Consider the following 57,671-nt stretch of genomic DNA (forward strand, 5'->3'; position numbering starts at 1 on the left):
GCCACGAGGTATCGGTGCTATGATGGCCATCACTCAGTCCTTTTGTCGGTATGTTTCGGTTTGGCGATTGATCAGATCGCACAAAGCGGACTGAGTTTCTCTTATCTTTGAGATCTACTATTAGGAACAGCTATTTAGTAAGTATAAATTCTATATAAATAAAGAATGCCTTGATGTGAGCTTACAAGGAGATCTGGGAATATCATGTGGTATTAGATCAAGAAGTGTGCTGATCAACTTCTTTCATGAAATACACGATCGAGAATGTGATTTGGAAATGTGTTTTTCTGATGATAGAAAGATACAAACGTACGAGATGATCTATAAAAGATATTTCACAAAAAATACTGAAGTAATAAATTATTTAGAACTTACATTATCGTCAAACCAAATGGTTAGATGCGATGAATTCGATAAGTTGAATATTGAAAATATACCATTTGAACACACCTTGGGAAGAAAGAGAGATTTACAATATATCAATTACTTAGAGGCTAATCCACTCTATAAAAAGGTGAGGTATATCACCGACGGTAAATTCTATGCAGTGATAGGTGAGTCAGAATCATGTTGTGAGATCCTAGATCTATCTTCCCCCACCGTTGAAGGTTTCTCATGGGCTATAAAAGCAACAATGGCTTTCAGTTCTTATTACAAAGTATTAGTTAGAAAAGAACATTTTAAAACAATAACTTCCTTAACAAATAGCACAGTATTTTATTCAAAACCAATTAATCTTCTGCTCGGTTTTTATACAAATAAAGATATTGATACCCAAAATTTATGGGTGGGAAGAATAGATAGAAGATAAAAATAAAATTACATAAATCTGAGGTTTAAAATGAATGGATTACACTTCTATGAAGGAGAAGGTAAAACTTTTCTTTCCCATGATGACATTGAATTTTTTTCATCTAAAATTGCGGTAGAATTATCCAGAAAAATAAAGAAAGGCGAAACTGCTGTATTAATTTATCCAGCAGGTGTTGATTTTGTGCTGTCATTTTTGGCATGTGTAAAAGCTGGTATCATTGCAGTGCCTATTAACCCACCTAGAAAAAACCAAAAAATAAATCGATTTTCCTCGATTTATAAAGATTCATCTGCAAAATTTGTTTTGACAACGTCAGAAATGAGTAGCATTTATCGAAAAATATTGAAAGAAGGGGAAGGCGTTAAAGATAATCAGTCTTTCATCGATACAGATACGTTGATAAATAATACAACATCATTAGATAGTGATTACCATCTTACATTTATCGATGCCATTAAAAAATATTCAAACAATGTGGCTTACCTGCAATACACGTCCGGTTCGACAGGTGATCCTAAAGGTGTGTGTGTTACCTATCATAACCTGAGAGAAAATATAGAAGGCTTACACAATGCTGTTGGCAGAGAAAGTCGCCCCTTCAATTGGATCCCACATTTCCATGATATGGGTTTGGTTGCGGGTATTTGTATAGGTATTTATGCGAAACTGGATTTTGCTCTACTCTCTCCCACCGAATTTGTTGCTCATCCGGCTCGTTGGCTAAGAATTATTTCGGAATTCAAAGCGACATGGACATTACAACCTAACTTTGCATTTCAGCATTGTCTCAGCAACGTGGATGAGAACGCGCTGTCTGATATTGATCTGAGCTCGTGGAAAGTGGCATCGAATGGAGCTGAGCCTGTTGACTATCTGCTACTTGAAGAATTCACTAAACGATATCAGAAACTGGGTTTTAAGGCTTCAACGCATAGACCTTGTTATGGGTTGGCAGAAGCCACATTAGCAGTATCACATTCACTTCAGCGGAATGATGTCCGGCATTTTTATGTGGATAAAACAGAACTCAAAAATAATATGGCGGTTGTAGCGGATACTGAAAATGGTCAGCCATTGGTCAGCTGTGGTCCGCCAATAAAAAAACATAGAGTTGAAATTGTTGACCCAACAACCTTTGAAAAGTGCGGTGAAAGAGAAGTAGGAGAAATCTGGTTTTCTGGAGCCAGCGTAGCGGCAGGTTATTGGAGAAATGATGCAGCGACACAAGAAACATTTCGTGCGTCAACAAAAGATGAACCACAAACCCATTTCATGCGAACTGGCGATCTTGGGTTTATGCATGAAGGTGAACTGTATGTCTGCGGACGCATCAAAGACATGCTTATTATCAGAGGGCAAAATTTCTATCCACAAGATTTAGAGCAAATAGCGAGTCGCAGTCACCCAGATCTTGTCGCCGGTCATTGTGCCGCATTTGGTATGGATATTCATGACCGCGAAGGTGTTGTGATTGTTTTGGAGGTTAAACGAACCGCCCTCAGACGTCTGGATGCGAAGGCGGTATTCAAGTGTATCGTAGAGTCAATATCAGATGCATTTGAAATCAGCCTCCACGACGTGGTGTTGATCAAGCCAGCAAGAATACTTAAAACATCCAGTGGAAAAATACAGCGTTCGGCCAATAAACGTGCCTACACCAATGGTGAGTTTGATCCCATTGCATCGTTATCTGATGAGAAAGCTAAACAAGAGCTCCAAGAACACAAAACAGATAGTGAAGCGATATTGTGTGCAATGGTCGAGGATGTCCTATCGATTCCTCACGTCAGTGTGAATGATGATTTCTTTCAGCTTGGTGGTGATTCAATTTCGGCAATTACGCTCATCACAAAAGTCCGGGAAAAACTCGGTGTCGACATATCGCTGGAAACCCTCTTTGAAAAACCCACCGTAAAAGCATTGATGTCTGCCAAGCATTCGGAAGCCGCGGCGACTGTTTCACTGACCGCAGAGCCTGCTCAGCAACACCAAACTTTCCCACTGAATGACATCCAATACGCTTACTGGGTAGGGCAGCAAGACAGCCAACAACTGGGCGGCAATGCCACTGGCGGGGTGGTTGAATTACCGCTGAATGACGAGATAGACGAAGACCGTCTGACAGCCACGCTGTCACGCCTGTATGCCCGCCATGGGATGCTGCGGGTGCAGTTCAACGACAATGGCGAACAACAGATAGCCCCGTTCAACGGGTACACGTTACCGACTCTCGACCTGAACAATGACGATACCGGAGTGTGTGAGGAGAAGCTGGCCCATTGTCGCGACCTTCGCCGCCTGCGTGACACAGACAACCACCTCATCCGTTTTCATCTGGTGAAACTGCCCGATGGCGAACGTCGCCTGTTTATCTACTACAACGCCCTGGCGGCGGATGCATCCAGCCTGATATTGCTGGTCAACGAGATGAAAACCCTCTACCAGCATCCCGAGACCGAGTTAGCGACACTGAGCCTGAGTTTCCGTGACTACGTGCTGGCCGAGAAAGCCTACCGGGGGCACCCGGCGTACCAGCGCGCAGAGGCCTACTGGCAAGCCAGACTGGAGACCCTGCCTGCAGCGCCGCAACTGCCGCTGCGTACCCAGCCTTCACAGTTAGAGAACACCGACTTTGGCCGTCATGACGCCGTCTTGCCGCCCGCGGAGTGGTCGGCCATACAAGCCACCGCCGCCCGCCTGTCCGTGACCCCGACCGTCGTGATAGCCGGGGTGTTATCACGGACATTGGCACTGTGGTCATCGAGTACGCATTTCAGTCTGAACCTGACCCTGTTCAATCGCCAGCCGTGGCACCCGGAAGTGATGGACATCATCGGCGACTTCACCAGCCTGACCTTGTTGGAAGTGCAAGCTGACAGTGACGACTTGTCAGTGTTATGCCCGGCAATCCAACAACAGCTCTTCCGTGACCTGAGCCATATGGCGGTGAGCGGCGTAGAGGTGCTGCGCCAGCTACGTCAGCACCGGAGTGAGCCGGACATGCTGATGCCCGTGGTGTTGACCAGTACCCTCGGGTTAGGGGACAGCTACCGTGAGCCCCTGTCATTTTTAGGTGAGAGCTTATACAGCCAGAGCCAGACCCCTCAGGTCTGGTTAGATTGTCAGGTGAGCGAAGGGCCGGAAGGCCTGACCCTGGTCTGGGACGCCCTGCATGCCCTGTTCCCAGAAGGGGTACTGGATGCGATGTTCCACCACTTCACGGCGAGTTTACGTTATCTGGCGGCCACCTCCGCCCCCACCTTACCCGTTTATCAGCCCGACTACCTGGCGGCCTACAACGCCACCGAGAGCGCGTTGCCCGTGACCCACCTGCACCTGCCGATACTGGCACAGGCCGCGCAGCGTCCGGAGGCGATTGCCGTGGTCAGTGGAGAGCGGACATTGACCTACCGGGCGCTGGTAAGAGAGGCGACCTATTTAGCCCACCAACTGGATGAGCACGGCGTAACGCCGAACAGTCTGGTGGGTGTGGTGATGCAAAAAGACTGGGAGCAGGTGGTGGCCGTTCTGGCGGTACTGATGAGCGGTGCGGCCTACCTGCCGATAGACGCCGACCAGCCGCCGGCAAGGCGGGAGCAACTGTTAACCTCCGGCAAGGTCAGTGTTGCCCTGACCCAGCGTTGCCTGAGCGGGCGGGGGATAGAGACCGCTGGGCCGACCTGGCTGGTTGTGCGTCCCCTGGCGGACGAGATGGTGGTGAGGCCGTGGACGGATGCCCCCCGCCAGCAACTGGACGACCTGGCGTATGTCATCTTCACCTCAGGCTCCACCGGCGTCCCGAAAGGGGTGATGATGAACCACCGCGCGGTCTCGAACACCGTGCTGGACATCAACCGCCGTTACGGGGTGACAGAGCGTGATGCGGTCCTGGGCTTGTCCGCCCTGAACTTTGACTTATCCGTGTGGGATATCTTTGGGGTACTGGCTGCCGGTGGCAGACTGGTGCTGCCTGCCCCGTGCGGACAACGCGACCCGGCTCATTGGTGTGAGCAGATGGCAACCCACGGGGTCACCCTGTGGAATACGGTGCCTGCGCTTCAGCAGATGTGGCTGGACTGGTCACAGGGCCGGTTAGTCGAGGGCGTGGAATTACGGCTGGTGATGCTCAGCGGGGACTGGATCCCCTTAAGTCTGCCCACGCAGTTGGCGGCTCAACACCCGGATGCCGAGCTGCACAGTCTGGGTGGGGCAACGGAAGCGGCGATTTGGTCAATCAGCTACCCGGTGACCGGGATGGACGCAGGGTGGAGCAGTATTCCATATGGTATGCCGCTGGCGAACCAACAGATGTATGTACTGGATAGCCAGTTACAACCAAAGCCGACGTGGAGTCTGGGGGATATCTACATTGGCGGGGAAGGACTGGCTGACGGGTACTGGGCCGACACAGAGCGGACCGACGCACAGTTTATCACTCACCCTGTCAGTGGTGAGCGGTTATACCGGACGGGCGACATGGGGCGGATGCACCCGCAAGGTTACATGGTGTTCGAAGGCCGGACAGACAGTCAGGTCAAGGTCCGTGGCCATCGGATAGAGCTGGGTGAGATCAACAGTGTGATAGAGACGCTGCCACAGGTACAGCAAGCGGTGACGCAGGTGCTGGGCACGGGGGATCAGGCCCGTCTGGCCAGCTTTATTGTGCCGGAAGGGGACAACAGCGGGAGCCTTGAAGCCGCAGGCAGTCTCAGTCCACTGGCCCGGGCAGCCTATAAACTGTCACAGCCTCAACTGGAGTACTGGGACAACGACACCATCGCACTGACGGCGGCCGACCCGGACACCTTGTTTATCCATGTGCCGGGGCAAGCGTGCTTTCCTTTGACCACACCACTGACCCTGACCCAACTGGGCCTGAGTCTGTCGGGGATACAAGCCCGACCGCAACCCGATGCGGCCTTACCCAAATATGCCTACCCATCAGCCGGCAGCCTGTATCCGGTTCAGTGTTACCTCAGTATTGGCGACGGGGCTGTCGAAGGGCTGGCAGCGGGACAGTATTACTACCATCCGGTGAACCATACGCTTGAACTGTGTGAACGCGTCGAAGGGCTGCAGGGGATCCAGCTTCATCTGATAGGCAAACTGGCGGCGATCAAACCGTTGTACGGTGATTTATCCGACACCTTCTGTGCCCTTGAGGCAGGTTACCTGCATGAAGTGTTGTTGGGGGCGTTGCAAGCTAATGGCCTGAGTTTATCGAAAGTCACTGACGGGGTGTCGACCTTACCCGCCTTGAGTGATCACCCCATGCACCTTGGCAGTTACCGCCTGACAGAGACGGCTGCCACGGCAACACGAACGGCTTTCCTGCACCGTCAGAGTGTGCGGCAGTTCCTGCCAGACAGCCTGAGTGACGGAGAGTTGGCCCGCTGTCTGCCTGCGTTGCCTGCGGGGCTGTCACTGCATATCTGGCATGACGGTGATGAAGGCGCATTCGGTGAGGCTTTATCATCGGCGTTGCCGGGTAACCTTTGGGAAGAAGCCAACGTGGTGTTGGTACTCTGCGGTGAGGCACACCATGAGGCAGGCCGCTGGAGCCAACAGCTGATGCAACAGGCGGCACGCTATGACATCGGCTTGTGTCCGGCGGGGATCTCGGACACCGCTGGCCTGAATACCCTGACAGGCTCGCCAGTCCTTCATTGCTTGGTGGGGGGATATGTGACGCCAGAGACCTATGAACGCTGGCAAGGTGAGCGACTGGACAGCCGTGCACCGGTGACGGTGTTGAAGGAATATGTGGGACAACGTCTGCCGGATTATATGGTACCGGACGTGGTCTGTGTGCTGGAGAGTTTACCGCTGACCGCCAATGGGAAACTGGACCGTCAGGCTTTGACAACGCTAGCGGAGACGCAGGCGTCGGAGAATGATGAGTATGTGGCCCCGACCTCGTTGAGAGAAGAGGTGTTATGTCAGCTGTTTGGTGAGTTGTTGAGTCTTGAGCAGGTGGGCGTCCACGATAACTTCTTCCGTCTTGGGGGCAGCTCGGTGGATGCGGTGAAGCTGCAAAGCCTCATCCGTGAGCGGCTAGGGCAGGAGATGTCCTTGCAGTTGCTGTTTGAAAACCCGTCTGTTGTTGAGCTTAACGCAGTGCTCATTGACGCCAAGGTACATGATATACCAACGAACTTAATTCCAGATAATTGTCGAGAGATCACACCGAGCTTGCTGCCTTTGGTCAGTCTCAGTCAGCGTGAAATTGACAAAGTTTGTAATATCGTTCCCGGCGGTTTGGCGAATATTTCGGATATTTATCCGTTAACTGCCATGCAAAAAGGTCTGGTGTTCCAACATCAATTGTCCGCTAAAGAGGATCCTTATCTTTTCGAGTTACCATTAAGTTTCAACAGTCAGGCGTCACTTGATCGCTTTTTAACGGCGTTGAACCAGCTAGTTGCAAGGCATGATGTTTTACGAACGGTGTTTGTGCTTGAGGATCTGTCTGAACAGGTTCAGGTGGTGTTGAAACAGAACGAGATAGAGCTGAAGAGCCTGAACTCTCAGTTGTCTTTGGCCCCTGACTTAGCTCAGGGCCCTCTGATTCAGCTTTTTGTCTCTGATGATCCGGTTGATAACAAGATTCGAGGCAAGCTAATTTGCCATCACGTGATCATCGATTTTACCGGGCAAAACATTCTTCTGTCGGAACTTCTCCAGCTTTTGCGTCAGATTGAACTGCCGGATCAAGTCATCCCGTTTCGAAATGTTGTTTGGTTGGAGGAACACACTGATAAACAGCGCGCGGAGACTTATTTCCGAGAACGCTTGGGAGCAGTCAGTCACGGCACTGTGCCTTACGACGTCGTTGTCTCCAATGTTGATAAGAATCAATTGCACCATGAATCCTATCAGATTTGCCAAGAAATCACTGAACGCATCAGGTCATGGTGCCGTGAAAATAGTGTCATTCCGGCTGCCTACTTCCACACCGTATTTGGTTTAATGCTCGCCAGACTGACTCATCAACATCAAGTGGTATTTGGCACCGTATTGTCTGGCAGAGGCATCGTTGGCAGCTCAACCGTGGATACCATTGGGCCAATGATCAATACCCTTCCATTAATGCTTGATTTAGAAAATGTCGCTCCGGCACAACTCGTGAAAAATGTGGCCGATGAACTCGGTCATCTAAGTGATTTTTGCAGATATTCTCTCAAAGATGCACAAGCACTGAGTGGTGTGGAAAAGGGAGCCCCTCTTTTCACCGCATTATTTAACTATCGACAAGAGGCCTCCCATACGGTGTTCGCCAATGTAATGTCGCAACATGGCGTTGAACTTCTTTCTGGCGCGCAGGATGAATTCAATAATTTCCCGATCACTGTGATTGTTGATGATGATCCTGACGCCACTTTCACCTTGTCGGCAATCACACACAGTGATATCCCCGTTTCATCGGTTATCACCTACGTAAAAACCTTAGCTGAAGCCTTGATTGACAACCTGTCACCTCACAATGCGAACCAATCTCGCGTTAACAATGGAGAAGAGTAATGGATTTTCAAAATTTAGATTCAATTACCGACCTTTTAGCATCTTCATTGGATATGCTTCCGAATGACGAACGAAATACGCTATTACACACTTTCAATCAAACCGAAACCAATTATCCGCGGGAAAAGACCCTGTCAGAACTGTTTGAAGCACAAGTGGCTCGAACGCCTGATAAGATTGCCTTGGTGTTTGAAGACCAGCAACTGACTTATGCTGAACTCAATACCCGCGCCAATCAATTGGCCCATCATCTTTTGGCGACATATCAAAACCAACAAGGTTGCGTGCTGCCTGCAGATACGCTGATCGCCCTGTATCTAGATCGCAGTTTGGAGATGGTGATCAGTATCTTGGCTGTGCTGAAAGCGGGGGCGGCTTATGTGCCGATCTCGCCGGATTATCCTGAGGAGCGGACGCGTTTTATCTTAGAGGATACGCAAGCATTAATGCTGCTGACCCATACGCCGCTGGTCACTGCGATCTCGCCGTTGATTGAGGTTGCGTCATTGTCTGTGACGGTGATCTGTGCTGATGATCCAGTTCATCAGCAGCAGCCATGGGTTGATGTGCTGCGGGCTCGGTGTTCCCAAGATTTAGCCTATGTGATTTATACCTCGGGCACCACAGGACAACCGAAAGGGGTGATGGTGGAACATCAGGCTCTATTGGCCTTTTGTTGCCAGCCTAATTATTTCGATCTTAATCGGACACAAAGGATCGCCAGCTTATCGCCCTACGTGTTTGATGGGTTTATTTTCGATTTAATGCCAGCACTCATTCACGGCTTTTGTGTGTCTCTTTATCAGAAGGCGGAGATCTTAAACCTGAACGCTTTCTGTGAACGTTTACGTGAAGATCGGATTGATACTTTTTTTTTGACGACTGCCTTGTTTAACGAACTGGTCGTACACGGTGACATTAGAAACACACAGATCCAACAAATATTATTTGGTGGCGAGCGCTGTGACCCAACCAAAATTGAGGCTTTTAAATCGCGCTATCCTGAGGTGTCTCTACGTCATGTCTATGGTCCGACAGAAGCTGTTGTTTTTGCTTCAGTGTGTGAGCTGAATGATCGAACGGATACGTCCATTGGTGCCTCCCTGAATAATCAGCGTCTTTATGTGATGCAATCCGGAAAATATCTGGCACCACTGGGAGCTGTGGGTGAGTTGGTCATTGGCGGGGCCAGTCTGGCCCGTGGCTATCTCAACCAACCAGAGCTGACTGCAGATCGGTTTATTGACAACCCTTTTGCCACTGATGATGAGATCGCCCGCGGTGAAACACGTTTGTATAGAACCGGTGATTTAGTGTGCTGGCTACCAGATGGTCATCTGGAATATCTGGGCCGTAATGATCAGCAAGTGAAAATTCGTGGTCACCGGATTGAGCTGGGTGAGATAGCCAGTGTTTTGAGCGATCTTGATGGTGTGTCCCAGGCGGTGGTGATTGATATTGAGCGTGAGCAGGGCAAGGCTCTGGTGGGGTATGTGGTGGCCTCAGCGACAGAGATCGATGTCGAGCTATTGCGCCGGGCGTTGTCTTCGCAATTACCGGACTATATGGTGCCGTCTGTGCTGATGTGTATTGACGAAGTGCCATTGACCATTAACGGTAAGCTGGATCGTCAGGCGTTGCCTGAACCTGAATGGCAAAGTGAAGGCAATTATGTCGCGCCGAGTACCGAACTGGAACAAAGCCTGTGTGATGTTTGGCAGTCGATTCTGGGTCTTGAGCGAGTTGGGATAGATGACGAGTTCTTCCGTCTGGGTGGCGATTCCATCCTGAGTATTCAGGTTGTCAATCGCCTCCGTGAACAGGGACATTGTCTTAATGTGAAAGCAATATATGATCACCCTACCATCGCAAGCCTTGCCGAGTACCTTCAACAGGCAAAATCAGAGACCAATATTCTTACGGAACAGGGCCCATTGACCGGTGAGTTTGGATTATTGCCGATTCAACATTGGTTTATCAATCAGGCACTAACGGCTGAGCATCACTGGAATCAAGCGTTTACGGTTCGTATTCCTGCTGATACGACAACAAAAGCGATACAAATGGCCTTAAGTGCGTTGGCAGCCCAACATGATATGTTGCGGGCAACGTTCATGCGTACCGACAACGGATGTGTTCAGGTTTATCAGGCTATCGAAGAATTTAAACTGCCTGAGTTGTTTGTATCCGACATAACTCTTCATCATGAAGCCGAGGTGCATGCTCTGCTTACTGACTGGCAAAGTCACTTTGACCTAGCGTCAGGTCCGCTTTGGCAGGCAGGTTTCTTGACAGGGTTCGAAGATGGTGAAGCCAGATTGTTTTTTGCTGCACATCATTTGGTGATTGATGCTGTCTCATGGCGAATTTTGGCCGATGACTTACGACTGCTTCTGACCGATCAGAGTTTATTAGACAAAGGCAGCAGCTATCGTCAATGGGTGGATGCTGTAAAAACCTATGGTGATAATAATCCCGATGAAGCTGAGTATTGGCAGTCAAAAATGGCGACATCTACTGAGCATGCATTCCACCCGTTAACTCGATACCGTGTCCAATTGAGTGAAAGTGAAACCCAGTCACTTTTAGCGGAGGCCAATGAAGGATTCAACACCCGAATAGATGACCTGCTATTGAGTGCTGTGGCGTTGGCCCTGTCAGAGACTTTCAACGATCAGATCCCACCAATTTTACTGGAAGGTCATGGTCGGGAAGGGCTTGATGATACGCTCAATGTCAGCCGAACCGTTGGATGGTTCACCGTGATGTACCCACACCGTTTAGCTGTGGGTGAAGACATGGCTGAAACCATCGTTATCAACAAAGAGGCATTACGGTCAATTCCTAACAAAGGCATTGGTTTTGGTGCACTGTCAGAAAACCTGACCGGACATTTGCCTCAGGTCAGTTTTAACTATCTCGGGCAGTTTGGTGGTTCAGATGATAATGCAACATGGACGATCAATTTCGATGCAATAGGCGACACGGTCAGTGCTGCAAACTCAAGTCAGCTGCTGCTTAATATCAATGGCGCCATCTATCAAAACACTCTGCAATTTGAGGTCCAAAGCCAACTGGATACAGACCAATCAGAGCGATTTACAACCGCATTGCAGAACGCGCTGAATGACATATTGGAGACTGCTGTCAAACAGGCAAAAATGGGGAGTCGTAAAACCCCCAGTGACTATGGAAGCAATATCCTTGGCCTGTCTCAGTTGGCACAGCTTGAATCAACATACCCAGATATTGACGCCATATATCCGGCAAATAGTTTGCAACAAGGATTTATCTCTCATCATCTTAACCGTCCAGATGATGACGCCTATCGCGTTCAGTTACTGGTCGATTATCACTATTCTCTTGATATAGAGGCTTATCAGCAGGCATGGCATCTCGCTTCTCTCACCTATCCATCATTACGGATGGCATTTAACTGGCAGGATAAATTGCTCCAGGTGATCTCTCGGGGAGCTGGCATTACAAAAGAAAGTTTTACTCTGTTAGACCTCAGTGATGTTGACGAAGAAAAAAGAGAGAGACGCATTTCTGAGTTACAACAAGCTGACCGCAAGGTAGGTTTTGATTTAACTTGCCCGGGACTCGTGCGCTTTACCGTTATCAAGCATAACGACAACCATTTTACCGTTATGAAAACGGAGCACCACAGCATCAGTGATGGGTGGAGTGCACCAATTCTCTGGAATCAAGTCCACGCGTATTATGAGCAGTTAGTCTCAGGGCATGAACCGGAGGTGAAGACAGATTCAGCTTATGGTCTTGCACAGCAATACAGCCACAGTAAACGCGAAGAATTCAGTACGTTTTGGCATAAAGAAAAGGACAGTTGGGAAGGCATCAATGATTTGTCTTCGATGATGAGCCATCCTGTTGCTCTCGGGCAAATTAAAGAGATAGAACGCCCTGCTTCTTCATGCAAAATGCTTGATGATGCGGTCACTAAGAATCTGAAAACACAATGTTTAACGATTGGTGTGACCCTTAATGCAGCGGTTCAGTTCGCATGGCATAAGTTAATTCAGATTTACACAGGCAGTGATCAGACATTGGTGGGCACCACGGTTTCAGGACGTGACTTACCTGTACAAGACATAGAAAGCAGTGTCGGGCCTTTTATCAATACATTGCCACTTAGTGTGAACTGGCTTCCTGGGCAATCTATTTCTGAAGTGCTTCGGTCAATTCAGACACAAATTGCCAACCTCAACAGTCACAGCGGCGTAGATTTGTCATCCATGCAGCGAAACGGAGAACGCCTTTTTCATAGCCTGTTGGTGTTTGAAAACTATCCCATGCCGAGAGAGGATGGAGATTGGCCGTTCAGTTTCCGTGAGTATGTTGAGAAACTTGATTACCCGCTTGCGCTTATCGTTTACGAGCGTGATGACAATCTGGTGATGACATTGAAATATGGCCTTGACTGGTTGTCTGAAGAAGACGCCCAAAGGCTGCTTGATCAGTTACGTTGTGTGCTCGTTGCCATTTGTGAAGATCCTCAACGACAGCATGAGACAGTCTCGGTCTTGTCAGAGGATGAGCGAAAAGCACTTTTGGATACGGCCAATGGTGGGGAAATTTCTTATCCGAAGGATGCGACATTAGTGTCGTTGTTTGAGGAACAAGTTGCAAAAACGCCAAACCAAACCGCGTTGGTTTATGAAGGAGAGAGCCTTACCTATGCCGAGCTCAATACCAAAGCCAATCAGCTGGCCTATCAGCTGCTCGAAACTTATCACGCGCAGTATGGCAGTGAGTTGCCTGCAGATACGCTGATCGCCCTGTATCTAGATCGCAGTTTGGAGATGGTGATCAGTATCTTGGCTGTGCTGAAAGCGGGGGCTGCTTATGTGCCGATCTCGCCGGACTATCCCAGTGAACGAACCCGTTTTATTATGGAAGATACACAAGCATCTATTGTGCTGACCCATGCGCCGCAGAGCGCCACGATCGCACCATTAGTTGAGACTAAGTCCTTAGCCGTTACGGTCATCTGTGCCGATGACCCAACACATACACAGCAGCCAGTGGGAGATGTGCCGCGGGTCCGCAGTTCAGGTGATTTAGCTTATGTGATTTATACCTCGGGCACCACAGGACAGCCGAAAGGGGTTATGATTGAACACAAAAATACGGTTCAACTGCTTTTTGCTGAACACTACAAACATAATTTTTCCAAGACGGCATGCTGGACCAATTATGTGTTTGATGTGTCTGTTTACGAAATTTTTTCCAGCCTATTGAGCGGTAGTTCGCTTTATCTCTGTTCGGACGAGTGCCAAAGAAACGATGAAATGTATTTTGACTTCTTGGCGCATAACAAGGTGGAGTTTGCCTATATTCCACCGTTTTATCTGTCGGCTTTTGCCGACTATGTTGACGGCCATCATAGCTGTGTCAAAAAGATACTGACTGGCGTCGACAAAGTGTTCTATAGCGATGCTATCCGTATCTCACAGGCGGGTGTTGATATTTTAAATGGCTACGGCCCTTCCGAAACGACGACCTGCAGTACCGCATTATTATTTGGCACCAATAGCCCCAAAAAACGAATTCTCCCCATAGGTAAGCCGTTAAGTAATGAGCGCTGTTTTGTTTTGGATACAGCGCTGCAACTCATTCCACTCGGTGCTGTTGGTGAACTCTATATCGGTGGTGCAGGACTAGCTCGTGGGTATCTGAACAATCCCGAGCTGACGGCAGAGCGCTTTATTGACCATCCGTTTGCCAATGAGAATGAGATGGCCAAAGGTGAGACGCGGCTCTATCGCACTGGTGATTTGGTGCGCTGGTTACCAGATGGTAACTTGGAATATCTGGGCCGTAATGATCAGCAAGTGAAAATTCGTGGTCACCGGATTGAGCTGGGTGAGATAGCCAGTGTTTTGAGCGATCTTGATGGTGTGTCCCAGGCGGTGGTGATTGATATTGAGCGTGAGCAGGGCAAGGCTCTGGTGGCATATGTCGTACTCGAATCTGAGCAGGTAGACATAACGGAGCTGAGAGCAGCACTAAGACGCCAATTGCCAGATTATATGATCCCCTCTTTGCTGGTCCCAATTGGCCATGTTCCGCTTACAATAAATGGCAAACTTGACCGAAATGCACTGCCTGCACCGGAATGGACTGACACAGAAAAGTACCATGCTCCAGAAACCGAACTCCAGTCCAAGCTGTGTCGCATCTGGCAGGATGTGCTTGGAATAGATAGAGTCGGAATAGACGATGATTTCTTCGCGATAGGTGGGGATTCGATCCTAAGTATACAAGTTGTCAATGTAATTCAGAGAGAAGGATATGCCATCCAAAACAGAGCGATGTTCGATCATCCCAACGTTGTGGCGCTGGCTAAACATATCACTGACGTCAACCAAATAGAAATGAAGTCTGAACAGGGTCTCTTGACGGGAGATGCCAATCTCTTGCCAATCCAGACCCTGTTTTTTGAGTTGAACAAGTCGCACCCTGACAGCTTCCCTCAGTCATTTTTTATCAACCTCCCACACAGTGATATCGATCGTCTCCAAACAGCCCTTGTGGCCTTGGTCAATCATCACGATGCACTTCGGTTTCAATATCGTTTTGAGAATGGGGAAGTTGTTCAGTCCTACTCTGATCAAGCAATCCATGATGTGGACTTGGTGATCATTCGGCCCGAAGATGATTTAGGGATTTGCAGGGATATCACCAATACTATTTCTTTGTCACAAGGACCGCTGTATAGATTTGCGTTTGTCTACCCAAGAGAACACAGAGCTCAACCTGAACTATTTGTTTCCTGCCATCATTTAGTCATTGACGCTGTCTCTTGGCGAATTATTGCGCAGGATCTGAAAACGCTGCTGGAGGGACAACCACTGGGAGAAAAAGGAACCAGTTATAGACAATGGCAAGAGTCCCTCGTGAATTATGCCCGTGACAATGAAAATCAACGTTCACTTTGGGAAGCCACCCTGTCACAAAGCTGCCTGTCAGCGCTTAATTCAGTGCGAGGCGACATACCGGTAATTAAAAATCAATCTATCAGCCGTGATCTTCTCTCGGAGATAAAAGAGTCTGTCTGCTCGACGTTATCTATAAAATTGCCAGACCTTCTCATGATTGTTTGGGCAGAAGCGATTGCTCGCGCATCTGGCTCTGATGATGATGTTCAGCTAAACCTTGAGGGGCATGGTCGGTACGATATTGCGCCAGATTGCCAGATAGAGCGCACGGTAGGCTGGTTTACCAACCTGTATCCGTTTACGGTCACCCGCAGCGTTGATCTGATCACGACCTTACGGGTTAACAAAAACGCCCTCATGCAAATCCCTGACAAAGGCATTGGCTTTGGTGCATTGATGGCATCGAAGGTGCCGAAAAGGTGGATGCCAGAATTTAGCTTTAACTTTCTTGGCTCAATGAGTAGAAAAAAAGACGAAGTATGGTCTGTGAAACCTGCAACTTGGGATGTCGAAAGCACCGAAGGGTATTCACCTTGGTATCTGGCAAGTCTCGATTGTTGGGAAGAAAACGAGAAGCTCATCCTTAATTTTTCGTCAATGCTTAAGCCGGAAAAAGCCCAAGCTCTGCAAGAAACCTTCGAATCAATTCTTGGTGAAATCACCCTGGAAATTGAGCAATTGAAGACTGTACGAGCTGATTTAGCATTAAAGAGTCACTTTACGCCATCAGATTTTCCTAATGCCAAGATAAGTTTTACAGAGTTAGATAAGCTACAGAAAGAAGATGCTATCGATAATGTCTATTTAGCAACAGGCGTACAGCGAGAAATACTCTATTTCAATCGTGTTGACCCCGATTTTCAAATTGACCAAATTATCACCAAAATCTCCGGTGAAATCGATATATCGACTTACTTGCAGAGTTGGCAGGTTTGCGTAGACAAATATGATGTACTTCGTGCTGGTTTCACTGACAGAGACATGCCGGGTGAACTGAATCAGGTTGTTTTTGCAAAGGTAGATTTACCGGTGACGGTAGACGATTGGCGCGAAAAAAGGCTCAATACTAGCGACTTACAAGCAACTCTGTTGAACATTGTATTAAAGGACCGTACGACGCCTTTCTCAGAGAGCAAACCGCCAATGTTTCGTTTGCGGTTAATTCAAACTGAGGAAAACTCTTGGTATCAGGTGTTCACGTTCAACCATGTTCTTTTTGATGGCTGGTCATTAAATATCCTCCTTGGTGACGTGGTGGAAACCTACTTTACGTTAATCAAAGGCTGTGCACCTTCTCCAGTTAAAAGTAGCTTTGAACCCTTCACCTGTTATCTGCAAAGAACCTTTGATAAATCCTCTTCGTCCGAATTTTGGAGCAGCTACTTGAAGGGTGCACCGATGAATCAACGACTAGCGAAAGAGGAGGTTCCCGATATTTCGCTACAAAAAGAGACCCGTATGCAGGGTGTCTACGATCTGTTTACTCGGGAAGAGACAACACAGATTCGCCGATTCACAGAAACCCAAAAGTTCACAGTGAATCAATTGATGCAACTGGCTTGGATAACGACATTGGCAGAAAAAATGGGGGTTGATGATGCGGTCATTGGTACAACCATGACAGATCGTCCGGGAGAAATTGAAAACGTTGAATCCTTGTTTGGACTTTTTGTGGCCAGTCCGGTTCTTAGAGCAACCCAAATATGGGAGAAATCTGCCGCTGAATTACTGCATGAGATACAAACCACTCAACCAGACAGACAACAATTTGCGTTTCAGGAACTCAATCATTACGACGAAAACTGGGTTCCCACTTCCCCCTTTGGCAGTTTGTTTGTGTTTGAAAACATGCCAGAGGCAGAGGTAGGCGGCACGTTACCTTTTACCTTTGAGCCTGTGATGACAGTCAGTGGCAGTAACCACCAGACGGTATTTTGTATTTTACCTTTAGTGGACGGCTACAAGCTCAATCTCTTTTATGATGCACGAGAACTGCGAGAAGACACGCTCCAAGTGCTGTTGTCCAGATTTAAAGTGATCACGATGGCCGTTGTGTCGTCCGTCGAAACGAAAATTGTCGATATTCTAACGCGTACTTAAAACACGCTGTTTGAGTCAGGGCGAGAGCATGAACAGATATAGATGACATTTCTGCATTAATTCAGGTAGGGAACAGGTGTCAAACTCAGTTAACTTGCCTGAATTGAATCAAAGAGTGTGTTCTAAGTTGCTTCATGATCTTGCCCTGCTATTTGAGTTGTTATAGGGAGAAAATAATGTTTAGAGCAGTCGTCAGTGATCTGGACGGAACCTTGTTGAACAAAAATGGAAAAGTCAGTAACCGGACGGCCCATTGTCTCAAAGGATTGGTTGACGAGGGGATTGAAGTGATCTTCGCTACGGGTCGAACCGATCAGGATGCAAGGCAAGTACTCTCCGGGTTGCCCTTTGAAGCGACGATATTGTCCTCCAATGGGGCAATGGTCAAAACCTCTAATAATGCTAATGCTGAGTTGTTGCATACCATACCCCTTTCACTTGCGCAGAGTGTTTTTTCTGCCACCTTAACACCGGATGTGCATCACACATTCTTTTCGGCAGATGGATGGCACATGGTAAAACAGAACGACTTTTTTGCAGATTATATTCAGGCCTCTGGCCTAACTGTTGATTACCTTAGTGAGCAAGACATTGTCCATGTACCGTCTTTGAAAATTCTTTTACAAACAACGGAAGAAAAAGCAAAAACATTATGTGAGCAATTATCGACTGAGTTTGGTCGTTCTCTCGAGGTATGCCAGTCGAGTAATCATACTGTGGATATTACCAGTGTGGGGATAAGCAAAGCTCAAACCTTGAGTTTGTATTTACGAGGTATTGGGATCAGCATGACAGATACGATTGGTTTCGGTGATGCAATGAATGACCTCGATATGTTAAAAGCATGTGGAGAAGGTGTATTGATGGCAAATAGTATGGCTGCTTTAAAAAACGTGCTTCCCGACAACCCTGTCACCCTGACCAATAATGAAGATGGTGTTGCCGTGTATATTGAGAAGATATTTCAAAGAGAGAGAATTCGATACTTTTCTTAAGTCGTCTTTTATGTTGGTTGTGCCAATGACTTTTATTGAGTATAAACATCCAATTTTAAAGAGGAATGTTAGATGATGAAGAGTTATATTAATAAAGTTGGATTTTGTGATTTTAGGTCCTCATTGATTACTCTTAGAACCGAGATTCCGCAGCCAATTTAGGAATAAACTGCTTCATATAACCTACCCAGTAGTTTGAGCAACTGAGTCTGATTCTGTCCACTTCCCCTATGATGAGGCAGTCTAAACTGGAGTTTTCTGCCACAGAAAAAGCAGGAGAGCACCATGAAGAAGTCACGGTTTATTGCGAGGCTTCGAAAAGTGGTCGGTGAAGAAGGATCCGAGCGGGGCGGCCTTCCGTGCCCGACCCATCATGCGAAACGCATGAACATCCGCAGACGCAAAATGTAATAGATACGAAAAAGCCCCGCATTGCTGCAAGGCTTCAAAGAGTGGTCGGTGAAGAGGGATTCGATGGGACTTGCCGTCGAGCGGGGCGGCCTTCCGTACCCGACCCATCATGCGGAACGCATGAACGTTTGCGGACGTAAAATGAAACAGATAAGAAAAAGCCTCGCATTGCTGCGAGGCTTCGAAGAGTGGTCGGTGAAGAGGGATTCGAACCCCCGACCCTCTGGTCCCAAACCAGATGCGCTACCAAACTGCGCTATTCACCGAACATATATTTTGTATCTTGAGATTCCGTTGTTAGAGGGTGACCCTCTGGTCCGCTATTCTCAAGAGCCGGATGCGCCATCAAACTGCGCTATTCACCGACAATATTGCTCAAGCTTATCGCTCAAGTCTTGAAAAGTGGTCGGTGAAGAGGGATTCGAACCCCCGACCCTCTGGTCCCAAACCAGATGCGCTACCAAACTGCGCTATTCACCGAACATATGTTTTGTATCTTGAGATTCGGCTATTAGAGGGTGACCCTCTGGTCCGCTATTCTCAAGAGCCGGATGCGCCATCAAACTGCGCTATTCACCGACGATATTACTCAAGCGTATTGCTCAAGATTTGAAAGAGTGGTCGGTGAAGAGGGATTCGAACCCCCGACCCTCTGGTCCCAAACCAGATGCGCTACCAAACTGCGCTATTCACCGACAATGCTGATTCGCTGTGCGTCTCAGAGGTTGGTTATATTACTCATCCACGCTTAAGACACAAGTGTTTTATCAGGATTTTTGCGTGGTACGAACCGTTCGCTCAAACGATCACCAATCCAGAATAAATTGCGACAACACACACACTTGAATTGTCACGTGCCACTAACACGAGCTTCACTTGATCTGGATCATCGTTGATTCTTTCACCAATTGGCAACCTAGTCTTAACGTTCACAGACATAGGAAATACAAAAATGGAATTCTGGTTAGACCTACTTTTCGGCAACGCAATTGGCCTCTCCTCAATGATCGTCATTTTTGTTGCATTGGGCATGATTAGCTTCATGGCTGGGTTCTTTGTCTACAAGGCGATGAAAGAGCCAGGAACACAATAATTCCCTTAAACCAGTTAAATTTAGACTTGGTTGCTTACGCCGAAGGCAGCAACGCACTTCGGCTTCTTTTTATTCCTCTAATAAGAGCAGCAATCCGCTGCTCTTATTGTTTGTAACAAACCTTCCAATTGTGCTCTTTTCCTCATCGTGTATGCGGTAAACTACTCCAGATTCTGGCTTTACCGCAGTAAGGAAAAAGGTATGAGAAAGTCCATTGTTATCTGGTTTATTCTGTTGTTTCTGGTCTCAATGATTGTGACTCAGGTACTGGTGAGCGGCTGATTCACCCGTTCATGGAATGGCCGGGATTTTACAATCGACCTGTTCACCCTGCGTTAAGAGTTTTACGTCGAAACCGGCTTTTTCCAGCAGCGTCAGCACGCCCTCTTTGCCATAAAGGTGTAGCGCTCCGACAACCATCACGTAACTCCCTTTGTCAAAACGCGATCTGTCAGTGAGGGCTTCCAGCCAGTTGTGGTTACGCTCATCTATAAGCTGACGTTCGAAGTCTCCTGCGCCGCTCATGACCGTTACCATTTCTTCCATTTTCGCGCCGTCACCATACTGCCAGGCATCGATCAGGCACGGCATAAACTCTTTGGAGAGTTCCCAGTAATCCAGAGTGTCTGTCAGTAGCTCCAAACCATCTTTGTCTGCATTGGCCAGCAAGTCGACTTGCTGTTGAACGGTTTCCAGTGGGATTACGGGGACAGAATGTTTCTGGCTGCGAGAGAGGAAATAAAGATCAATACCCAACAGTTGTTGGAGTTCCAACTGGTTGATTTGGTATAGCTGGAGTGCCATGGCTGCTTGCCACGGAGGAAGATTAAGCAGCACGTTTGAAGGTGTACCAGTCTCTACTGCGATTTGCTCAAGAGTCTCTTTCTGGGCGTCTGTCAGGTATGAGGCTGAAGACTTTCCTTTGGGAATGGAAATAGATTTATCGTTGATGATATCGGCTTCTAAGATAAGGCCATCGGCAGATTCGAATCTACTGACCATGACCTCGGGAAGAGGGTAGAACTCTGGCTTGCCAGCGTGTACAGAGCCCATGATGGTAAAGGAAAGGTCGCCTTTTTGCACTTGCCAGACTTGAGGGGCAGCAAAAGATAATGCGCTAAAAAGCAGCGAGAAAAGCAGGGTAGTAATGCGGTACATGAAGCCTCCATACTGTTGAAAGTCCAGTATGGAGGCTTCACCATCAATTGTCAGTCTTTGTTGTGGCTGTTAAAGACGACTGTCATGCCGCTTTTCGAGAAGCCAACGACATCATATGGGTCTTTCTGGTCGCCATATTCCATGCCCGGTGAACCCACTGGCATCCCTGGTACTGCAAGACCGGCCAGCTTTGGTTTTTGCTCAAGGAAGGCTTTTACATCGCTTGCTGGGATGTGCCCTTCAAACAGGTAACCGTCGATAACAGTAGTGTGGCACGAAGCGAGCTCTGGCTTGATACCAAGCTTCATCTTAATTGGGTTCATGTTCACATGGTCTTCGGACTTCATTTCAAAGCCGTTATCTTCCATGTGCTTTACCCACTCTTTACAGCAGCCACAATACGGAGATTTGTAAGTCACACCAGAAGCAGCAAACACGCTGGTGGATAGCAGCGCAAACGACAGTGCAGCAAGTTTAGATTTCATCATTTTCTCCTCGATGTTATCCCCAGGTGATGAAACTAACCCGGGGCGAATGCCTGTTGCGTAGTCGCAAACAGCGTTAAATTAGACGGCGTTTAATTTTTCTTTTCCGCCAGCCAGAACCACCAGATGATGGCTCCGATCAGTCCAAACCCAACAAGATTAACCAACATGGTTTCCTCCTTGAGGTGGTTTAAACCAGCGCAGTCGATTGGCATTACTCACGACAGTAATCGACGATAAAGCCATGGCCGCGCCAGCAACAACTGGGCTCAGCAGTGCGCCGGTGAGGGGATATAACACACCCGCAGCAATCGGAATACCCAGAGAATTGTAAACAAATGCACCAAAGAGATTTTCCTTCATATTGCGAAGGGTTGCTTTGGACAGTGTTAGCCCATCAGTGGCGGCATCGATTGAGTGACGCATCAGCGTCATCTGGGCACTTTCAATGGCTACATCACTGCCGCTGCCTATGGCAATCCCAACTTCAGCTTTAGCCAGTGCTGGCGCATCATTGATGCCATCACCAATCATGGCGACTCTCTTACCTTCGCTTTGCAGACAAGTGACGACATCCGCTTTACCGTCTGGCAAAACCCCTGCAATCACATTCTCAATCCCGGCCAGTTTGGCAATGGGATTGGCCGTATCCGGGTGATCACCGGTGAGCATCACCACCTGATAGCCTAAAGCTTTTAGACGTTTTACTGCGCTGGCAGAATCTGAACGCAATGGGTCGCTGATGCCAATAAGACCAAGAAGCTCAGTGCTTGTTGCCAGATACACGGCAGTTTCCCCGCGTTCTGCCTGTTGTTTGGCGGCAGCTTGGCCGTCTTCCACCGCAATGCCTTTTTCAGCCATCAAGCGGGCGTTACCCAGAAAATAAGTGTCGCCATCAATGTTGGCACTCAGACCTTTTCCTGGAATACCTTCAAAGCTCGATACTGATGCAAGGGCAATGTCTTTACCTTTTGCTGCATCCAGCACAGCTTTTGCCAGTGGGTGTTCAGAGCTCTGTTCAAGGCTTGCAGCGATGCGTAGTAATTCCTCTTCTGGTAGTGCAAGGCTGATTATCGACGTCACTTGTGGCTTGCCTTCGGTCAAGGTGCCTGTTTTATCCAATACCACAGTGTCCACAGAGGCTGCATGTTGCAATGCCTCTGCATCACGAATGAGCACCCCAAGTTCAGCCGCACGGCCAACACCAGTTGTGACAGACATTGGCGTTGCCAAACCAAGCGCACAAGGACAGGCGATAATCAGCACAGTGGTCGCGGTGACCAGCATAAAGCTGAGCTTCGGATCAGGACCAAAGTTGTACCAGCCAAGTGCTGTCAGAATGGCAATGATCATAACCGTTGGAACAAATATCGCCGAGATAGAATCCGCCATACGTGCCAGCGCCGGTTTGCTGCTTTGTGCCTGACGCACCAACTGAATAATGCGTGACAGCATGGTGTCGCTACCGATGCCGGTGGCTTTAAACAGCAGACTACCGTTTTGGTTCACGGTACCTGCATGCAGCGTTTCCCCTGCGGTTTTGCGCACGGCAAGCGGCTCGCCAGTCAGCATGGATTCATCGACATAGCTTTCGCCGTCTTCAACCACACCATCAACCGGAATTTTTGAGCCGGGTTTCACCCTGAGCATCATGCCTGCTTGTGCGGCTGCCAGTGGAACTTCTCGTTCATGACCGTTTTCAACGACCAGTGCGGTTGGTGGTTGTAGGTCGAGTAAGCGATCAAGCGCTTTAGATGTCGATGCACGCGCTTTGGCTTCGATAGCATGACCGAGCGTCACTAGGCCCAGAATCATGGCTGTGGCTTCGAAATACACATGACGCGCTTGTGCAGGGAAAAGGTCTGGCGCAAACACCACGGCAACAGAGTAAAGCCAAGCAGAACCCGTACCCAAAGCGACTAAGGTATCCATGGTCGCTCGATGATGGCGTGCCGCTTTTATGGCATTTACGAAGAAATGTTTACCCGCTGTACATAAAAGTGCAAAGGTCAGAAGGCCAATGATGCCCCAGCCGATCTGGCTGGTGGTGCTTTCAATGGTCATTGAACCGCCGAGCAGTCCCCATGCCATCAGTGGTGCACCTAAGCCCAGAGACAACCAAGTGCTGCGTTTGTGTTCTGCAAGTTGTGCGGTATGCATGGCTGCCTGACGCTCACGGCGAGTCTCTTCGCTTTCACTCACTTCTGCGCCATAGCCTGCGGCTTCTACCGCTTTGATGATGACGTCGGCGTCGGCTTCTCCGGACACAAACGCAGTGCGCTCAGCCAAGTTTACGTTGACCGCCATTACACCGGTTACGCCATTTATCGCGCCTTCTACGGATGACACACAGCTCGCGCAGGTCATGCCGGAAAGAATAAATTGCTGGGAAGCTGAATTTGAACTCAACGTCGGTTCGGACGGAGCATCATCGAGCGCAACTTCTGGCGCTGCTGTGATTTCAGCCACGTGTGTGGTTTCGCTCTGGGTTTCTGCAACCTGATAACCCGTAGCATCGACGATGGCTGTCAATTCTTCCCGTGTCAGTGCGCTGTTGATGGTAGCTTCGGTCTTAGTCACATCAGCAAGAAAAACCTTTGGTGAAGCTTCAAAAGCGGCTTTCAGTTTGGCAACACAGCGTCCGCAGCTGAGCCCTGCCAAAGGAAGTGCCGTGGTCGTTCCCACCTGATAACCCAGTGATTCAACTGCACTGATAACGGCACTTAAAGGCGCATCTGCGTTGATCGTTAGGGAGGTCTTGTCGGCTTCTACCACTGACACACCTTCGATAGGCTCGACGGCATTTTTCACCTTACGCGCACAACCCATGCAGTTAAGTCCTGACAAGGGGAGCGTGATAAATGTGGCGGCTTCTTTGCCTTCCTCACGAGTGTTCAGTTCTGTATCTGTCATTTCGATACCTATAAATCTACTTGCGGTCTCAGGTATGGACTGTTCATAATTCCGTAGAATAAACCTTCCATCAACTGTAAGGTCAAGCGTGAGTTTTAGACGGGGAGTGAGGCATGAAAATCAATGAAATTGCCAAGGCGACAGGACTGACACCAAAGACGATTCGCTTCTACGAACAAAAGGGGATCATTAGTGAACCTGCACGCCTGGAGAATGGTTATCGGGCTTATGGTCAAAAGCACATTAATGAGTTGCAAATGATCCGTCGTTCGCGCTTGGTGGGCTTTAGCTTGGAAGAGTGTCAGACGCTATTGGATATGTCGCGAAACCCTAACCGTCGAAGTGCGGATGTAAAGCAAAAGGCATTGGAGAAAATCGCAGAGATAGACGACAAAATAAAAGAACTTCAGGCCATGAAAAAGTCATTGAAATCATTGGCGAGCACCTGCCCGGGTAACGACAGCGCCTGTTGTCCAATCATCGAAGCTTTGTCCTCGGCTGATGGGAAATAAAAAAGCGCCGGAGCGCTTTTTAAAATGGGAAATCAGTAGAGTAGCGAATATAACTGTCGGCGGTAACGGCTGGCAATCTCGTTGCCCTGACCCAATGCAGCCAGAATATCCATCATGGTCTTTTTCGCGTCACCATCGGCAAAGTTCAGGTCTTTGCGCAGTAGGCCAATCAACAGTTCCAAGGCTTCTTCCTGACGATTGACCTGGCTGTATTGGATAGCTAATTCGTAGGCCAGATCTTTATTGTCCGCATCGGCCTCAAAGGCCGCCTGCAGTTCACGAATTTCAGGGGTGTCGGCAGCTTGCTTGTGAAGCTCTACTTTTGCCATCAGGGCTTTATACTGTGCATCCTGATCCTGCATTAACACCTTAGCGAGCAACGCTTCCGCATCGTCGAACTGCTGCGCTTCAACATAGCACTCAGCAACCGCAAGCTTGTGTGCGCCTGTATCGCCTAATGCTGCTTCAACAGTTTTCAGCAATGGTAGTGCTTCGGTATGTTTACCTTCAGCAATTAACGCCAGCGCTTGCTTAAAGGTCATTTCATCCTGGCTTGGAAGATGACGAACCAGCATTTCACGCACGGTATCTTCAGTCTGTGGTCCGGCAATGCCGTCGACAGGCTGGCCATTGCTAAACAGGGCAATAGTAGGCAGTGCTCGCACACCAAACTGGGAAGCCAGCATCTGCTGCTGTTCGCAGTTAAGCAAGGCCAGCGTAAATGCGCCTGCATATTCGTGTGCCAGTTTTTCCAGCGCCGGAACAATCTCGGTGCTCTCAGGACTCATTTGTGCCCAGAAGTGGATCAGGACAGGAGTTTCAACGGAGCCTTCCAGGATTTGCTGAAAGTTCTGCTCGTTAAGTTCAACAATATAATTTGGTTGCATAGTATTGCCTGAGCGTTAGAAGTTCTTTGGTGTAAAGGTGGGGGGGACAACATGAAAATTCAAGGCATTATCCGGTAAAGCGCCGATAAATATTGATTATTGCTGGATCAAATCACTGATTGGATGTTGTCTGACATAGCAACGAAAAAGGCCACTGGAATTTCAGTGGCCTTCATTCTTTTGCGCTCGTCGATGTGAAACGCTGACTTAAAACACAAGCAATATTGCCAGCGTTACACTCAAACAGAGCCAGTTCAATTGACTTAAGGACATAGTCCGGCTCCTTTTGGGGTATTTGTTCTTTTTGTATCCCTGTTCACGGCCTGATCCGACACGCATCACATCGAAGTGGAAGTTGGGGGGCAGGTGTTTCACGGTACATGAGAGAGAATAACGCGGTTTTATGACAGAAAAATGAACGCGGAAATAAAGTTTTAACGTCACGATTTTGAGACTAATTGGGCATAAATTGCCCGAAATGTTTCTTTTTGCGAGTAGAGCAGGGATTTTACCTACCCTTCGCAAGAATTTTATCGAGTGTTTTTGAAGGCAGAAGACGTTTACACCAGGCCATGTAATGGGTTGGTTTGGTGACCCGGTATCGGACTTTAGGCTCTTCCGCGGTTAGCGCATGAATCAAAGGATCGATAATTGATTCTGAAGGCAGTGTGTATTTGTTGGTGGAGTTTTCGCTTTCCATTCGATCTCGCTGGGCGAGGTAATCTCTCTTAAAGCGACTGCTTTCGATATCAATGAAACGGTAAAACGCCTCCAGTGCATTAGCGCGGAAACGGGTTTCAATCGGACCAGGTTCAATCAAGCTGATTTTTACCGGGGTGCCTGCGAGTTCTAAACGAAGAGTATCTGTCCAACCTTCAACAGCAAATTTACTGGCGTTATATGCGCCGCGGAATTTCAGTGCGACGAAACCGAGAACGGAACTGTTCTGAACAATACGACCTTTGCCGTTAGCCATCATCATCGGAATCACGGCTTGTGTCAGCGTGTGCCAGCCAAAGAAGTTGGTTTCAAATTGCTTTCTCAATGCATCGGTCGGTAGGTCTTCAAGTGCACCGGGCTGGCCATATGCGCCATTGTTAAACAGGCCCAATAGCTTTCCATCCGTGAGTGATCTGACTTCTTCTACGGCGCTAAGAATGCTGTTGTTGTCGGCAAGGTCCAGGTGAATGCAAGTGAGTCCTTCCTTTGCAAGACGCTCGACGTCCTCCAGTTTCCGGCATGATGCAATCACTTCAAATCCCTGCTTTGCCAGTGCATGGGCACAGACATAGCCGATGCCGGTCGAACACCCTGTCATCAATACGGCGTTTTTCATTTTTGTTTTATCCTTGCTCTTTTATGTGTGGCAGCATCTGTGTTGCCATAAATTCAGCGATCCAAGGCTGAGCGATTTCTTTGGGGTGCAGACCATCTGCCATCATCCAGCCTTTGGTCAAAACGATCTTCTCCATGAAGAACGGAATGAGTGGAATTTGCATTTCTTTACTTAATTCCGGATAGATATCAGCAAAAGCCTTGCTGTATCTTTGACCATAGTTGGGTGGGATCTGGATCTGCATTAGCATGACTTGCGCACCGTTTTCCTGGCTTAAACTGATCAATTCAGACAAGTTGTTGCGTATCTGCTTGGGTGGAAAGCCTCGCAGTCCATCGTTAGCACCCAGTTCAATCACTACATAGTCAGGTGAGTACTGTTCCAGCAGGGCGGGGAGTCTGTCGAGACTGTTTCCAGAAGTATCACCTGAAATACTGGCATTGACGACGGAAGTGATCTTGCTGATTTCCGTCAGCTTAGGTTCAATCAGGCTAGGCCAGCTTTTCTCGATCGCCATTTGGTAACCGGCACTAAGGCTATCACCTAGAACAAGAAGCGTCTGCGATGCGGCGCTGTGACTGACAATCAAAAGACAAAAAGAAAGGATACGAATCATGACAACTCCAGTGATCAGGGCCAGTAACGTCTCAAAAATAGTGACGACGAATGCACAGTCTCTGACCATTCTGCAGGATGTTTCCCTTCAGGTCGAGCAGGGCGAAAGTATTGCTTTAGTTGGGGTTTCTGGTGCAGGGAAATCAACCCTTATGACATTACTCGCCGGATTGGATACGCCATCAGCCGGTGAAATCGAACTTCTGGGTAAGCCATTGAGCCAGCTTGATGATGATGCGCGTGCTGCGCTTCGTGCCGACTCCATCGGTTTTGTGTTCCAAAGTTTCTTGCTGGTACCCTCCCTCACGGCGTTAGAAAATGTGCTTCTTCCTTGCACCATACGAGGTGATGATGAAGACGAAGAAAGGGCATTGGAGCTTCTGGCGTCGGTCGGACTAAAAGGGCGTGAAACTCACCTTCCTTCACAGCTTTCTGGTGGTGAGCAACAACGTGTGGCGATTGCCCGCGCCTTTATGACACGTCCTAATGTCCTGTTTGCAGATGAACCCACAGGTAATCTTGACCAGCATACTGCTGCTAAGGTTATCGACCTACTTTTTTCACTCAACCGCGATCACGGTACTACCCTCATTCTGGTCACCCATGACCCGGCATTGGCAGAGAAATGCAATCGCACCCTGCATCTCAACGCGGGCGAATTGGCGGGGGCTGCATGAGGAAAAGTCTTGTCTGGCGCTGGGCTTGGCGCGAACTCTTCCACGGACAGCTTTGGCCTGTCGTTGCTGCACTGGCGCTGATCATCGCCTGTGTGTTTGCATTGTCTGCACTGGCAGGACGCATTGAATCTGTGCTCACCCAGCAAGGCCGTTCCATGTTGGCGGCTGATTTGGTGCTTCGAAGTAACCAGCCTCTGGCACCGCAAACACTGCAGAATTTTGACAGTATTGATGTTGAGCGCTCTGACCAAACTCGTTTTGGCACCATGGCATTTAGTGACAATGAAATGCAGCTCATCAGCGTGAAAGCGGTAGAGAGTAACTACCCGCTCCGTGGCGCTTTGGAGCTTGAAAGTGCGGATGCGATCCAAGACAGCGTCAAACCCGGTGAACTTTGGCTGGAAGAACGCCTGTTCACGCTACTTGACGTGGGCTTGGGCGACAAAATTGATGTCGGTGATTTAACCCTGACAGTTAGCGGTAAAATCATTTCTGAGCCTGAACTGTCCTTCAATCCGTTCAGTCAAATGCCGGCGGCGATGATGCACCTGAGCGATGTCTCTGCTGCAGGAGTCGTGCGTCCGGGAAGCCGTGTGAGTTACCGCTATTTCTTCCGTGGTGACAGCAGCGACCTTGAAGCAGTAAAGACCGCTTACACGCCGATCGACGGACAACGCTGGATCGATGAAAATACCGGAGATCGGACGGGCGACATGCTGGATAGAAGCCGCGGTTACCTCTCTTTAACAGTGGTGTTGGTCATCATTATGGCCGCGGCGACCTTACTCCTGACTTGTCAGCACTATGTGGATAGTCGCACCCAGACACTTGCCATGGTGAAAAGCCTTGGTGCGCAGCGCAGTTGGGTTAGACGTTGGCTCGGTAGACAGCTTCTGATGCTGATGTTGATGGCAACCGTGCTTGGCCTGGGATTCGGTGCGGCGCTTGAATATCTCCTACGGTTACCGCTGGTAGATGTGCTGCCGTCACCCTTACCGAGCTATGGTTATCTGCCTTGGGTGCTTGGCCCTATGGTTGCTCTGCTGGTGGCACTGCCAGCACTCGGTATTCCATTTATCCGGTTGATTGAAGCGCCTGCTATGAGTGTGTTGCAGGAACAAAGCGCAGTACGCGCGAGGAAGAATCCCTGGAGCTGGTTACTAGCGGCAGTGCCAATCCTTGCGTTGGTGGCATGGTCTTATGATAACCGTTTGCTTTGGCTGGTATTGGCGGCCTTGGTGGTGATGCTCAGCCTTCTGGCGGCGATTGGCGTTATGGTGCTGAAAGTCGCGCAGAAACGCGTTAAACAGCCTGCATTCAAACTGGCGCTCAGTCGAATAACACGAAATCCGGCATCAAGTGGCGCGCAGCTTGGCGCGCTGGCAACGTCATTCATGCTGCTTTCGATTATCTGGTTGCTCCGTACCGACTTACTTGATGACTGGCAGCAAACCCTGCCACAAAATGCACCAAACGTGTTCGCGTTGAACATTGCGAAAAGCGAGTTGGATGATTACGTCAGCAGTCTTGACGCGAACAATCTGGAACGTTCAGAGGCTTATCCCATTATCCGCGGTCGTTTGGTTGGCCTGAATGGTCAGCGTTATGCTGAGCTGACCCCAGACAGGGAAGAGCGGGATGAAGCGCTTCGCCGCGAGCTCAACTTCACCTGGCGCGACACCTTGCCAACTCATAATGAGTTGTTGGAAGGTTCATGGCCAAGTGAAGGTGGCGTGTCTGTGGAATCTGGCATTGCAGAAAGGCTGGGACTTCGCCTTGGTGATGAGCTGACGTTTAACGTTAACAGCCAGGAATTTACGGCGGAAGTGAACTCGATTCGTGATGTGGAATGGCGCAATATGAAGCCCAATTTCTACTTCATCTTTGACCCGGCTTTGGTGGAGAACTTACCTGCAAACTGGTTGGTAAGTTTCCGACTGGAAAATAGTCAGAGCGATATCCTCAACCAACTGGGACGTGATTACCAAACGGTGACCTTGCTGGATCTACGCACCATGAGCGGAAGAATACAGGTGATCCTCAAACAAGTAAGCCTGTCGCTGTCAGTATTGGCGGGATTGGCGGTAGCCAGTGGTTTATTGCTCTTGCTGACACTGCTTCGGATTACACTTGCCGAACGTCAGCGTGAAATCATGCTTTACCGGACGCTCGGGGCGAGCAAAAAGCGCATCAACACCACGCTTTGGGCTGAATACGGCATTATGGCGCTGGTATCAGGCTGTATGGCTGTTGGTGGTGCAGAACTTGCTATGGCTGGTCTATTGAAGTGGGGCGTTGAGCTACCGGTTCGTTTGCATCCGGAGGTCTGGCTGAGCTTACCGACATTGGCTGTCGGACTGGTCTTCCTGACAGTAGCCTGGATGCTTCGTGGGCTGTTAGAGCCATTGAAGCGTTGATGCTTTCAACGACCGATAAGAGCACGCTTAATGCGTGCTCATTTTTTCATCTCTATTGCACCAAATTCTCAAGTGCAGGTTGTAGTGTTTCGTAGGAGAAGTTAAACCCACTTTCCTGGAGGGCTACAGGTATCACTCTTTGGCTGTCGAGCAAGAGTTGAGATGCCTCACCTAATGCAAGTTTTATGGCAATCTCTGGAGTGAAAAGAAAGTGTGGCCGTTGAAGAGAGGTCGCCAGCGCCAAGCTGAATTCCTTGTTGGTCACTGGTGTCGGTGCAGTGAAGTTGAAGTCGCCTTTCAGGCTTTCGTTGTTGAGCAAGTGAATGATCCCATTGGTCATATCTTCAAGATGAATCCATGGGAAGAACTGTTTTCCTTTTCCAATTGGACCACCAAGCCCTAATTTGTAAGGTAGTAACATCTTCTTCAGAGCGCCTCCCGTCGTGCTCAAAACAACGCCTGTCCGGAGAATACAGACTCGTGTCGATCGAGTGGCAGTTGCGCGTCTGGCAATTTTTTCCCAATTGGCACAAACCAAGTGGGCAAAATCGTTGGAATCAACCTTAAGGGACTCATCGATTTCTTTATCTCCCTGATTACTGTAATAGCCAACAGCAGAGCCACTGATAAAGGTGTGTGGAGGGGAGTCGGATTCAAGAATTTTCTTTACGATTTGCTCTGTTAATCCCCACCTACTGGAGCAGATAAGTCCTTTTTGTTTTTCTGACCAGCGCTTATCGACGATGGGCTCTCCTGCCAAGTTGATAATGGCGTCTATATAATCAAAGCTATCGAGCGCATCAAGAGATTCAATGCTTTGAACACGGCTGGGTAAAAGTGAAGCTGCTTTTTTAGCAGACCGCGTTAAAACGGTGACATCATGATCTTCAAGTTTATTGATGAGTGCCCGCCCAATAAGGCCTGTACCGCCAGTAATCAGAATATTCATAAAGCGCAATCTTCTTTCCGGAACTAAAGGGTATAGATTCAGTATGCATTCAAATGGTTAATTGATCAGCCCAATGACTATCGCTATGCAGAAAAGTACGAAAACCTTATTAGCTTTATTGCCTTATAGACATTATGGACTAGGAAGTTTATACACACTGATTCAGTGTTAAATTAGCTACACCAAAATAACCTGAATGCGAGCATCTTGAGGTTGTTTGGGTATCACTCCTCACCACAAAATCATCTGTTGGCTTTTTCATTACGGTGGACGTTTTCGTCTGGGCGTCTCGGTTTGGAAGTGGTGCTGTTTCCCATCGGCAAATCTATGGCTCATTCATTGGTGCGAATAGGGAGGTGTGTTTTTGCTGTTGGTATTTGCCTTTCTACTGGTCTTTGGTACCACGAGCGCTGAGCCTGCGTTGACCGCCGAAGGTGGCATGCTGGTGACTAAGATGTCAGCTAGCATGCCTGTTAGAAGCGCTGGTTAACGGTCGACATGCCCCAGATCGCGGTCTGGATCGAACACATCGCGAACGCGTTGTTTCAGCACTTTGGCGTCAGGAAAACCGCCGTCCCGCTTGCGCTCCCAAATCAATTCGCCATTGCAGTGAATTTCAAACCTGCCACCTGTGGCGGGGTGCAAGGTTAAACTCTCCACTTCCTCGCTAAAGGTGGAAAGCAACTCTTGAGACATCCAGGTTGCGCGCAACATCCAGTTGCACTGGCGGCAGTAATAAATCTCGATATTGACTTTGTTCATAACACGCCCCACAAAAGCTTGATACCAACAGCAAAGGTCAGCAACTCAAACGCAATTTTTATCATCTTGTTGCTGTATTTGTCTGCCAGATACGCGCCGAGGTAGCCACCCAAAATAGAACCTGCTAAGAGTGCCGGGATCCAAGGCCAGTAAATCTCCGCGCCTGCAATTGCCAGTGTTGCTGCACCCAATCCGTTCCAGAATATGCCCACGCTCACCAAGGTTAGTGCGACTGCCTGCTTGTAATCGAAGCCAAACCAGCGAACCAGAAACAGAGTGACGAACAGGCCTGTGCCTGCAGTGAGGGAACCGTTAAGCAAGCCGATCGCGCTGAGCCCTAAGCAACCAAGAACCATGCCCATCTTATCGCGGTGCTTGGGCTCGGCTTCCTGCCCGAGTGTTTTGCGCATCCGCGAGTAAACACCCAGCAAAATGATAAACCCGCCAAGCAACCCTTCGGCTAAAGGACCCGGCACAAAAAGAATAAGATTGGCACCACCGATCACCCCGGCAGCGCCAGCCAATGTCACGTAAAGGGTGAGTTTTGGGTCGAGGTTGCCACTGCGCCAATGCTTGAGAGCCGCGCCCAGTCCAAGTGCTACAGAGGCCACTTTGTGGGTTGCCAGTGCAACAGAAAAGCCGAGACCGAGAAATAACAACAGGGGAAGTTGCAAAAGCCCTGCACCGCCGCCTGCCAGAGAGGCGAGGGTATTGGCAATCAGGGAGCCAATGAAAAGGCCAAAAGTGGAGAGAAAATCCATATTCACTCTGGATAGTTAGTATTGGACAGGCAGTGTATCAGTTTGCAAAGGTCAACAGACCCCAATGGATAGAAAAAAGCCTGCGAAATTTCTCAGGCTTCTTTACATCATTTAATAAGGAGAGGTTGGCAAATTACCAGCCTTTCACCGCACCGCCATCAAAGATTTCAGACGCTGCATTGTAAACTTCGTCAGTCTGGTACGCCTGCACGAATTGCTGAACGTTTTGTGCAGTCACGTTGTTAGCACGGGCAACAATCAGGTTCACGTATGGAGACTCTTTGTCTTCAACGAAGATCCCGTCTTTCTCCGGTGACAGATTGATTTCGCTAGCGAAGGTAGTGTTGATGATTGCCAGTGAAACATCTTCCAGAGAGCGTGGCAGCTGAGCGGCTTCCAGTTCCACGATTTTCAGGTTTTTAGGGTTCGCCGTGATATCCAGAACCGTTGCTTTCAGACCCGCTTCGTCTTTCACCTCAATCAGACCTTGTTGCTCAAGCAACAGCAGCGAACGACCAAGGTTGGTTGGGTCGTTTGGTACTGCGATCTGCGCGCCATTTTCCAGTTGCTCAACAGAAGTCACTTTGGTTGAGTAACCCGCGATTGGGTAAACCAGGGTGTTACCCGCGATTTCAAACTTGTAACCGCGGTCAGAAACCTGTTGGTCAAGATATGGCTTGTGCTGGAATGCGTTTGCATCGATAGAGCCTTCATCCAGCGCGGCGTTTGGCGTGACGTAGTCAGAGAAAGTCACCAGCTCAACATCCAGGCCGTATTTCTCTTTCGCGACTTTCGCCGCGACTTCTGCTACTTGCTCTTCAGCACCGGCGATAACACCGATTTTTACTTTCGACAGATCAACGGTCTGTTCCTGACCACAACCGGTCAGAACCAGAGTAGAAGCAAGGCCAACAGCTGCAGCAATTTTCTTGAGTGTAAAAGTCATTATGTATCTCCCTAAAAATAGAATTTCCATTTATCCGGATGGTGTCACCATCCGTTTTTATCTGTGGTCAACCCGCTTTACGAAGTAGTCGCCAGCGGACTGAATCATTTGTACCAATATCACCAGCATCACCACGGTGATCAGCATGACGGTGCCGTCAAATCGTTGGTAGCCGTATCGGATACCCACATCACCCAGACCGCCGCCGCCCACAGCACCTGCCATGGCAGAGTAGCTCACCAGCGTCACCAAGGTAATTGTTGCACCGTTCAAAATACCTGGCAGTGCTTCTGGAAGAAGGACTTTGCGGATAATTTGTAGTGGTGTTGCGCCCATCGCCTGAGCCGCTTCGACCAAGCCTGATGGCACTTCCAGCAGTGCGCCTTCAACCAAACGTGCGATAAACGGAATCGCCCCCACCGTGAGGGGCACAATCGCCGCACCTGTACCGATGGATGTTCCCATGATGAACCGGGTGAACGGGATGATGGCGACCAGCAAAATGATGAAAGGGATCGAACGGCCAATATTGACGATGATGCCAATGGATTTGTTGAGCGCTGCGTTTTCCAAAAGACCGCGAGGTTTGGTGAGGTGCAGTAGCACACCTAAAGGAATGCCAAATAGGAAACCAATCGCACCTGAAACAAAAACCATGGTCAGAGTCTGACCCAAAGCATCAATCAACAGGCCAACAAGGCGTTCGTTTTCAGCAAACCAACCTGAAACAGCAGCAATATTAAGCGACATAGCCCAGTACCTCGATGTTGACGTTGTGATCTTTCAGGTAAGTCAGCGCGTGGTTGACGTTCTCTTCGTCGCCAAAGAATTCAGCCAGCATCAGGCCAAATTTCACGCCGCCCGCATAGTCCATGTCGGAGCTCAGGATGCTTATGTCGATATTGAACTTTCGAGATACCTGGCTGATAAGCGGGGCATCGACACTTGCGCCTGTGAACTCAAGGCGAACCAGTGGCGGTAAATGACCATCACTCTGAGGTTGCAGTCGTTCCTCATAATCCTGGGGGATGGAAAGATCCAACGTTGCACGGATAAAGGTGCGTGCCAGTTCTGTTTTCGGATGAGCGAAGATATCACCCACAGGGCCTTTCTCTACCAACTCACCGCCACCGATGATCGCTACTTCATGACAGATGCGCTTCACTACGTCCATTTCGTGAGTGATGAGAAGAATGGTCAAACCCAGCTTCTGGTTGATGGTCTGCAATAGATTCAGGATGGAGTGGGTCGTCGCCGGATCCAATGCGCTGGTGGCTTCGTCACACAGCAGTACTTTTGGATCGCTTGCTAACGCGCGCGCAATGGCCACACGCTGCTTTTGACCGCCGCTGAGGTTAGAGGGATAGCTCTGGTGTTTATCGCTCAGACCGACCAAATCCAGCAGCTCAGTCACTTTGCGTTGAATATGTTGTTTATCTTTGCCTGCTAGTTCCAGAGGCAGTGCCACATTGTTAAACACAGTGCGGGAGGAAAGCAGGTTGAAGTGCTGGAAAATCATGCCGATTTTCTGGCGCTCACGGGTCAGTTCCGATTGAGACAGAGCGGTGAGCTCAACGCCGTCGACGACGACTTTCCCGGAGGTTGGGCGTTCCAGCAGGTTGACGATGCGGATCAGCGTACTTTTACCGGCACCTGATGCACCAATAACACCAAAAATTCTGCCTTGAGGAATCTGGAGGTCAATATCGCGCAGGGCATGGATCGTCAGATCACCCTGTTTGAACTCCTTGTTAACCTGTTTTATTTCGATCATAGGCCTTCCTGGACAAAAATCGTGTTAATAAAATGTAAAGAAGATAGCGATTTTTATGGAGTTTGTGCGCCTATCTAGTGTTTGATGCTATTTATTGTCTCAAAATAAGTCAATAGATATTTTTACGGCTAGACGTCTAAACGTGTGTTATGGGGCTAAGTCATTGATAAGGGATTTGAGAATGGCTTGAGCTGGTATGGATGCAAAGTTTGGGTATTGCTAGGAGACAGGAATACCCAATCTTCGTGGGCTTGTAACCCGTTTTTTAACGCAACTCATATCAATCGCTCCCTTTTTGTACTGGCTCACTGCATCAATACATCTAGTCATATATATTGCGTTGCTTGTATTCACGGTCAGGATGGATGGGTGAGAGCGTCATTTAAACGAATGATGTTGTTGGCAAGCGCCTTAAGTTGGGTGCTGGTCTCACTGATGCCTGTGATAAATGCCCATGGCAGCAATGCTGGGGTCTGGGAAACACTCTGTACTGTTAATGGCTTTAAGCTGGTGCAGGTTGAAGGCGAAGAAACCAGCGGTGAAGGAAAGCACCATGGAAATCCTTGTCCGTTCAGCCATTTCTCTTTTAGTCATCACCTTACACTCACCACGACAGACACTCATACTCACGTAAAATTCAAGGGGAATCAGTATTACTCTTTATTGGCTCAAAGGGTAAGGTTTGAATCTCCCATCGCCCGCGCCCCACCTTTCTCAATCTCATGATCTCCAAGCCCACATACAGCTGGAGTGTTCTAAAACAAAAATAAATAGGGCGCTAAGCCTACTGAGTAAAGTCATCTAAAAAAATGCACTGCGTGTTTTGCGGTGTGTTTGCTTATGAGAAAGGAAAACTAACCATGGTTAGTGAGAGCAAAACAGCGGCTGCGCCTGCCCAAAAAGCGCGTTATTTCACTGCTTGGCGATGGCACTTCTATGCCGGACTTTTCGTTATTCCCTTTATGTTGATGCTGAGCGTTACCGGTCTTGTCATGCTGTTTGATGATGAGATTGAATCAGCCCGCTATGGAGACATGCTAACGGTTCAGACCAGCGGACAACCAATGCAACCTTCTGAACAGCTCAATGCGGTTAATCAGGCGTTTCCAGAAGCAACGGTGACGCAATTTATTCCAGCGCGAACCGCAGATACTGTCAGCCGTTTTTCCATTCAATTGCCAAGCGGTGAAACCCGTTTTGCCATAGTGAATCCGTATACAGGGGAAATGACAGGGACAATCGACCGCAGCGACAGTTGGTATGAACTGGCGAACAATATCCATGGCACTTTGTTGATCGGCGATTTAGGTGATCGGCTTATTGAAACTGCGGCGAGCTTTATGATCCTGCTTCTGGTGTCAGGGATTTACCTCTGGTGGCCGAAAGACGCGGCAAGTCGAGCTGGCTTTTTGAAAATTCGAACAGACAGTGGTTCGCGTATTTTTATGAGGGATTTGCATTCGAACCTCGGGGGTGTGCTTTCAATTGTATTGCTCTTTTTTGTCATTTCAGGCCTGGCTTGGGCTGGAGTTTGGGGGGGAAAGATTGTTCAACCTTGGGGAAGCTTTCCAGCTGAGCGCTCCAAGAATGCGCCGGAGTCAGTGATTACCCATAAAATGCTGAACCATGGCTCGGAAGAAGAAATGCCCTGGAACCTTGAGCAAACGCCGGTTCCAACCTCTCAGCACGTTGGTCATGGCGCGCCTGAACCAAACGAGGAGCGTAAGTACTCTGCGGATGTTAGCATCGACCAGGTTGTGGCCATGGTTAAGGAAGTAGGCTTTACCCACTATAAGCTCAAGTTCCCTAAATCGGATATTGGGGTTTATACCTTGTCAGCAAACACTATGAGTGGGGATATATCTGATCCAACGCAAGACCGAACCATGCACATTGACCAATACAGTGGTGAGGTGTTGGCAGATATTACCTTTTCTGATTACAACTGGATGGCCAAGTCGATGGCGGCGGGTATTGCTCTGCACAAAGGAGGAGTAAGTGTCATCAATAAAGTGTTGAATGTTTTGTTCTGTCTCGCCTTTATCACTATATCTATCACAGGTGGTGTCATGTGGTGGAAGCGTCGTCCGAATGGTTCACGCAAACTGGGTGCGCCACCCGTTATGGCAGGAAATGGATTTTGGGTAGTTGGTACGATGACCCTGATTGTTATCTGTGTGTTGTTTCCTCTTGCTGGCTTGTCAGTGGTTGCAATTTTATGCATTGACTGGCTTATCTTCCGGCGAGTTCAGAGTTTGAAACACGCCATCAGTTAATAAAATGGAGCCCCTAAACATAGGGGCTTTTTGTACATTTAAAAAATGCAAACCGCTCAGAAAAAGTGCTTGGTAGCACGCAATTAGAAGGCTACATAGGGAGTTATCTATCATAAGGTTAAATTAAACCTGATCATTGTTTGACCGACTTCAAACAACCTCGTGATTAAGCTACTTGCTCAGGCGCATAATGAGTAAAGTTATTGCAACATCTTATTAACTGCATAGTTAGTGAGATTGACACGGATTGAACAGGCAGCCTGGCACTTATTTTATGCAACTTTCCACGTTGCCTGTTGTTACTGCCATTTCGAGCAAGGAGACTGAAATCATGTTGAAACGTCGTTCGTTCCTCGCCACCGCCGCAGTCGCACTTAGTGTGTTCATGGCTGGTTGTGGTGAGCAGAAGCAGGAAGCGGCAGCTGAAGCTGCACCCGCCGCTCAAGAAAAAATCACCTGGAAAATGGTCACCACCTGGCCGAAAAACTTCCCTGGTTTGGGAACGGGCGCAAATAATCTTGCTGAGCTGATCACTGATATGAGTGATGGTCGCCTGGAAGTAAAAGTCTATGGTGCCGGCGAGCTGGTTGGTGCACTGGATGTGTTTGATGCGGTTTCCCGTGGTACGGCGGAAATGGGTCATGGTGCGGGTTACTACTGGAAAGGTAAAGCACCGGCAGGTCAGTTCTTCGCGGCAGTCCCTTTTGGTTTAACGGCGCAGGAAATGAACGGCTGGATCTATAACGGTGGCGGCCTAGAACTTTGGGCTGAAGCTTACGAACCATTCGGCATCATCCCAATGCCAGCGGGTAACACTGGTGTGCAAATGGGCGGTTGGTTTAACAAGGAAATTAATCAAATCAGCGACCTTGAAGGGCTGAAAATGCGTATCCCTGGTCTGGGTGGCGAAGTGCTGAAGCGTGTGGGGGGAACCCCCGTACTGCTGCCTGGTGGCGAAATCTTCCCATCACTGCAATCAGGTGCGATTGATGCGACTGAGTGGGTTGGACCTTACAACGATTTGGCATTCGGTCTGCACAAAGCAGCGAAATACTACTATTACCCAGGATGGCATGAGCCGGGCACAACGCTGGAAGCGCTGATCAATAAGCAAGCTTTTGAAAAACTGCCGAAAGATCTGCAAACCATCGTTCTGGCTGCAACGCGAGTAGCGAATGCTGATATGCTGGCGGAATTCACTGCGCGAAACAACGCTGCGCTGGAAAGCCTGGTGAATGAACACAAGGTTGAACTCCGTCCATACCCACAAGAAGTGCTGACTCAACTGCAGGCAGTGGCTGATGAAGTGGTTGCTGAGCAAGCAGCAGTGGATGAGGTCAGTAAGAAAGTTTACGACTCCTACAAATCATTCCGTGATCAGGCAATCGACTGGCATGCTATTTCTGAGCAGGCCATGCTGAACGCCCGTAATCCGCAATAATGTTGATCAGGCAGCACTCTTTGTTGCTGCCTTTTTCAATACCCCAATAAAAACAAAAGCCCTAAGGGCTGAAGCAAGAGTTGTAGTATGGAAACCGCTTCTCCTTTTCTGATTTCCCTGATCAAAGGGATCAATCGATTCAGTGATTGGACGGGTCGCTTCGTTTCCTGGTTCGTGTTGGCAATTGTGCTTATCACCTTTGTGGTGGTGGTGATGCGTTATGTGTTTAACACGGGCTCAGTGTTTATGCAGGAGTCCGTTCTCTATTTTCATAATTACGTGATTATGCTTGGAGCAGCTTATGCGCTGCTGAAAGGTGCTCACGTGCGCGTGGATATTTTCTATCGGCCAATGAGTGAAAAGAAAAAAGCCTTGGTAGACTTGTTTGGTTTTCTCTTTTTACTGCTCCCAACCTGTTTGTTTATCTTTTATATCGCGTGGGATTATGTCTCCGCTTCGTGGGCCATTATGGAAGGTTCTCAGGAAGCGGGTGGTGTGAATGCGCGTTACATTTTTAAAACCAGCATTTTGCTAATGCCATCGTTAGTGATACTGCAGGGCATCGCAGAGTCATTGAGATCGGTGCTGATACTCACTGGCCATCAAGACTTAGCCAAACAATTAGAAGACCACGATGAGGAGCACGCACTATGACCGAGTTCCTCGCACTGTTTCTTTTCTTATTTACATTTGGCGTGTTGCTGGTGGGTTATCCGGTGGCATTTTCACTGGGTGGCTCGGCTTTATTGTTTGCCTTCATCGGCACTGTGACCGGTGCTTTTGACCCAGCCTTCCTTGAGGCGATCCCTAACCGGATTTCTGGCACCTTATCCAACGAATTATTAGTCGCTATCCCGCTGTTCATCTTTATGGGTGTGATGCTGGAAAAATCTAAAATTGCAGAAGACTTGCTCGATACCATGGGGCAGGTGTTCGGCGGATTAGCGGGTGGTTTGGGCATCTCAGTAACCATCGTAGGGATGCTGCTGGCGGCGAGTACCGGTATTGTTGGTGCGACTGTGGTCACCATGGGTTTGTTGTCTCTGCCTTCGATGATGAAGCGGGGTTATTGCCCACGTATCGCCACGGGAACGATTTGTGCATCAGGTACCTTAGGGCAGATCATTCCGCCATCCATTGTGCTTGTATTGCTGGGCGATGTTATATCTTCGGCATACCAACAGGCGCAGCTTGATCAGGGTATTTACTCGCCGGAGAGCGTTACTGTCGGTGACCTGTTCCTCGGTGCGCTGGTCCCGGGCTTTGTACTGGTTGGTTTGTACATCGTGTACTTGATTGGCGTTGCGATCTTCCAACCGCATCGTGTACCGCCTATTCCAGCGGAAGAGCGTAAGGTCAGCAAAGAGCTGTTTATTCAGGTGATGACAGTACTGATCCCACCTGTACTTTTGATTGTACTGGTTCTGGGCTCAATTCTGACGGGTGTCGCCACACCAACAGAAGCGGCCTCTGTGGGTTCAGTAGGTGCTATCATCCTCGCGGCCAGTAAGCGCATGTTTAACATCGCTATCCTAAAGGAGGTCATGAGAACCACCACTGAAGTGACCGCCATGGTCTTTATGATCCTGATTGGTGCGTCGCTGTTTGCGCTTGTATTCCGCGGGTTTGGTGGTGATGACATTGTCCGTGATTTCCTCACCAGTCTGCCCGGTGGTGTATTTGGTGCAATGTTATTGGTGATGCTGGTGTTGTTCTTGTTGGGCTTCTTCCTCGACTTCATCGAAATTACCTTTGTAGTGATCCCGATTGTTGCGCCAATTCTTCTGACCATGGGCGTTGACCCGGTCTGGCTTGGCATCATGATCGCTTTGAATTTACAAACGTCATTCCTGACACCACCCTTTGGCTTCTCGCTATTCTATCTGCGTGGTGTGGCGCCGAATTCCATTTCAACTATGGATATCTACCGGGGTGTGATGCCGTTTATCGCGATTCAAATTCTGGTGTTAGTGATGCTGGCTTACTGGCCGTCTTTGGCGACCTGGTTGCCGGAGTTAGTATATGGTTAACCGGAAAACCTGAGTTTTAAAGGCCTCCAGACTTGGAGGCTTTTTTGTCTCAGTAATATGGCTTGACGCTAAGCAAGACTCAGTTTCTACTACGTTTCTTTATGCTTTTATTGTCCGGAGATGAAGTGATATCTGCAGTTGATCTCGCCATGCTGGCGGTGTTTATTCCGACATTCTTTTTTGTATCGGTAACACCGGGCATGTGTATGACCTTAGCAATGACGCTGGGGATGAGCATTGGTGTACGACGCAGCATGCATATGATGTGGGGGGAGCTAATTGGTGTGGGCTTAGTCTCGCTGGCATCGGTTGCTGGTGTCGCAGCGGTCATGCTGAATTACCCAGAGTTGTTTGCGATTCTAAAGTATCTGGGTGGTGCGTACCTTTTCTACTTGGGCGTTCAGATGTGGCTATCTCGAGGGAAAATGGCGATTCCCCAAGACCTCGCTTCAAGCTCTGAAACATCACCACTGACTCTGGCTATGCAAGGCTTCGTGACTGCTGTTGCCAACCCGAAAGGTTGGGCGTTCATGATTTCGCTTTTGCCACCATTCATTAATCCTTCACTGGCGTTACCTCCTCAACTTTCGGTGCTGATCGGTATTATTCTACTGACTGAATTTGGTTGCTTGCTGCTTTACGCTTCAGGTGGACGTACATTGCGTCATTTCCTACAAAAAAGTGGCAATGTACGAATGATGAACCGCATCGCAGGTACGTTGATGATGGGGGTAGGAGTTTGGTTGGCGGTGGGCTAACCTTGTTTTAAGGTTAGTCTTTGTATGTTTCAGCGATTTTTGTAAATTCCTCTTTCCTTTCAAACATGATGTCTACAAGTAGAGGGTCGAAATGTGTCCCTCTACCTTCCCGAATAATGTCGAACGCTTCGGCATTGCTCATCTCGGACTTGTAAATACGCTTACTGATAAGGGCGTCGAAGACATCGGCAACTGCCATTAGTCGGGCGCTGAGTGGGATATCTTCTCCCGCCAGACCTTGTGGGTAGCCAGATCCATCCCATTTCTCATGGTGCCCATAAGCGATTTCTTTCGCCGTGGTGAGGAATGGGTAGTAAGTATCTACTTCTCCCTCCGCTTTCACTATCGCATCGTAGCCAAGTTTCGCGTGTGTCTTCATGATTTCGAACTCTTCAGCAGTGAGCTTGCCTGGTTTGAGTAAGACTGCGTCTGGAATACCAACTTTACCTACATCATGAAGTGGGGCGGTTTTGAACACCATGGTGACATACTCAGGTGTTACAATTTCGGGGTATTTACCACGTAAATACAACTGGTCTGCAAGGATCTTAACATAGTACTGGGTGCGGATGATGTGGTTCCCTGTTTCCTGATCGCGAGTTTCAGCCAAGCTCGCCAGTGCGTTGATAGTCACATCCTGTATAACGCTGAGTTCTTTCACACGACGCTGAACTTCCGCTTCCAGAAACTCGTTTTGGTCATGCAGGAAGTCTTTTGACGCTTTGTTTTCAAGATGAATCTTGATACGCGACATGGTGATCGGGGGACTCAGGGGTTTGTTGATATAGTCCGCGGCTCCTACTGAAAATCCAAACTCCTGATCCTCGGTTTTTGACTTTGAAGTCAGGAAGATAACTGGAATGTCACTGCAGTCTCTTTTGGCTTTTAACTGACGACAGACCTCGTAGCCATCCATTCCTGGCATGACGACATCCAACAGAATTAAGTCGATGGAAAATTTTTCAACGATAGCAAGGGCGGTTTTACCATTGGTCGCGGCTTTTACCTCATAGTTATCTTTGAGCATTTCGCTCACGAATACGAGGTTCTCAGGGGTATCGTCGACGACCAGTATAGTAGCGCGCTTCTTTGAGTTGTTTTCCGGTGGCACCATTAACGGGTTCCTGAATCACTTTTCACTTATTCAATCCTAGGTCTACTCTTAATAATGTTCCAATTGTTGGGCACATTATTTTAATTGAGACATGAAGTTACAGTGCGTAGAGGGGCGAAGGCATAAACCCCAGTATGCGCCAACTGTGAACAGACAAAGACCTATGAATATAAGCAGTTTTATAGCCTTAGAAGCGTTCAGTGGAAGGCTTAGCTCAGGAATTAATGCAATGATGGGTGGTGTGTTGATAATGAGACAGGCCTTCACCTTCGTTGCGGCAGCACTAGTATTGTGGTCCACACCATCGAGGGCGGAAGAAGAGTATGGCTATTTATCTTCCGCCGTCCTACCCCCTGCAGGGGAAGGTGTCAGCCTTATCCCTTTGCTGACGGGGATTATCATCATACTGCTGGTGATTTTGTTCCGCGGGACTATCACTGTTAAAGGTCTCCGAGGGCAAATTAAAGACCAACGTCAAAAAATCCGTAAAACTGAAAAAGACCTCTCCATCGCTAAACGCTCTGCACGTGTTGCACATCAGGCAAAGAAAGACTTTCTATCGAATATGTCCCATGAGCTCAGAACACCATTGAATGCCATATTAGGGATGTCTCAACTGGCGATGGACAGCGGCCTTGAAGGAAAACAGCAGCGTTACATCAAGCGGGTGATCAGTTCAGCAAACACTTTGCTCGATGCAGTTAATGATGTGCTGGATTTTACTAATGTCAAAGCGGGCAATCTTCACATTGAATGGGTCGAGTGCAATCTGGAAACTATTCTGACGCCAGTCGCTGACACGTTGGGTGAACGAGCACAGGAAAAAGACGTGTTGTTCTGTGTCAATTTGGACATGGCTATTCCAAAGATTATTGATGTAGATTCCGTGCGCCTTACCCAAGTACTCATGGCCATAGGTGATAATGCTATAAAGTTCACTGAGGAAGGAGAAGTAACGCTCTCGGCGACACTTGAGTCCTGCCGTGAATCAGACGTCAAGATCCGCTTCACGATTCGGGATACCGGTGTTGGTATCCGACGTAAAGACCTTGAGTCCCTGTTCCAGCCTTTCTCTCAATCAGATACCTCTGCCTCACGAGAGCATGGCGGGCGTGGTCTTGGACTGACGCTTGCACGGGAACTGGTATCGCTGATGGGGGGAGAGCTACAGGCAGACAGCCGTCTGGGCGACGGAAGCGTATTCTCATTCACGTTGCCATGTCAGTCAGGCCTCCGCGAAACATCCAGACTTGGCGGAGCATGGGCGAGGTCACTCACGGCCAAAAGCGTGTTGATTGTGTCGCCAAATGCAACGCTTCGAAACAACGTGAAAGAACCTTTGATTTATGCTGGAGCTAACGTGAGTCAATGTCGAGATTTAGATGACATCGAACAAAGCAAACACAGCATTGAACGCGGCGGATACGAGCATGTGGTGGTGGACTGGAATTCCATCACTCCGGAAATGAAATCCTTTATCTCGACCATTTTTAATAGCCTTTCAAGGGAGCAATCAGTACTGCTGCTATGTGGCAAAAAACATTGCCTCGATATTCCAGATGCCAGACCGAATTTTGCATTCAGCTGGGTTACTATGCCGATGCTGCCTTCCAAGTTTATGCGGGCACTGACCGAAGACACCCGCACAGTTAAGCCGATAAAAAATGGCCTTCCAGATCTGTCCGAGTTGGAACTGGAGGATGTTCCAGAAGAAGAAATTGCCATCATGGATAAGGTGGTGCTGCTGGTTGAAGACAACCTGATTAATCAGGAAGTGGCATTGGGGGCAATGGAAACTCTCCCCGTGAGTGTGCTTGTCGCGGACAACGGCGCAGAGGCTATCGATATGGTCAAAGAGCATCACGTCGACATTATTCTTATGGACATGCAAATGCCGGTTGTTGATGGGGTGACAGCTACCAGAACCATCCGTCAGAAACTTGGCATGAAATCGTTGCCGATACTCGCCATGACCGCCAACACAGATGCACATGATGTTGCGGCATGTCGTGAAGCTGGCATGAATGAACACCTGGCCAAGCCTATCAACTTTGAGTTGCTTCGCGCCAAACTGATTGAATGGCTAACGAAAGATGCAGAGGAAGAGAAGAAATCTGAGGCACCGATTGAATCGGTTGTGGTTCCATCACTTGGAGAACCAGAACCAGAACCAGAACCAGAACCAGAACCAGAACCAGAACCAGAACCAGAACCAGAACCAGAACCAGAACCAGAACCAGAACCAGAACCAGAAAAAGTACAGAAAACCTCGGAAGTAAGCGCAGAAGCAGAGGGTACGGATACCAATGTGACGACGGAAGGGAAAGAAACCGCTGTCGAACCCCTGGAGCCCGCAGTGAAGTCAGGTGCAGAACAGGAATCTGCAGATGCTGAACGGGGCCGAAGGAGAGTCAACATGGAATACGATGACGCAATGTTTGACCTTTTGGTTGATAACATACCAGGTATCAATCTCGGCGAAGGGGCACAGCGATTGGGCGGCAACAAAGTCAAGTATCTTAAAATATTATCGCTGTTCCTGACCTCCCAGAAAGCTGCGATGGATCAATTACTGTCAGATGTAGATAACGGCGAAAAAGCGATACTGGCCCACTCTTGCAAAGGAGCAGGAAGTAATATTGGCGCGGATGAAATCTCCAAGATAGCTTCTGGACTTGAGGATAAATACAACTTGGGTGAAGTCGTCACTGAAGCAGAAGTGAATGAACTAAAAAACTTGATCACGGCTGCTATTGTGAAATTTGATGAAATCGCTTTAAGCTCAGCGCCATTAGAAGCAGATTCAATGGTCCAAGAAGAAATTAAACCTCTGGATGCATATCTTATTGAACAAATAAATGCTTTGCAGATCAGTCTGCAGGAGTTTGATATTGGCGCGCAGGATAAGCTTACCTCGCTGTCTAAAGACTTTCCTCAGTGGTGTAATCAACTTGATGAATTTAAACGCTTAAAGGAATCAATCAATCAGTTCGATTTCGTTGAAGCGGAAGTGCATCTTAAAGCGCTGAAGAGGAAAATGGGTTAGAGAAAGATGGTTACCTCTTTAGCGAGAGCGTTACCTAACGAGAGTGTATACCCGAATATGGGCCTCTGAATACGAGCATCTTCAGGTCGTTTGGGTATATACACACCGTTTTAAACAAGCTTTGGCTTCATCTTCACTCATTAAGCCATGTTGCTGGAGCGTCATTAGAAAACTCTGAGAGTTCTGGTGCTTTTCCCTCACAATCTCGGCGACTTGTTGATAACCCATTTGAGGGACGAGCGCAGTGGCGAGAGCTGAAGAGTTCAAAAGGTTATTGAGCGATCGTTGGCTTTTTGCCTCAAGCCCAGACACGCACTTGGCGTCAAATCGGGTGCAAGCATTCGTCAATAAATTCAATGAATCAAATAGATGGGTAGTCATAACGGGTTCAAAGTGATTAATTTCCAACTGGCCATGTGACGCAGCCATTGAGATCGCAGCATCATTGCCAACAACAGAGAACCAGACTTGTTGCACCATCATTGGAATAACAGGATTTACCTTTCCAGGCATAATAGATGAGCCGGCCTGACACTCAGGCAAAGCAATTTCTCCTAACCCACCGGCATCGTCGGAACCGAGTAGCGTAAAATCGGTTGCTATTTTCCCAAGCGTCTCTGCGGTTATCCGAATTTCAGATGACAACCTAGCAATGTCATCAGCATTCTGCATGACATCAAAGTGCTCTTCTGCGGGCAAAATGTTCAAACCACTAATATTTGACAAATGCTGGTTAACCAGCGCCCGATAGCCGTTCAAAGAGCCAAACCCGGTTCCTATTGCGGTTCCGCCCAATGCGACAACGTTAAGGCCTTCCAATGCTAATTCAATACATTTTGCTCGACGGCGAACAACAGCAGCATATCCACTAAATGCTTGGCCAAGTGTCATAGGTTGGGCCGATTGGAGGCAGGTTCTACCGAGTCTCAACACTGAAGAAAACTCGTCCGCTTTACGTGAGAGGCTGTGGCTAAGTTTATTTAATGCATCAAGAAGCCTGGGCGCCTTTGTTAGTAGTGCAATATGAATCGCTGTTGGAATAACATCATTTGTTGATTGACTACAGTTCACATCATCGTTCGGGTGAAGATGTTGATACTCGCCTGGCTTGAAGCCCATCATTGCCAGACCTCTGTTTGCGATCACTTCATTCATATTCATATTTGTAGAGGTGCCACCTGAGCCTTCCAGCATATCGGTGATCAACCACTGGCAGTGTTTGCCTTTCGCTAACTCCTCGCACGCACGCGTGATCGCGTCACTTTTTTTCTCTGAAAGCGCGCCGAGCTGGTGGTTCGCTATGGCAGAAGCTTGCTTAACCAAGGCGAGTGCCCGCACATACTCAGGCTGGTCACCCAGAACAAGGGGAGAGACATCAAAATTTCTTTTTGCTCTGGCTGTATTTATGCCATACAGCGCGTCATGAGGAATTTCCACTGAGCCCAGACAGTCTGTTTCTATACGGGTTTTCTGCGTGTCTCCGCTCATGCCTATCTTCCTTCACTCATACCATGCTTCTCTAGGCGCCTGAAAAGCACAGAAAGACCAAAACAAATAACGAAATAAAAAGCTGCCGTTGTAAGCCAGGCTTCAAATATTGCCCGTGTCGTTGCGACCAATTCAGTGGTCTTATAGGCCAGTTCTTGAACTGCGATAAGAGAGACGAAAGCGCTGTTCTTGACCAATATGATTTGTTGGTTTGCCAACGGTGGCAGGATTTTCCTGAATGCTTGAGGCAGGATGATGTATCGCATTGACTGCATTCTCGTCATGCCGATAGAAGATGCTGCCTCATATTGTCCTTTCGGAACGGTTTGGATTCCTGTGCGAATGATTTCTCCGACAAATGCACTTTCAAACAAAGCCAGCACCAACACACCTGAAACCAACGAGGGAAAACGTCTCATATCTCCAAAGAAAACAGACCATATTTCGCTACTATCACCCCGGGCAATGCTCCTTGCCCAGCTTTCTATTTCCAAAGCTTGAACGATTTGCTCTGACAGGAAAAAATAGAAAACGAAAATGATCACAACTTGTGGAATATTTCTTAGAAGTTCCAAATAGGTCCTAGCCAGCATACTGACAACTTGATTTTTCGAGGTTCTAGCCAGGCCAAGACATATACCCATTAATAAGGCAAGAATACTGGAATAAAGGGTGAGCCTAAATGTTGTGATTAGCCCTTGGAGCAACAGGTTAGGTACCCAGGACTGGGTGTCCTCGTCGAAACGAATAATCCAGTTGGGTATGATAGACCAGTTCCACTTGTAGTTAAGTGTTTGGTCTACTTGTACCCAAACATAGTAGAAAAGTAAGCCGATCAGTAGGAGCAACAAATAGTTGCCCCAATGAAACCGAATGAGGGTTTTCCACCATTGTTTGAGTATTTCATTCATAAATACAGATTCCCGGTGGTTTTTCGCTAACTGACTCATTCAACCTGACCCGCCCAGTCCGTGGTGGTAAACCAGTAGTCATGGCGTTCTTTAAGGAAACCATTTCGGTGGTTAGCGGCTATCCAATTATTAAAGAAGTTCAATGCATCAGGATCCCCTTTCCTAAGAGCAAAAGCTTCAGCTGCTTTAGAGAAAACAGTATCAGTTGGGATAACAAGCGTTTCTGGGTTTTTGGCCACTTCGGTGGAAGGGAAGGGCTCTGATCCCATTGTTGCATGCGCTTTGCCATTTAATACTTCCTGCAGTGTTGCTGCTTCTTCGTCAAACTGGAGCAATTTTGCTTTTGGAAACAACACTTGAATTGTGTTGGCTGTCGTAGCTCCACGACGTGCGGAAAAAGTGACGTTTTCATTGTTAAAGTCTTCAATTGAAAACCCTTGAGTCATTACCTTGTTAGCAATGATTTTTAGGCCTGAATATGAGTAGGGATCAGAGAAATTAACAGTAAGGTTTCGTTCTGGTGTAATGGACATGCCTGAGATAATGACGTCGAATTTACCTGAGACGAGGGCGGGGATAATGCCATCCCAAGACACAGGAACAAACTCAGCTTCGACCCCCATATCTGTTGCAAGTTTGTTCGCAACATCAATCTCGAAACCGATGAGCTCACCTTTCTTGTCTCGCATTGACCAAGGCACGAAAAGCGATAAGCCTACTTTCATATATCCGCGTTTCTTTATTGATTCGATAACACTAGATTTAGCGATATCCTGTTGCGTGCCTCCAACTGCTGTAAACGATGCAGAAACCGTAAACACCATCAATAACAGAGCAAAAAGTTGTTTGAATATCCGATTCATAATTACTTCCTCACAGTGATAAATCCGTCTTTGATCAACTTTTTAAAGCAAAACGCTTCTCTACGACATGGAACATCGCCGAGAAGCTGAGCGTGATGACTAAGTAAATGGCTGCAATGGTGAACCAGACTTCAAAGCTCATGTATGTGTCTGATATAACGTTGCGACCTATGGTGGTTAGTTCAACGACGGCAATGACGCTTACGACCGCCGAGTTCTTAATAAGGTGTATAAGTTCGCCAGTGAGTGGAGGAATAACGAAAGAGACACTCTGAGGCAGGATAATGTATCGATACGTTTGAAATGGAGACATACCGATAGACTTTGCGCCTTCCCATTGGCCTTTTGGCACTGCTTCAATGGCTGAGCGGAGAATTTCAGAGATAAGGACGCCGTGAAAAACAGCAAGGCATGCGATGCCAGCAGCTTCGCGTTCCAGTGAAAATACTGGGCCAAATACGTAATAAAAGAGGTATAGCAATACCAGAATGGGTGTATTTCTCACCAGCTCCAGAATGGTAATTGATAGCGTTCTGCCAACGATGAGGTGGGATAGCCTCAGTGCCACTAGAACAATGGCAAAGGCACAGGCAATAAAGAAGGCAATAAAAGAGATTTTAAACGTGTTGAGCACGCCAATGGTAAACAACCCCAATTCGATAGTGCCGTTTTTTTCGGAGAAAAAGTACTGTGGAATGCGGTACCATTGCCAGTTGTACCCCATGGAAGAAGCACCAGCGACAACTAAATACCCCAGACCAAACATCACAGCGAGATAGATCATCCATGATATAGCGTTGTTCGTAAGTAGGTTTTTCGACATGACTTCCGCCTTCGCTTTCAGTGCTGGATGATCTGGCTTAAAAATTGTTGGCATCGTTGGTCGCGCGGTTGAGAGAAAAAGCTTTCCGCGTCGGCATATTCAATGATCTTCCCCTGATCCATAAACACCATGACATCAGCCACTGCACGGGCAAATCCCATTTCGTGGGTCACGCAGATCATTGTCATTCCGCTGTTTGCCAACTCGACCATAACGTCGAGAACTTCCGAAATCATTTCAGGGTCCAGCGCTGAAGTTGGCTCGTCAAAGAGCATGATGTCCGGCTCCATACAGAGTGAGCGAGCGATCGCTACACGTTGTTGTTGTCCCCCGGAGAGTTGGCCAGGATAGCGGTTAGCTTTTTCAGGGATATGGACTCTTTCAAGGTATTGGTGCGCCAGAGTAATAGCCTCTGATTCGGCCATTCCTTTGACTTTCACTGGACCTATAGTGAGATTTTCCAAAACAGTAAGGTGGGGAAACAGGTTAAATTGTTGAAAGACCATCCCGACATTTTTCCGAATCGTATTGATATTTTTGGTGTCGTCATTCAGCAATGTGCCATTGACACTAATGGTTCCCTCGCTATGTTCCTCTAAGCGGTTAATACAGCGAATCAGCGTGGATTTGCCAGAACCCGATGGACCACAGATAACAACACGCTGGCCACTTCTTACTGATAGGTTGATGTCTTTGAGTGCGTGAAACTTACCGTAATGCTTGTTCATTGCCTGGATATCAACCAGCAACTCATCACTTCCATTCATGAGAACCTCTCTAAGTACAGCTTGGATTTAGGGGGCTTATTTCATCGATACTTCATTTAGTTTTAGACCAATCAACTCATTATTTTGGCGTCTTACTAAGACAGTTGAGTATTCATCAGTACGGGAGAAGACAACCATGTAATCACCGACCAAATGCGAGTCTGCATGAATCACCCAAGGTGGTGTGTAGACGCCAAACCCCAGTGGAATAGTGAATCCGGAGAGTTCTATCGTGTCATTCGCTTTTTGTTTGCCTAAAATCAACGCGCCTCTGGCTAGGTTGTTAAGTGGCATATGGAAGTGCGGTCGGTTGTGAACTTCAAGGTAGGCGCCCGCGCCCAAATTTGGGTTCATCAGGTAGTCATCTACATATTTTTGTCCGATCGACGTAATTGTGACGGGCATAGCGCTGTCCCCATCAAATGTGATTTGCTCTCCCACGCGAACCAACCTACAGCCGAAATAGGCCAAATTCTCTTGCGTGGCGGTATTTACAGGAACATCTAGGTATTCATATTCATCAGGGAGATAAAACCTGCCATACCCCCCTAGAATATTGGCGGCTTTCTCACCTTCATCATGCAAAACAACCTGCTTCCATTGACCTGCAATAGTGCATTTTGACGGTTCTTTCACTGTGGTTGTTTTGATATTTTGCGTTAAATCTGTTGGTTCAAATCCACCGAGACCCAGCTGGTAACTGCGTGCTGGTTCGACAAAGCCAGTGATATTTTTTACACGCATGTAAGCGTCGTCATCGTTTCCTTTGCGATTAACCAGCAAGACTGGAATCTCATGTAGTAAGGGTTCCGGTAACTCTCTGAGGGATGCAAATACATCCAGAGTTAAATCAATCATTCCCACTCCCCAAAAAACCATATTGAAACAATCTGTTAACAATATTAACATTCGGTCGGTTCAATACCCTATCCTCAATATCTAATTCACTCATTAGGTTTAGCTAATACCCGATGAAACTTTTACCATCTCTACATACGTTGCAGGTCTTTGAGGCTGTGACAGAATATGACAGCTTTTCTAAGGCAGCTCAGTCACTTAATGTGAGCCAAGGCGCTATCAGCCAGCACATTCGATCATTGGAAGAAAGAGTGGGCTTTAAAGTCTTCTTTCGTGAGGGAAGAGGAGTCAAGTTAACGCCATCAGGTCGAAATCTACTCAATTCAGTGCAGTTGAACCTTGGTCAGATACAAAAAACCATTGAGGTGGAGCGAAGGAAACAGCATAAGAATGAACTAATAGTATCTATCTACCCAGGCTTTGGCGTGCGTTGGTTATTCCCTAGATTGGATGACTTTCGTAAGCAGTATCCAGACATCATTACGACCTTCAATATCATTAACCCGAGAGAGAATATTGAGGCACACTATTCTGATTGTAAATTTGAATACAGCCAGTCAGAACAAAACAAACTCTTCACCGAATCCATTTTCCCCGTATGCTCGCCAGAGTTTGCGCGCAGGCATTCCCTTCGTACCGGAATGAAAACGTCTCAACAAATCAAGGAAATGCTGAAGCTCCCCGTTGTATTTGACCGGGGGCCGTCTCATCTTGATGCGAATTGGCAATTGTGGTCTGAGGAGTTGGGTGTGATACCACCCGTCGACTATAAGCATTTTGACTCTCACGCCAATTTAACGCTCCAGTTAGCTGAGCAAGGTCAGGGTATTGCTATGGGGCGCACATGTTTGGTGATTGATGCTTTAAAGGAGGGGAAGTTGATTCCGCTATATCCTCCCGTGGTCAAAAACCCTTTTACTTACAAACTGGTGCGGGTAATCGCTGACAGCGACAATCCTACCTATGTCTTATTCCACCAGTGGCTTCATGATATAAGTAAAGAAATCAGCGACTTTGAGGTTAACCTCAGTAAGTTGGGAAAATGAGCCTCAAGTTAAACTTATAAAAAAGCCGACGCAGTGTGAACTGGCGTCGGCTTTTCTGTCAGAAGTCAGAGGGGTTATTCAGCTGCTGCTTCTGCATCTTCAGCTTGTTTTGCTTGAATCGCAGTCAGTGCAACGGTGTAAACGATGTCGTCTACCAGTGCGCCACGAGACAGGTCGTTAACAGGCTTACGCATACCTTGCAGCATTGGGCCGATTGAAACCAGATCCGCTGAACGCTGTACCGCTTTGTAAGTGGTGTTACCGGTGTTCAGGTCTGGGAATACGAATACGGTCGCTTTACCTGCTACTGGAGAGTTTGGCGCTTTAGAAGCAGCCACGTTTTCCATGATAGCGGCGTCGTACTGCAGAGGACCGTCGATCATCAGATCAGGACGTTTCTGCTGAGCAATCAGCGTTGCTTCACGTACTTTCTCAACGTCTGCACCCTGACCAGAAGTACCGGTAGAGTAAGAGATCATTGCTACGCGAGGCTCAATGCCGAATGCCGCTGCAGAATCTGCAGACTGGATAGCGATTTCAGCCAGTTGCTCTGCGTTTGGATCTGGGTTGATCGCACAGTCACCGTATACCAGAACCTGGTCAGGCAGCAGCATGAAGAACACAGAAGACACCAGAGAGGCGCTTGGCGCAGTCTTGATGATTTGTAGCGGTGGACGGATGGTGTTTGCTGTGGTGTGAACCGCACCAGATACCAGACCGTGTACTTCGTTCGCTTCCAACATCATAGTACCCAGTACTACGGTGTCTTCCAGTTGTTCACGCGCTACAACTTCGGTCATGCCTTTGTTCTTACGCAACTCAACCAGACGCGCAACGTATTGCTCACGTACTGCTTCAGGGTCGATGATGGTGACGCCAGAGCCCAGAGTCACGCCTTGCTGGTCAGCAACACGCTTGATTTCTTCTGGGTTACCCAGCAGCACACATTCCGCAATTTTACGCTCAGCACAGATGGCTGCCGCTTTAACGGTGCGTGGCTCGTCGCCTTCTGGCAGAACGATACGCTTAGCCGCTTTACGAGCCAGCTCAGTCAGCTGGTAACGGAATGCTGGTGGGCTCAGACGACGTGCACGTGCAGCGCCTTCAGACAGAGACTCAATCCAGTTGCCGTCAACGTGTGCTGCAACGTGGTTTTGAACGAACTCTACACGCTCTTTATCGTCAGCTGGAACTTCCAGGCTAAAGCTTTGCAGGTTCAGAGACGTCTGCCAGGTGTTACCCGCAGTGGTGAACACTGGCAGGCCAGCTTGGAATGCGCGCTCGCACAGACCGTTCAGCTGTTCTGGGATGCTATAGCCGCCAGTCAGCAGCAGGGCACCGATTTCCAGACCATTCATCGCAGCCAGACACGCTGCAACGATAACGTCAGGACGGTCAGCAGAAGTCACCAGCAGAGAGCCTGCGCGGAAGTGTTCAACCATGTTAGGGATTGAACGCGCACAGAAAGTGATGCTCTTGATACGACGGGTGTTGATTTCACCTTCGTTGATGATCTCAGCATTCAGGTGCTTCGCCAGATCGCTCGCACGTGTTGCAATCAGATCGATGCTCCAAGGCACACAACCCAGAACGCGGATTGGGCTGGAGTTAAAGATCTCCATCACTTCAACATTGCTGCCTTTCGCCGCATTGTTGTCGTCGAAGATGTCAGACAGATCAGGACGGGTACGACCTTGCTCATCAACCGGTGCGCCGTGTTTGTTGATCACAACGCCTGCGATGTTTGAGTTCTTGCTACCACCGAAGTTAGATACTGCAACTTCAATGCGCTCTTTCAGTTGCGCTGGGTTGTCAGTGCCCGGAGTGGTGATAAACACGATTTCCGCATCCAGCGTTTTCGCGATTTCGTAGTTAACCTGATTCGCAAAAGGATGGTTACGGGTAGGTACCAGACCTTCAATCAGCGCCACTTCTGCTTCAGCAGTTGCTTCTTTAAAGCGGGCGATGATTTCTTCCATCAGCACGTCAGTCTGATCGGTACGGATCAGCGCTTCAGCGTTTGCCATGGTCAGCGGCTCTGCCACTTTCATGTCGCTGTTTGCTTCGATGATGGTTGTTGTCAGGTCAGGCTGGTTATCGCCATGGCGAGGCTGGGCGATAGGCTTGAAAAATGAGACGCGAAGGCCCTTTTGTTCCATCGCACGCAGTACGCCCAGGCTAACGCTGGTCAGACCGACACCTGTGCCGATTGGAATGAGCATAATAGTACGGGACACGCTTGATTCCTCTTTACTATGTAGGGAGCAAAACCCACAGACGCGGGTTTTGTTAATAATTCAGTTTGGCAGATAGTCAGATAACTTTGCCAAATTGAAACGGCTGACCACATTGATCAGCCGCATGTTTGCATCAAATGGCGATTAGATTTCAGCCAGACGTGCAGTGTCTTGTGCGATAACCAGCTCTTCGTTGGTAGAGATAACCATTGCTGGAACACGGCTGCTATCAGTAGTGATAACGCCTTCGCCGCCGAAGCGAGCTTTAAGGTTGCGATCTTGGTCAACTTCAACACCCAGCAGAGCCAGACGGTTCAGAACCAGCTCACGGATTGGGCCAGAGTTCTCACCGATACCGCCAGTGAACACGATCGCGTCCAGACGGCCGTCCAGGCATGAAGTGTAGCTAGCAACGTATTTCGCCAGACGGTGACAGAACACGTCCATTGCGCGAGTTGCTTCTTCTTTCGCACCGTAGTTGTCTTCAACGAAACGGCAGTCAGAAGTCACTTCGGTCAGACCCATCAGGCCAGACTCTTTGGTCAGCATGCTGTTGATTTGCTCAACGCTGTAACCCAGTGCATCGTGCAGGTGGAAGATGATTGCTGGATCCAGGTCACCAGAACGGGTACCCATTACCAGACCTTCAAGAGGAGTCATACCCATAGAAGTGTCTACAGATTTACCGTTCTTGATTGCACACACAGATGCGCCGTTACCCAGGTGACAGTTGATGATGTTCAGTTCTTCAACTGGCTTATCAAGCTGTGCCGCTGCTTCTTGAGCGATGAAGTAGTGAGAAGTACCGTGCATGCCGTAACGACGGATACCGTGCTCTTTGTACAGCTTGTATGGCAGTGCGTACAGGAACGCTTCTTCAGGCATAGTTTGGTGGAACGCAGTGTCGAATACCGCGACGTTTTTCAGAGTAGGGAATGCTGCTTTCGCTGCTTCGATACCTACCAGGTGCGCAGGGTTGTGCAGAGGTGCGAAGCTAGAAGCGTCTTCGATACCTTTCAGTACTGAATCACAGATCAATGCAGATTTAGTGAACTGCTCGCCGCCGTGAACAACACGGTGACCGATTGCGCCCAGGTTTTCAGCCAGTTCTGGTTTAGAAGCCAGAATGGTTTCAACAATGAAGCTCAGTGCTTCTTTGTGTGCAGCACCTTCGCCCAGTTGAGCTTCGTGTTTGCCGTCCAATTTCCACTTAATGCGTGCTTCTGGCAGGTGCAGACATTCTGCTAGACCTGACAGGTGCTCATCACCTGATTGTGCGTCGATGATTGCGAATTTCAGCGAAGAGCTGCCGCAGTTAAGAACAAGAACCAGCTTAGACATTTGAGACTACCTATTCGTGTAAAGTAGGGGGTGTTTACTAATCGGAGAAGGATAGTTGATTAACATCACACTAACCGTCCCAGAAAAACTTTTAGCAAAATTTGTCGCGGAATAGATACATCGCTCATCAGTCCTTTGATAGATACCCACTGCGTCGCGCTCATCCTGTATTGTGTCACATGACTGGCCAATCCGATTTTCTGTCACATCAGTGATTGATGTTCGAAGAATTCACGTATTGGACCTTATGAAGCAACAAGATTTAAGCTTTAAGGTGTGACTGCTTCATTTTTTGAAACAGTTTTTTGCCTCACCGGTCAATATATCCGGGTACGCAACGAAAAACGCCAGACAGATTGTCCTACAGGCCCACCATCTTTGGTGTTTTGTTGCGCTGCCGGTCATCCATTTGGCGTTTCAGTGGTTGCGAGATAATCAAATCCGAGCAACAATTGATTTAGGTCGGCTAAGTCTAGCGATACTTGCGCCAGATAACAAAAATTTTTGAGTCTTAATTGATTTGAATTAATGTTTATCAACTTTATTTTAAAGCTTGCAGCAAGTTTTTAGCCGATGATACAGAG

At 48.3% G+C, this 57,671-nt stretch carries 38 protein-coding genes, 3 tRNA genes and 1 pseudogene; 18 read left to right on the forward strand and 24 right to left on the reverse strand.

The window, feature by feature from the left end:
* The first annotated feature begins 175 nt into the window (after positions 1-175).
* The 5 genes from GMA8713_RS15665 to GMA8713_RS28445 all read left to right on the forward strand — a co-directional run bounded on the left by GMA8713_RS15665 (position 176) and on the right by GMA8713_RS28445 (position 18,803).
* Positions 176-811, forward strand: coding sequence for a hypothetical protein (locus GMA8713_RS15665; RefSeq protein ID WP_157515641.1), 636 nt, complete (start codon positions 176-178; stop codon positions 809-811).
* A gap of 30 nt (positions 812-841) precedes the next feature.
* Positions 842-8,335, forward strand: a complete 7,494-nt coding sequence (locus GMA8713_RS15670) for a non-ribosomal peptide synthetase (RefSeq protein WP_062711930.1) — start codon at positions 842-844, stop codon at positions 8,333-8,335.
* Positions 8,335-17,397: a non-ribosomal peptide synthetase gene (locus tag GMA8713_RS15675; protein WP_062711935.1), complete on the forward strand. Its 9,063-nt coding sequence runs from the start codon at positions 8,335-8,337 to the stop codon at positions 17,395-17,397. The genes GMA8713_RS15670 and GMA8713_RS15675 overlap by 1 nt, the downstream gene beginning before the upstream one ends.
* Before the next feature lie 176 nt (positions 17,398-17,573).
* A complete protein-coding gene (locus GMA8713_RS15680; protein ID WP_062711937.1) occupies positions 17,574-18,392 on the forward strand; it encodes a Cof-type HAD-IIB family hydrolase in 819 nt (272 codons plus the stop codon).
* Between the two features lie 285 nt (positions 18,393-18,677).
* The gene (locus tag GMA8713_RS28445; RefSeq protein WP_269747454.1) at positions 18,678-18,803 is read left to right on the forward strand and encodes a hypothetical protein; all 126 of its coding nucleotides are present in this window, start codon (positions 18,678-18,680) and stop codon (positions 18,801-18,803) included.
* A gap of 189 nt (positions 18,804-18,992) precedes the next feature.
* Here GMA8713_RS28445 and GMA8713_RS15685 read toward each other — a convergent pair.
* The 3 genes from GMA8713_RS15685 to GMA8713_RS15695 form a co-directional block, all read right to left on the reverse strand.
* A tRNA-Pro gene (locus GMA8713_RS15685) sits at positions 18,993-19,069 on the reverse strand.
* Between the two features lie 137 nt (positions 19,070-19,206).
* Positions 19,207-19,283, reverse strand: a tRNA-Pro gene (locus tag GMA8713_RS15690).
* A 138-nt stretch (positions 19,284-19,421) separates the two neighbouring features.
* Positions 19,422-19,498: transfer RNA gene (locus GMA8713_RS15695), tRNA-Pro, on the reverse strand.
* Between the two features lie 257 nt (positions 19,499-19,755).
* On the opposite strand from GMA8713_RS15695, the gene GMA8713_RS26850 reads away from it, so the two are divergent.
* Complete coding sequence (locus GMA8713_RS26850; protein ID WP_002541291.1) at positions 19,756-19,896, forward strand: DUF3149 domain-containing protein; 141 nt, start codon at positions 19,756-19,758, stop codon at positions 19,894-19,896.
* A 291-nt stretch (positions 19,897-20,187) separates the two neighbouring features.
* Here the strand turns inward: GMA8713_RS26850 and GMA8713_RS15700 are convergent, their stop codons facing one another.
* The 3 genes from GMA8713_RS15700 to GMA8713_RS15710 form a co-directional block, all read right to left on the reverse strand.
* The gene (locus tag GMA8713_RS15700) at positions 20,188-21,054 is read right to left on the reverse strand and encodes a TraB/GumN family protein (protein ID WP_062711940.1); all 867 of its coding nucleotides are present in this window, start codon (positions 21,052-21,054) and stop codon (positions 20,188-20,190) included.
* Positions 21,055-21,104: 50 nt separating this feature from the next.
* On the reverse strand, positions 21,105-21,539 hold the full coding sequence (locus GMA8713_RS15705) for a DUF411 domain-containing protein (RefSeq protein ID WP_046307252.1): 435 nt from the start codon (positions 21,537-21,539) through the stop codon (positions 21,105-21,107).
* A gap of 159 nt (positions 21,540-21,698) precedes the next feature.
* Complete coding sequence (locus tag GMA8713_RS15710; RefSeq protein WP_062711943.1) at positions 21,699-24,452, reverse strand: cation transporter; 2,754 nt, start codon at positions 24,450-24,452, stop codon at positions 21,699-21,701.
* Positions 24,453-24,565: 113 nt separating this feature from the next.
* On the opposite strand from GMA8713_RS15710, the gene cueR reads away from it, so the two are divergent.
* A complete protein-coding gene (gene cueR / locus GMA8713_RS15715) occupies positions 24,566-24,964 on the forward strand; it encodes a Cu(I)-responsive transcriptional regulator (RefSeq protein ID WP_002541295.1) in 399 nt (132 codons plus the stop codon).
* 32 nt (positions 24,965-24,996) lie between these two features.
* On the opposite strand, the gene GMA8713_RS15720 is transcribed toward cueR, so the two are convergent.
* From GMA8713_RS15720 to GMA8713_RS15730, 3 genes are all read right to left on the reverse strand, one after another.
* Positions 24,997-25,851, reverse strand: coding sequence for a thioredoxin family protein (locus GMA8713_RS15720; protein WP_062711946.1), 855 nt, complete (start codon positions 25,849-25,851; stop codon positions 24,997-24,999).
* Positions 25,852-26,359: 508 nt separating this feature from the next.
* Positions 26,360-27,187 carry an SDR family oxidoreductase gene (locus GMA8713_RS15725; protein ID WP_062711949.1) on the reverse strand — a complete coding sequence of 276 codons (828 nt, stop codon included), beginning with the start codon at positions 27,185-27,187 and terminating at the stop codon, positions 26,360-26,362.
* A 7-nt stretch (positions 27,188-27,194) separates the two neighbouring features.
* Complete coding sequence (locus tag GMA8713_RS15730; RefSeq protein WP_062711953.1) at positions 27,195-27,803, reverse strand: arylesterase; 609 nt, start codon at positions 27,801-27,803, stop codon at positions 27,195-27,197.
* Here GMA8713_RS15730 and GMA8713_RS15735 point away from each other — a divergent pair.
* Together GMA8713_RS15735 and GMA8713_RS15740 are read left to right on the forward strand one after the other, a co-directional pair.
* Positions 27,802-28,479: an ABC transporter ATP-binding protein gene (locus GMA8713_RS15735; RefSeq protein WP_062711956.1), complete on the forward strand. Its 678-nt coding sequence runs from the start codon at positions 27,802-27,804 to the stop codon at positions 28,477-28,479. The genes GMA8713_RS15730 and GMA8713_RS15735 overlap by 2 nt on opposite strands.
* On the forward strand, positions 28,476-30,896 hold the full coding sequence (locus tag GMA8713_RS15740) for an ABC transporter permease (protein WP_062711959.1): 2,421 nt from the start codon (positions 28,476-28,478) through the stop codon (positions 30,894-30,896). Before GMA8713_RS15735 ends, GMA8713_RS15740 begins: the two co-directional genes overlap by 4 nt.
* Positions 30,897-30,948: 52 nt before the next feature.
* On the opposite strand, the gene GMA8713_RS15745 is transcribed toward GMA8713_RS15740, so the two are convergent.
* Positions 30,949-31,845 carry a TIGR01777 family oxidoreductase gene (locus tag GMA8713_RS15745; protein ID WP_062711962.1) on the reverse strand — a complete coding sequence of 299 codons (897 nt, stop codon included), beginning with the start codon at positions 31,843-31,845 and terminating at the stop codon, positions 30,949-30,951.
* A gap of 291 nt (positions 31,846-32,136) precedes the next feature.
* Here GMA8713_RS15745 and GMA8713_RS27385 point away from each other — a divergent pair.
* Positions 32,137-32,290, forward strand: a pseudogene (locus tag GMA8713_RS27385) (DUF1538 family protein); the annotation flags it as partial.
* A 41-nt stretch (positions 32,291-32,331) separates the two neighbouring features.
* Here GMA8713_RS27385 and GMA8713_RS15750 read toward each other — a convergent pair.
* The 5 genes from GMA8713_RS15750 to metN all read right to left on the reverse strand — a co-directional run bounded on the left by GMA8713_RS15750 (position 32,332) and on the right by metN (position 36,088).
* Entirely contained in the window at positions 32,332-32,607 is a 276-nt protein-coding gene (locus GMA8713_RS15750) for an Rdx family protein (protein ID WP_062711965.1), read from the reverse strand.
* The gene (locus tag GMA8713_RS15755) at positions 32,604-33,368 is read right to left on the reverse strand and encodes a sulfite exporter TauE/SafE family protein (protein ID WP_062711968.1); all 765 of its coding nucleotides are present in this window, start codon (positions 33,366-33,368) and stop codon (positions 32,604-32,606) included. Before GMA8713_RS15755 ends, GMA8713_RS15750 begins: the two co-directional genes overlap by 4 nt.
* 133 nt (positions 33,369-33,501) lie before the next feature.
* Complete coding sequence (locus tag GMA8713_RS15760; protein ID WP_062711970.1) at positions 33,502-34,314, reverse strand: MetQ/NlpA family lipoprotein; 813 nt, start codon at positions 34,312-34,314, stop codon at positions 33,502-33,504.
* 57 nt (positions 34,315-34,371) lie between these two features.
* Positions 34,372-35,064 (reverse strand): methionine ABC transporter permease, encoded by a 693-nt coding sequence (locus GMA8713_RS15765; protein WP_002541310.1) that lies wholly within the window; start codon positions 35,062-35,064, stop codon positions 34,372-34,374.
* Positions 35,054-36,088 (reverse strand): methionine ABC transporter ATP-binding protein MetN, encoded by a 1,035-nt coding sequence (gene metN / locus GMA8713_RS15770; protein ID WP_062711982.1) that lies wholly within the window; start codon positions 36,086-36,088, stop codon positions 35,054-35,056. Before metN ends, GMA8713_RS15765 begins: the two co-directional genes overlap by 11 nt.
* 390 nt (positions 36,089-36,478) lie before the next feature.
* On the opposite strand from metN, the gene GMA8713_RS27730 reads away from it, so the two are divergent.
* The 6 genes from GMA8713_RS27730 (at position 36,479) to GMA8713_RS15795 (ending at position 42,593) form a co-directional block, all read left to right on the forward strand.
* Positions 36,479-36,814, forward strand: a complete 336-nt coding sequence (locus GMA8713_RS27730; RefSeq protein WP_084387755.1) for a hypothetical protein — start codon at positions 36,479-36,481, stop codon at positions 36,812-36,814.
* Between the two features lie 134 nt (positions 36,815-36,948).
* Positions 36,949-38,364 carry a PepSY-associated TM helix domain-containing protein gene (locus GMA8713_RS15775; protein WP_062711985.1) on the forward strand — a complete coding sequence of 472 codons (1,416 nt, stop codon included), beginning with the start codon at positions 36,949-36,951 and terminating at the stop codon, positions 38,362-38,364.
* 331 nt (positions 38,365-38,695) lie between these two features.
* A complete protein-coding gene (locus tag GMA8713_RS15780; protein WP_062711988.1) occupies positions 38,696-39,805 on the forward strand; it encodes a TRAP transporter substrate-binding protein in 1,110 nt (369 codons plus the stop codon).
* Between the two features lie 87 nt (positions 39,806-39,892).
* A complete protein-coding gene (locus tag GMA8713_RS15785; RefSeq protein WP_062711991.1) occupies positions 39,893-40,459 on the forward strand; it encodes a TRAP transporter small permease subunit in 567 nt (188 codons plus the stop codon).
* Positions 40,456-41,835, forward strand: a complete 1,380-nt coding sequence (locus tag GMA8713_RS15790) for a TRAP transporter large permease (RefSeq protein ID WP_062711994.1) — start codon at positions 40,456-40,458, stop codon at positions 41,833-41,835. Before GMA8713_RS15785 ends, GMA8713_RS15790 begins: the two co-directional genes overlap by 4 nt.
* Before the next feature lie 101 nt (positions 41,836-41,936).
* On the forward strand, positions 41,937-42,593 hold the full coding sequence (locus GMA8713_RS15795) for a LysE family translocator (RefSeq protein ID WP_198159525.1): 657 nt from the start codon (positions 41,937-41,939) through the stop codon (positions 42,591-42,593).
* 13 nt (positions 42,594-42,606) lie between these two features.
* On the opposite strand, the gene GMA8713_RS15800 is transcribed toward GMA8713_RS15795, so the two are convergent.
* Complete coding sequence (locus GMA8713_RS15800) at positions 42,607-43,707, reverse strand: response regulator (protein ID WP_062712000.1); 1,101 nt, start codon at positions 43,705-43,707, stop codon at positions 42,607-42,609.
* Between the two features lie 250 nt (positions 43,708-43,957).
* On the opposite strand from GMA8713_RS15800, the gene GMA8713_RS26860 reads away from it, so the two are divergent.
* Positions 43,958-46,753 carry a hybrid sensor histidine kinase/response regulator gene (locus GMA8713_RS26860; RefSeq protein ID WP_084387757.1) on the forward strand — a complete coding sequence of 932 codons (2,796 nt, stop codon included), beginning with the start codon at positions 43,958-43,960 and terminating at the stop codon, positions 46,751-46,753.
* A gap of 81 nt (positions 46,754-46,834) precedes the next feature.
* Here the strand turns inward: GMA8713_RS26860 and GMA8713_RS15810 are convergent, their stop codons facing one another.
* From GMA8713_RS15810 to GMA8713_RS15835, 6 genes are read right to left on the reverse strand one after another with little or no spacing between them, the layout of a single operon-like run.
* Positions 46,835-48,241: an aspartate ammonia-lyase gene (locus GMA8713_RS15810; RefSeq protein ID WP_062712002.1), complete on the reverse strand. Its 1,407-nt coding sequence runs from the start codon at positions 48,239-48,241 to the stop codon at positions 46,835-46,837.
* Positions 48,242-48,243: 2 nt separating this feature from the next.
* The gene (locus GMA8713_RS15815; RefSeq protein ID WP_198159527.1) at positions 48,244-49,191 is read right to left on the reverse strand and encodes an amino acid ABC transporter permease; all 948 of its coding nucleotides are present in this window, start codon (positions 49,189-49,191) and stop codon (positions 48,244-48,246) included.
* Positions 49,188-50,015: a transporter substrate-binding domain-containing protein gene (locus tag GMA8713_RS15820; RefSeq protein WP_062712005.1), complete on the reverse strand. Its 828-nt coding sequence runs from the start codon at positions 50,013-50,015 to the stop codon at positions 49,188-49,190. The genes GMA8713_RS15815 and GMA8713_RS15820 overlap by 4 nt, the downstream gene beginning before the upstream one ends.
* A 34-nt stretch (positions 50,016-50,049) precedes the next feature.
* A complete protein-coding gene (locus GMA8713_RS15825; RefSeq protein ID WP_157515644.1) occupies positions 50,050-50,892 on the reverse strand; it encodes an amino acid ABC transporter permease in 843 nt (280 codons plus the stop codon).
* Positions 50,856-51,605 (reverse strand): amino acid ABC transporter ATP-binding protein, encoded by a 750-nt coding sequence (locus GMA8713_RS15830; RefSeq protein ID WP_062712006.1) that lies wholly within the window; start codon positions 51,603-51,605, stop codon positions 50,856-50,858. The genes GMA8713_RS15825 and GMA8713_RS15830 overlap by 37 nt, the downstream gene beginning before the upstream one ends.
* A gap of 36 nt (positions 51,606-51,641) precedes the next feature.
* Complete coding sequence (locus GMA8713_RS15835; RefSeq protein ID WP_062712009.1) at positions 51,642-52,463, reverse strand: hypothetical protein; 822 nt, start codon at positions 52,461-52,463, stop codon at positions 51,642-51,644.
* Between the two features lie 113 nt (positions 52,464-52,576).
* Here GMA8713_RS15835 and GMA8713_RS15840 point away from each other — a divergent pair, with 113 nt between their 5' ends.
* Positions 52,577-53,509: a LysR family transcriptional regulator gene (locus GMA8713_RS15840; RefSeq protein ID WP_062712012.1), complete on the forward strand. Its 933-nt coding sequence runs from the start codon at positions 52,577-52,579 to the stop codon at positions 53,507-53,509.
* Positions 53,510-53,583: 74 nt separating this feature from the next.
* Here GMA8713_RS15840 and pta read toward each other — a convergent pair whose 3' ends face one another.
* Both pta and GMA8713_RS15850 read right to left on the reverse strand, forming a co-directional pair.
* The gene (gene pta / locus GMA8713_RS15845) at positions 53,584-55,731 is read right to left on the reverse strand and encodes a phosphate acetyltransferase (protein ID WP_062712015.1); all 2,148 of its coding nucleotides are present in this window, start codon (positions 55,729-55,731) and stop codon (positions 53,584-53,586) included.
* Positions 55,732-55,890: 159 nt separating this feature from the next.
* Positions 55,891-57,087 (reverse strand): acetate kinase, encoded by a 1,197-nt coding sequence (locus tag GMA8713_RS15850; RefSeq protein ID WP_062712018.1) that lies wholly within the window; start codon positions 57,085-57,087, stop codon positions 55,891-55,893.
* Between the last annotated feature and the right edge of the window lie 584 nt (positions 57,088-57,671).

The sequence above is a fragment of the Grimontia marina genome, from assembly GCF_900060185.1.
Classification (GTDB): Bacteria; Pseudomonadota; Gammaproteobacteria; order Enterobacterales; family Vibrionaceae; genus Enterovibrio; species Enterovibrio marinus.

Excerpts from the sequence above, each read along its gene's own strand:
- GMA8713_RS15670 (WP_062711930.1), top strand. The coding sequence starts at position 842 with ATGAATGGATTACACTTCTATGAAGGAGAAGGTAAAACTTTTCTTTCC.
- GMA8713_RS15675 (WP_062711935.1), top strand. The coding sequence starts at position 8,335 with ATGGATTTTCAAAATTTAGATTCAATTACCGACCTTTTAGCATCTTCA.
- GMA8713_RS15680 (WP_062711937.1), top strand. The coding sequence starts at position 17,574 with ATGTTTAGAGCAGTCGTCAGTGATCTGGACGGAACCTTGTTGAACAAA.
- GMA8713_RS28445 (WP_269747454.1), top strand. The coding sequence starts at position 18,678 with ATGAAGAAGTCACGGTTTATTGCGAGGCTTCGAAAAGTGGTCGGTGAA.
- GMA8713_RS26850 (WP_002541291.1), top strand. The coding sequence starts at position 19,756 with ATGGAATTCTGGTTAGACCTACTTTTCGGCAACGCAATTGGCCTCTCC.
- GMA8713_RS15700 (WP_062711940.1), bottom strand. The coding sequence starts at position 21,054 with ATGTACCGCATTACTACCCTGCTTTTCTCGCTGCTTTTTAGCGCATTA.
- GMA8713_RS15705 (WP_046307252.1), bottom strand. The coding sequence starts at position 21,539 with ATGAAATCTAAACTTGCTGCACTGTCGTTTGCGCTGCTATCCACCAGC.
- GMA8713_RS15710 (WP_062711943.1), bottom strand. The coding sequence starts at position 24,452 with ATGACAGATACAGAACTGAACACTCGTGAGGAAGGCAAAGAAGCCGCC.
- cueR (WP_002541295.1), top strand. The coding sequence starts at position 24,566 with ATGAAAATCAATGAAATTGCCAAGGCGACAGGACTGACACCAAAGACG.
- GMA8713_RS15720 (WP_062711946.1), bottom strand. The coding sequence starts at position 25,851 with ATGCAACCAAATTATATTGTTGAACTTAACGAGCAGAACTTTCAGCAA.
- GMA8713_RS15725 (WP_062711949.1), bottom strand. The coding sequence starts at position 27,187 with ATGAAAAACGCCGTATTGATGACAGGGTGTTCGACCGGCATCGGCTAT.
- GMA8713_RS15735 (WP_062711956.1), top strand. The coding sequence starts at position 27,802 with ATGACAACTCCAGTGATCAGGGCCAGTAACGTCTCAAAAATAGTGACG.
- GMA8713_RS15730 (WP_062711953.1), bottom strand. The coding sequence starts at position 27,803 with ATGATTCGTATCCTTTCTTTTTGTCTTTTGATTGTCAGTCACAGCGCC.
- GMA8713_RS15740 (WP_062711959.1), top strand. The coding sequence starts at position 28,476 with ATGAGGAAAAGTCTTGTCTGGCGCTGGGCTTGGCGCGAACTCTTCCAC.
- GMA8713_RS15745 (WP_062711962.1), bottom strand. The coding sequence starts at position 31,845 with ATGAATATTCTGATTACTGGCGGTACAGGCCTTATTGGGCGGGCACTC.
- GMA8713_RS15750 (WP_062711965.1), bottom strand. The coding sequence starts at position 32,607 with ATGAACAAAGTCAATATCGAGATTTATTACTGCCGCCAGTGCAACTGG.
- GMA8713_RS15755 (WP_062711968.1), bottom strand. The coding sequence starts at position 33,368 with ATGGATTTTCTCTCCACTTTTGGCCTTTTCATTGGCTCCCTGATTGCC.
- GMA8713_RS15760 (WP_062711970.1), bottom strand. The coding sequence starts at position 34,314 with ATGACTTTTACACTCAAGAAAATTGCTGCAGCTGTTGGCCTTGCTTCT.
- GMA8713_RS15765 (WP_002541310.1), bottom strand. The coding sequence starts at position 35,064 with ATGTCGCTTAATATTGCTGCTGTTTCAGGTTGGTTTGCTGAAAACGAA.
- metN (WP_062711982.1), bottom strand. The coding sequence starts at position 36,088 with ATGATCGAAATAAAACAGGTTAACAAGGAGTTCAAACAGGGTGATCTG.
- GMA8713_RS27730 (WP_084387755.1), top strand. The coding sequence starts at position 36,479 with ATGATGTTGTTGGCAAGCGCCTTAAGTTGGGTGCTGGTCTCACTGATG.
- GMA8713_RS15775 (WP_062711985.1), top strand. The coding sequence starts at position 36,949 with ATGGTTAGTGAGAGCAAAACAGCGGCTGCGCCTGCCCAAAAAGCGCGT.
- GMA8713_RS15780 (WP_062711988.1), top strand. The coding sequence starts at position 38,696 with ATGTTGAAACGTCGTTCGTTCCTCGCCACCGCCGCAGTCGCACTTAGT.
- GMA8713_RS15785 (WP_062711991.1), top strand. The coding sequence starts at position 39,893 with ATGGAAACCGCTTCTCCTTTTCTGATTTCCCTGATCAAAGGGATCAAT.
- GMA8713_RS15790 (WP_062711994.1), top strand. The coding sequence starts at position 40,456 with ATGACCGAGTTCCTCGCACTGTTTCTTTTCTTATTTACATTTGGCGTG.
- GMA8713_RS15795 (WP_198159525.1), top strand. The coding sequence starts at position 41,937 with ATGCTTTTATTGTCCGGAGATGAAGTGATATCTGCAGTTGATCTCGCC.
- GMA8713_RS15800 (WP_062712000.1), bottom strand. The coding sequence starts at position 43,707 with ATGGTGCCACCGGAAAACAACTCAAAGAAGCGCGCTACTATACTGGTC.
- GMA8713_RS26860 (WP_084387757.1), top strand. The coding sequence starts at position 43,958 with ATGAGACAGGCCTTCACCTTCGTTGCGGCAGCACTAGTATTGTGGTCC.
- GMA8713_RS15810 (WP_062712002.1), bottom strand. The coding sequence starts at position 48,241 with ATGAGCGGAGACACGCAGAAAACCCGTATAGAAACAGACTGTCTGGGC.
- GMA8713_RS15815 (WP_198159527.1), bottom strand. The coding sequence starts at position 49,191 with ATGAGTCAGTTAGCGAAAAACCACCGGGAATCTGTATTTATGAATGAA.
- GMA8713_RS15820 (WP_062712005.1), bottom strand. The coding sequence starts at position 50,015 with ATGAATCGGATATTCAAACAACTTTTTGCTCTGTTATTGATGGTGTTT.
- GMA8713_RS15825 (WP_157515644.1), bottom strand. The coding sequence starts at position 50,892 with ATGCCAACAATTTTTAAGCCAGATCATCCAGCACTGAAAGCGAAGGCG.
- GMA8713_RS15830 (WP_062712006.1), bottom strand. The coding sequence starts at position 51,605 with ATGAATGGAAGTGATGAGTTGCTGGTTGATATCCAGGCAATGAACAAG.
- GMA8713_RS15835 (WP_062712009.1), bottom strand. The coding sequence starts at position 52,463 with ATGATTGATTTAACTCTGGATGTATTTGCATCCCTCAGAGAGTTACCG.
- GMA8713_RS15840 (WP_062712012.1), top strand. The coding sequence starts at position 52,577 with ATGAAACTTTTACCATCTCTACATACGTTGCAGGTCTTTGAGGCTGTG.
- pta (WP_062712015.1), bottom strand. The coding sequence starts at position 55,731 with ATGCTCATTCCAATCGGCACAGGTGTCGGTCTGACCAGCGTTAGCCTG.
- GMA8713_RS15850 (WP_062712018.1), bottom strand. The coding sequence starts at position 57,087 with ATGTCTAAGCTGGTTCTTGTTCTTAACTGCGGCAGCTCTTCGCTGAAA.